The following is a 57671-nucleotide window of genomic DNA, read 5'->3' as shown; positions in this document are numbered from 1 at the left end:
CGGCCCCGGCTGCCCGGTGTGCGTGCTGCCGATGGGGCGCATCGACAGCTGTCTCGACATCGCCAGCCGCCCCGGTGTGATTTTTTGTACCTTTGGCGACGCCATGCGTGTACCGGGAAAAAATGGCTCGCTGCTCCAGGCGAAGGCGCGCGGCGCGGACGTGCGGATCGTCTACTCACCGATGGATGCCCTGACGCTGGCGATGGCTAATCCTGAGCGTAAGGTCGTCTTTTTCGGGCTGGGTTTTGAAACCACCATGCCCGCCACCGCCATTACCCTCCAGCAGGCGAAAGCCCGCAACGTCACAAACTTTTACTTTTTCTGCCAGCACATCACGCTTATTCCCACGCTGCGCAGCCTGCTGGAAGCGCCAGATAACGGTATCGACGCGTTTCTGGCGCCGGGCCACGTCAGCATGGTGATCGGCACAGAAGCCTACGGTTTTATCGCTGAACAGTACAATCGTCCGTTAGTGGTGGCTGGTTTCGAGCCACTTGATCTACTGCAAGGCGTGACCATGCTGGTTGAGCAGAAAATAGCGGCCCTGAGTGCGGTGGAAAATCAGTATCGCCGCGTGGTGCCCGATGCAGGTAACAGACGGGCACAGCAGGCCATAGCCGACGTGTTTAGCGTCGAAGGCGACAGCGAATGGCGCGGACTGGGGCTGATTGCCGAATCCGGCGTGCACCTGACGCCCGCGTATCGCGCCTTCGACGCCGAAGCGCATTTCCGACCGCAGCCGCAGCAGGTGTGCGACGATCCCCGCGCCCGCTGTGGCGACGTACTCACCGGAAAATGCAAACCTCATCACTGCCCGTTATTTGGCAACGCCTGTAACCCGCAAACCGCGTTTGGCGCGCTGATGGTCTCTTCAGAAGGGGCATGCGCCGCGTGGTATCACTATCGCAACCAGGAGTGTGAAGCATGAACACGGTGGAAATGGCGCACGGAAGCGGTGGACAGGCGATGCAGCAGCTGATTAACCGGCTGTTTATGGACGCCTTTAACAATCCCTGGCTCGCCGAGCAGGAAGATCAGGCGCGCATTGCGCTCTCAACCCTCACCGCACACGGTGACAGGCTGGCGTTCTCTACCGACAGCTACGTGATTGACCCGCTGTTCTTCCCGGGCGGCGATATCGGCAAGCTCGCCGTCTGCGGCACGGCAAACGACGTCGCCGTCAGCGGCGCGATCCCCCGCTACCTCTCCTGCGGGTTTATCCTCGAAGAAGGGTTACCGATGGAAACGCTCACGGCGGTGGTCAACAGCATGGCGCACACCGCCCGCGAGGCGGGGATCGCCATCGTCACCGGGGATACCAAGGTGGTGCAGCGCGGCGCGGCGGATAAGCTTTTTATCAACACCGCCGGGATGGGGGCGATCCCCGCCGATATTCACTGGGGCGCTCAACAGCTTTGCGCAGGCGACGTGCTGATTGTCAGCGGCACGCTGGGCTGCCACGGGGCAACCATCCTGAACCTGCGCGAAGGCCTGGGGCTGGACGGGGAACTGCGCAGTGACTGCGCGGTACTCACGCCGCTGATCCAGACGCTGCGCGACATGCCGGGCGTAAAAGCCTTGCGCGACGCCACGCGAGGCGGCGTGAATGCCGTGGTGCACGAATTTGCCGCAAGCAGCGGCTGCGGAATTGAGCTGACCGAGCGCGGCCTGCCTGTCAAAGGCGCCGTGCGCGGGCTATGCGAGCTATTAGGGCTAGACCCGCTTAACTTTGCCAACGAAGGCAAGCTGGTGATCGGCGTGGAACGCACGGCGGCGGAAGCCGTACTTGCACAGCTGCGCGCGCATCCATTAGGGAAAGACGCGGCCATCATCGGCGACGTGGTTGAGCGCAAAGGGGTGCGCCTGACCGGGCTTTACGGCGTGAAGCGTACGCTGGATCTGCCGCACGCTGAACCGTTACCCCGAATTTGCTAGACCGCGCCAAAAGCGGTCAGCGCTGAATTTCTCTTTTTGCCAGTTTCTATTGGAAAGCAACAATGCCGTATACACCGATGAGCGATCTTGGACAGCAGGGCCTGTTTGACATCACGCGCACACTTTTACAACAGCCCGACCTCGGCGCACTGAGCGATGCCCTGACGCGGCTGGTCAGGCAATCTGCGCTGGCGGACAGCGCCGCCATTGTGCTCTGGCATAGCGCAACCCACCGCGCGAGCTATTTCTCAACGCGTGATAACGGCAAAATCTTCGAATATGAAGATGAAACGTTTCTTGCCCACGGCCCGGTGCGGCGTATTCTCTCCCGCCCGGAAGCGCTGCACTGCAATTTTGACCAGTTTCGCCAGGCCTGGCCGAAGCTGGCAGAGAGCAACCTTTACCACCCTTTCGGCCACTACAGCATGCTGCCGCTGGCGGTGGAAGGGCAAATTTTTGGCGGCTGCGAGTTTATCCGCGATACCGACCAGCCCTGGAGCGAGGCGGAGTACGAACGCCTGCACACCTTTACCCAGATTGTGGCCGTTGTCGCGGAGCAGATCCAAAGCCGCGTCACCAATAACGTGGACTACGACCTGCTGAGCCGCGAGCGCGATAACTTCCGCATTCTGGTTGCCATCACCAACGCCGTGCTCTCCCGCCTGGACATGGATGAGCTGGTCAGCGAAGTATCAAAAGAGATCCATCACTATTTTAAAATCGATGCCATCAGCATTGCGCTACGCGGCAACCGGAAAGGCAAGCTGAACATCTACTCCACCCACTACCTTGATGAAGCTAACCCGGCGCACGAGCAGAGCGAAGTGGACGAAGCGGGAACGCTGTCCGAGCGGGTATTTAAAAGCAAAGAGATCCTGCTGCTCAATCTCAATGAACAGGATCCGGTAGCCCCCTACGAGCGGATGCTCTTCAACACCTGGGGCAACAAGATCCAGACCCTGTGCCTGCTGCCGCTGATGTCCGGCAACACCATGCTCGGCGTGCTCAAACTGGCGCAGTGCGATGAAGCCGTATTTACCACCGCCAACCTGAAGCTGCTGCGCCAGATCGCCGAGCGCATCTCCATCGCGCTGGATAACGCCCTCGCCTATCAGGAGATCCACCGCCTGAAGGAGCGGCTGGTGGACGAAAACCTGGCGCTGACCGAGCAGCTCAACAACGTGGACAGCGAGTTTGGCGAAATCATCGGGCGCAGCGATGCCATGTACAGCGTGCTCAAGCAGGTGGAGATGGTGGCGCAAAGCGACAGCACGGTGCTGATCCTCGGTGAAACCGGTACCGGGAAAGAGCTGATTGCCCGGGCGATCCACAACCTGAGCAACCGCAACAGCCGCCGGATGGTGAAGATGAACTGCGCGGCGATGCCTGCTGGCTTACTGGAAAGCGACCTGTTCGGCCACGAGCGCGGTGCCTTTACCGGCGCCAGCAGCCAGCGGCTGGGCCGTTTTGAGCTGGCGGATAAAAGCTCTTTGTTCCTCGACGAAGTGGGCGATATGCCGCTGGAGCTCCAGCCCAAGCTGCTGCGCGTTTTGCAGGAGCAGGAGTTCGAGCGCCTCGGCAGCAACAAGCTGATCCAGACCGACGTGCGTCTGATTGCCGCCACCAACCGCGATCTGAAAAAAATGGTCGCCGACCGCGAGTTTCGCAGCGATCTTTACTATCGCCTGAACGTCTTCCCGATCTGCCTGCCGCCGCTGCGCGAGCGCCCGGAAGATATTCCGCTGCTGGTGAAAGCCTTTACCGCGAAGATTGCCCGCCGGATGGGGCGAAATATCGACAGTATTCCTGCCGAAACGCTACGCACACTCTCGGCGATGGAGTGGCCGGGGAACGTGCGCGAGCTGGAAAACGTCATTGAACGCGCGGTCCTGTTGACGCGCGGGAACGTGCTCCAGCTCTCCCTGCCAGAGGTTACTCCTTCTGAAACGACCGTGACCGCAACCGAGCTTGCGAAAGAGGGAGAAGATGAATATCAGCTCATTATGCGAGTGCTGAAGGAGACCAACGGCGTGGTAGCCGGACCGAAAGGTGCGGCGCAACGGCTGGGGCTGAAGCGTACCACCCTGCTCTCGCGCATGAAGCGTCTGGGAATCGATAAAGAGAGCCTGAATTAACCCGTCATTCCGGCGCCGTATATGGCGCCGCCTTTCATCACTCTGCGTAATTGTCCCACATTGACACAATATATTTTCCTCTGTATAAAATTCCGCCTTAATAATGCGTTTCATTTGCATCAAAATAATTTTAATGAAGGTAGCGTTTAATGAAAAAGGTTCTCTGCGCGTTAGGCCTGGCGGTTGCATCAATGAGTACAGCTCTGGCTACCACGTACCCGCTCACGATAGAAAACTGCGGGTATAAAGAAACCTTCACCAAAGCGCCGGAACGCGTTGTGGCCCTGGGGCAGAATACCGTCGAGATCCTGCTTCTGCTGGGTCTGGAAGATAAGGTGAAAGCCAGCGCGTTCTGGCCGACCAAAGTATTGCCGCAGCTGGCTGAGCAGAATGCAAAAATCAAAACCCTGACCGTCGAAATTCCGACGCTTGAATCCATTCTTGCGCAAAACCCTGATTTTGTTCCTGCACAGCTGCCGCTGCTGCTCGGGCCGGAAAGTAAGGTCGCAAAACGCGAAGACCTGGCCACCGTTGGGGTAAACAGCTATTTATCTCCGGGCATGTGCGCCACCAAAAAAGCCGCAGGGGACATGTACGGCAGCCGCCAGACGCTGTGGGACATGACCTACCTTTATCAAGAGATTGAGGATTTCGCCAAGATTTTCAACGTGGAAGCGCGCGGTCAGGCCGTTATCGCCGACTTTAAAAAGCGTGAAGCCGACCTGCGCCAGGAGTTTGGCAAAAACAACAAAGACCTCTCCTTTGTTTTCTGGTTCTCAAGCTCCTCACCTTCGGCTGATGCCTATGTCGGCGGCAAAAACAGCGCCTCTGGCTTTATTGCTAACGTGCTGGGCGGCCATAACGCCATTACCTCTGAGACCGAATGGCCGACCGTGGGCTGGGAAAGTATTATTGCCGCTAATCCGGACGTGATTGTGGTCTCCAGCCTGGATCGTAACCGCTGGGCGCTGGACAACGCCGAAGAAAAAATCAAATTCCTGAAAAGCGATCCAGCCGTCAGCCAGATGGAGGCGGTGAAGAAGGGTCATATTGTGGTGATGGACGGCCAGGCCATGAACCCGACGATTCGCACGCTTTACGGTGCTGAGCAGGTCGGCGAACAGCTCAGAAAACTGGGACTGAACTGATGACCACTGCCGTACTTCAGATGCGGCAGGGGGTGCTCCTGACCACGTCATGCCTGCTCGCCTTCGTGCTGTTGTTTCTGGTGATCGCCCTTGGCGTCAGCATCGGTGAGTTGTCTATCCCGCTCAATAACGTGTTCTACGCCATCAGCAATAAGCTGGGGCTGACTGACGTTCCGCTCAACCGCATCTACGAGAGCGTCATCTGGGACTTTCGCCTCAGCCGCGCGCTGGTGGCGGCCTGTTGCGGAGCCGGGTTGGCCATCTGCGGGGCCGTATTGCAGAGCCTTTTGAAGAATGCGCTGGCGGAACCTTACGTGCTCGGCGTGTCGGCGGGAGCGTCAACCGGGGCGGTGTCAGTCGTCGTATTGGGTCTCGGCACCGGCGCAGTATCGCTTTCTGCGGGCGCGTTTGCCGGAGCCTTCGCCGCCTTTGCCTTCGTCGCCTTCCTGACCAACGGCGCGCGCGGCGGCAATGAACGCACGATCCTGGCGGGCGTAGCGGCCTCTCAGCTGTTTAACGCCATTACCGCCTATACCATCAGCACCTCTGCCAGCGCGCAACAGGCGCGCGACGTGATGTTCTGGCTGCTGGGCAGCTTTAGCGGCGTACGCTGGCCGGAATTCCAGCTGGCGCTGGTAGTGGTACTGGCGGGGCTGGCCGTCTGTCTTTATTATTCCCGTGCGCTGGACGCCTTTACGTTCGGTGATGATGCCGCCGCCTCGTTGGGCATTGCCGTGTCCTGGGTGCGCCTGGCCTTGTTTACCACCACCGCCCTGATCACCGCGACCATCGTCAGCATGGCGGGCTCTATTGGTTTTGTCGGGCTGGTCGTGCCGCACGTTATGCGTTTCCTGTTCGGGCCGCTGCACCGCACGCTGCTGATAGCCAGCGCGCTGGCGGGGGCGATCCTGATGGTGCTGGCCGACATCGCCTCGCGGATGCTGATTGCTCCGCAAAGCCTGCCGGTTGGCGTCGTTACCGCACTGGTGGGCGTACCGTTCTTCGCCGTGATTATCTACCGCTCAAGGAATAAGTAATGAGCATCTGCGCCGAGAAAATCACCTGGAAGGTAGGTAAAAAGATCATTGTGAATCATGTTTCGCTGAAGGTTTCCCGGGGCGAAACGGCGGGCCTGCTTGGCCCTAACGGCTGCGGTAAATCCTCGCTGTTGCGCATACTGGCAGGTCTGCGCCGCCCGGATGCCGGGTGCGTGACGCTGGACGGACAGGACATTGCCCGCATTGCCAAAAAGCAGCTGGCGCGGCGCGTGGCGTTTGTTGAACAGCACGGAATGACCGACGCCAATATGCGCGTGCGTGACGTCGTCAAACTGGGGCGAATTCCGCACCATTCTCCCTTCTCAAACTGGAGCGCGCAGGATGACGAAACCGTCACTGCCGCCCTGCAACGCGTGGATATGCTGGATCGCAGCGAACAGGGCTGGCTGAGCTTATCCGGCGGCGAGCGTCAGCGGGTACATATCGCCCGCGCGCTGGCGCAAACGCCCACCGAGATCCTGCTGGATGAACCGACCAACCATCTGGACATTCATCATCAGATGCAGCTCATGCAGCTTATCAGTGAGCTGCCGGTAACCAGCATCGTCGCCATTCACGATCTTAACCACGCATCCATGTTCTGCGATTCGCTGATTGTGATGCAGCAAGGGCAGATTGTGGCGACCGGAACGCCGCAGGAAATCTTATCCGAGGAACTACTCTGGGACGTCTTCAGGGTGAAAACCAGAATCGAGATCTCGCCGTACCACGGCAAAAAACACATCCATTTTATCGTGTAGGGGTGAGTTAAAACGATGCCTCTTCGCACTGCCACCACGCTCTGGCCGCCCGTTCTGCTGGGCAGCCAGTTCGTGTTTAACATTGGCTTTTACGCGGTCGTTCCCTTCCTCGCGATCTTCTTGCGTGACGATATGCTGCTCTCCGGCGGGCTGATTGGGCTGGTGCTTGGGCTGCGCACCTTTTCCCAGCAGGGGATGTTTATTGTTGGCGGCGCGCTTTCAGACCGGTTTGGCGCGAAGAGCGTGATCCTCAGCGGCTGCATCGTCCGCGTGGTGGGTTATTTACTGCTGGCCTTTGGGCAATCCCTGTGGCCCGTCATTCTGGGGGCCTGTCTGACGGGCGTTGGCGGCGCGCTGTTCTCACCGTCGATAGAGGCCCTGCTGGCAAAAGCGGGAACGCAAAGTGAGGCAAAGGGTAAACGGAGCCGCGCGGAGTGGTTTGCGCTGTTTGCGGTGTGCGGTGAACTTGGCGCCGTTCTTGGCCCGGTGATGGGGGCCCTGCTGACGGGGCTGGGCTTTCGTCAGGTTGCGCTCGCAGGCGCAGGGATATTTATCGTTGCGCTGGTGGTGCTATTTTTCTGCCTGCCTGCGGCACATCACAGCACGAAGCCGCTGAAAATTCTGCCCTGGTGGACGACGTTCCGTCAGCCGCGTTTCGTCGCCTTTATCATTGCCTACAGTTCATGGCTGTTAAGCTATAACCAGCTCTATCTGGCGCTGCCGGTGGAGATCCAGCGCGCCGGGGGGAACGAAAAAGACCTGGGACCGCTGTTTATGCTGGCATCGGTGCTGATCATTGTTCTGCAATTGCCCCTCGCCCGCTTCGCCCGAAAGGTTGGCGCGGTAAGGATTTTACCGGTGGGCTTTTTGCTGCTCTCCGCCGCGTTTGCCAGCGTGGCGCTTTTTGCCGCGACGGAGCCGCCGGAGGGCTGGCTGCGCCTGCTGCCCTCTGCAAGCCTTGTCACGCTGCTGACGCTCGGACAAATGCTGCTGGTGCCGTCGGCTAAAGATTTGATCCCGCGCTTTGCCGAGGAGTCAACGCTTGGAGCGCACTATGGCGCACTCTCAACCGCCGGCGGCATCGCGGTGCTGGTGGGGAATTTAGGTTTAGGCAGCCTGCTGGACAAGGCGCTGGTGCCCTCGACGGAGGCCATTTACCCGTGGCTGCTGCTGGCGGTGTTTCCACTGTGCAGCGCGGTCGCGCTGAGCGTGATTTGCCGCCCGCTGCGGCGCTGAAGCGCCTATTTTTTAGGTCGATACTTTTCAGGCAGTTCCGGAACCGGACGGCGATCGTCAATAAGGTGGCGAAGAGTCAGAATCGGATGACGCCATAACATACGTGGCCCTGCCCAGCGCATCACCTGCTTCATCTCTTCCCGTCGGGCGGGCTGATAACAGTGCACCGGGCACTGTTTGCAGGCAGGTTTTTCCTCACCAAACACGCATTTATCCAGCCGCTTATCAGCATAAGCCTTGAGCGCCGAATAGTGCCCCTCTTCTTTTATGGCGTGCGGACACCTGTTTTCGTACAGGGCGATCATTCTGGCGATCGTCTTTTTTTCTCGTGAAATACGTTTACCGGACATAACGCCGTCCTCAACAATAAAGTGCATTTATAATACCCTTTTATCTGCACATTTTCAGTCATTGCATTCCGTTTTCTGAAGCGTCCTTCCAGAATTTCCCCGCCCCCCGCCGCGTTTTACTGGTATTTTATACAGGCGTAAATAATCACCTTTGACCGCATTCACCGGAGCGCTTATGCAACAGATCGCGATCGCCAAACCCTATCGTCACTTGAAAGTGGGTTACTTCAGAAAACGTCATGAAGACCGTAAAACGAAAATTCCAAAACGGTACAGCGTACACGCAGCTCTAAGCCTGAAAGGCGACTGGCTTGAACAAGCGGGATTTACCACCAACTCGCAGGTGCGGGTGGGCGTCGAGCACGGAAAAATCATCATTGAATTAATGGCGGAAGATGCCTCGTAAAGTCGTGACTTTTTTCTGCGCCGCACCTTTTTTTCATGCGACAATAGAAGGAACAATCGGCCATTGAGCCGCTCAAAGCGTAATATTTTCAAAGAAATGGATATCATAACTCCATGAGCACAATCGACAATTTCGACGCGCATACGCCAATGATGCAGCAGTACCTGAAGCTGAAGGCACAGCACCCGGAAATTTTGCTGTTTTACCGTATGGGCGATTTTTACGAGCTTTTTTATGATGATGCGAAACGTGCGTCTCAGCTGCTCGACATTTCCCTGACGAAACGTGGCGCGTCGGCAGGCGAGCCCATCCCGATGGCGGGTATCCCGCATCACGCGGTTGAAAACTATCTGGCGAAGCTGGTGAACCAGGGCGAGTCTGTCGCTATCTGCGAACAAATTGGTGACCCGGCCACATCGAAAGGCCCCGTTGAGCGCAAGGTCGTACGCATCGTCACGCCGGGAACCATCAGCGATGAGGCCCTGCTTCAGGAGCGCCAGGATAACCTGCTGGCGGCGATCTGGCAGGATGGTAAAGGGTTTGGCTACGCCACGCTGGATATCAGCTCCGGTCGTTTTCGCCTGAGTGAACCGGCTGACCGTGAAACCATGGCGGCTGAACTACAGCGCACTAATCCGGCAGAACTGCTTTATGCAGAGGATTTCGCCGAGATGGCGCTGATTGAAGGTCGCCGCGGCCTGCGTCGTCGTCCACTGTGGGAGTTCGAAATTGATACCGCGCGCCAGCAGTTAAACCTGCAATTTGGCACGCGCGATTTGATTGGCTTTGGCGTGGAAAACGCCCCGCGCGGGCTGTGTGCCGCAGGCTGCCTGTTGCAGTACGTTAAGGATACGCAACGTACCGCCCTGCCCCATATTCGTTCCATCACCATGGAGCGTCAGCAGGACAGCATCATCATGGATGCCGCCACGCGCCGCAACCTGGAGATCACGCAGAACCTCGCTGGCGGCATGGAAAATACGCTGGCGTCGGTTCTTGACAGCACGGTTACCCCCATGGGCAGCCGTATGCTCAAACGCTGGCTGCATATGCCGATCCGCAATACCGAAACGCTGACTGGCCGCCAGCAAACCATTGCCGCATTGCAGGATCGTTACACCGAATTGCAGCCGGTGCTGCGTCAGGTGGGTGATCTTGAGCGTATCCTGGCGCGCCTGGCCTTGCGCACCGCGCGTCCACGCGATCTCGCCCGTATGCGGCACGCGTTCCAGCAGTTGCCGGAACTGCGCGCTCAGCTGGGAGAGATCGACAGCGCGCCAGTGCAAAAGCTGCGCGAAACCATGGGCGAATTTACCGAGCTTCGCGAACTGCTGGAACGCGCCATCATTGATGCGCCGCCTGTTCTGGTGCGGGATGGCGGGGTTATTGCTCCGGGTTACAACGAAGAGCTGGACGAATGGCGTGCGCTGGCCGATGGCGCGACGGATTATCTGGATAAGCTGGAAATCCGCGAGCGTGAACGTCTGGGGCTCGACACCCTGAAAGTCGGCTACAACGCGGTACACGGTTACTATATCCAGATCAGCCGTGGGCAGAGCCACCTGGCCCCGATTCACTACGTTCGCCGCCAGACGCTGAAAAATGCCGAGCGCTACATTATACCCGAGCTGAAAGAGTACGAAGACAAAGTGCTCACGTCGAAAGGTAAAGCGCTGGCGCTGGAGAAACAGCTGTATGACGAGCTGTTCGACATCCTGATGCCGCACCTGGCTGACCTGCAACTGAGCGCCGCTGCGCTGGCCGAGCTGGATGTCCTGGTAAACCTGGCTGAGCGAGCCGACACGCTGAATTACACCTGTCCGACCTTTACTGACAAACCCGGCATTCGCATTACCGAAGGCCGCCACCCGGTGGTTGAGCAGGTGCTGAACGAGCCGTTTATTGCCAACCCGTTGAACCTGTCACCGCAGCGAAGAATGCTGATCATTACCGGCCCCAACATGGGCGGTAAAAGCACCTATATGCGCCAGACAGCCCTTATCGCGCTGCTCGCCTACATCGGCAGCTACGTTCCGGCGCAGAAGGTTGAGATTGGCCCTATCGACCGTATCTTCACCCGTGTGGGTGCGGCGGACGATCTGGCGAGCGGTCGCTCTACCTTTATGGTCGAGATGACCGAAACCGCCAACATTCTGCATAACGCGACAGAGAACAGTCTGGTGTTGATGGACGAAGTAGGACGCGGTACCTCCACCTATGACGGCCTGTCTCTGGCCTGGGCGTGCGCGGAAAGTCTGGCAAATAAAATCAAAGCGCTGACGTTGTTCGCAACGCACTATTTCGAACTGACACAGCTGCCAGAGAAAATGGAAGGCGTGGCTAACGTCCACCTTGATGCGCTTGAGCACGGCGACACCATCGCCTTTATGCACACGGTGCAGGACGGCGCGGCAAGCAAGAGTTATGGCCTGGCCGTCGCGGCGCTGGCGGGCGTGCCAAAAGAGGTGATCAAGCGCGCGCGTCAGAAATTGCGTGAACTGGAAAGTTTGTCACCGAATGCGGCGGCGACGCAGATAGATGGTACGCAGATGTCACTGCTGGCGGTCCCGGAAGAGACCTCTCCGGCCGTGGAAGCGCTGGAAAATCTCGACCCGGATTCGCTGACGCCGCGTCAGGCGCTGGAGTGGATTTATCGGTTGAAGAGTCTGGTTTAGTTCTCTGCGGTCTTTTGCCCGGTGGCGGCTTCGCCTTACCCGGCCTACAAAACCCGTAGGCCCGGTATGCGTAGCGCCACCGGGCTTTTTTTACAGCAGCGGCGGGATCGTCGGCACCTGCGGTGCTTCATCAATATCCTTCTGGGTCATGCGGAACGCTTCCGGGTAATGCTCGCGGCTGGTACGGCGCAGCGGTTCGGTATCGCGCCAGGTATACAGACAGTGCTGACACTGATATACCGTCCAGACACCTTTCACCGGTGATGTTGCCATCACTTCAATATGTTCATCGGCACAACGTGGACAAATCATTTTTTCCTCCTTATTGACGTGCCGCCAGCATCGCGGTCAGTTTTTCGGCCCAGGCTTTGGTTTCAGGGAGATCCTGTACCGGCTGGCTGTAGTGACCACGGTTGTCCGGGGCAACCGGGGTGGTGGCATCAATGATCAGCTTGTCAGTGATCCCCGCCGGGCTGGAGCCGGGGTCAAGCTCGAGCACAGACATATTCGGTAGCTGCACCAGATCGCCTGCCGGATTGACCTTTGATGACAGCGCCCACATCACCTGCGGCAGGTTAAACGGATCGACGTCTTCATCCACCATAATCACCATTTTCACGTAACCCAGACCGTGTGGCGTGGTCATGGCGCGGAGGCCGACCGCACGGGCAAAACCGCCGTAACGCTTTTTAGTGGAGATAATCGCCAGCAGACCGTGGGTGTACATGGCGTTTACCGCCTGCACTTCCGGGAATTCCGACTTTAGCTGCTGATAGAGCGGTACGCAGGTGGCGGGCCCCATCAGATAATCAATCTCGGTCCACGGCATGCCGAGGTAAAGGGATTCGAAAATGGGTTTGGTGCGGTAAGAGACTTTATCAATGCGTACGACCGTCATGTTGCGCCCGCCGGAGTAGTGTCCGGTAAACTCACCGAATGGCCCTTCAATTTCACGTTTCCGGCCTTCAATCACCCCTTCGAGGATCACTTCCGACCCCCACGGCACATCGAAACCGGTCAGCGGAGCCGTCGCAATCGGATACGGGCTTTCGCGTAGCGCACCGGCCATCTCATACTCGGATTGATCGTATTTCAGCGGCGTGGCGCCCATCAGGGTGATGATCGGATCGTTACCCAGCGTAATGGCAATAGGCAGGTCTTCGCCGCGCTCTTCTGCCTTATGCAGATGCAGCGCGATATCATGCATCGGCACCGGTTGCAGGCCGAGCTTACGCTTGCCCTTCACTTCCATACGGTAGATCCCGACGTTCTGTTTGCCGAAGTGATCGGGGTCGAGCGGATCGCGGGAGACAACGCACGCTTTATCGAGATAAAAGCCTCCGTCACCGTCGTTCAGGCGGAACAGCGGCAGAATGTCGAACAGGTTGATGTCTTCCCCGTCCACCGTGTTCTGCGCCCAGGCCGGATTTGCACGACGCTCTGGCGAGACGGGGAATTTGTCCCAGCGACGAATAAACTCGTCGATCTGTTTTTTCACCGGGGTATTCGCTGGCAGCCCCATCGAAATAGCGTGGTTTTGCCACGAGCCGATAGTGTTCATCACCACACGGGCATCGGTGAAGCCGCGAATATTATCGAACCACAGCGCAGGCGCACCATCGCCAATGCGTCCGGTAGCGTTGGCGGCCGCCGCTAAATCCGGCTCAGCGTTTACCTCTTCCTCAATTTTCAGCAGTTGCCCTTGCTCATCGAGCGCCTGCAAGAAGCTTCTCAAATCATCAAATGCCATCTTTATTCTCCTGTGAAAAATGTTTCGCTGCCTGCAAACCTTCCCAGCGTCGGGCTTTTTTATGCTCCAGACCAAACTGGTCGAGAACACGGGTCACGATATGCTGGGTAATGTCATCGGCGGTTTGCGGGTGGTTGTAGTACGCAGGCATAGGCGGCACCATCGCCACGCCCATACGGGAAAGAGCAAGCATGTTCTCAAGATGGATGGTGCTGAGCGGCGTCTCACGGGGAACCAGCACCAGCTTGCGCCCCTCTTTCAACACTACGTCTGCCGCACGCCCTACCAGCCCTTCGGCGTAGCCCGCGCGGATACCCGCCAGCGTTTTCATGCTGCACGGGATGACGATCATGCCGTCGGTGCGAAACGAGCCGGAGGAGATGGTGGCAGCCTGATCGGCCGGGCTATGGACGACATCCGCCAGTGCAGCAACGTCATGCGCAGTGAATGGCGTTTCCAGCTCAATCGTGGTTTTTGCCCACTTCGACATCACCAGGTGCGTTTCCACCTCCGGCATTTCCCGCAGCGCCTGTAACAACGCCACGCCTAATGGCGCACCCGTCGCGCCCGTCATTCCCACAATCAATCTCATTCAGCACCTCAATTAATTTGTTCGTATACGAACATATTAATTAAACTACGCCTTGATCCTGCTGCTGACAAGATCGTTCGCATACGATCACACTAATCGCTAAAAAACTCTCGCGTTAAAATTCAGCCCAAGAGCGGCTATCATAGAGGGAGTATTTTTCCGTCGGAGTGTCCATGGAGTTAAGACAAGAAGCTTTCCACCTGCTACGTCAGCTTTTTCAACAGCATACCGCCCAGTGGCAGCACGCATTGCCCGAACTGACCAAGCCACAATATGCGGTGATGCGGTCAATTGCTGAAAATCCTGGTATTGAGCAGGTTGCCCTGACTGAAGTCGCGGTGAGCACCAAAGCGACGCTGGCAGAAATGCTGAGCCGCATGGAAGCACGCGGCCTGGTCAGGCGCGAGCACGATCCGGCAGACAAACGCCGTCGGTTTGTCTTTCTGACTGCCGAAGGTGAGGCCCTGCTTGAGAGCAGTAAACCGATTGGAAATGAGGTGGATGAGGCATTTCTGGGGCGCCTTAACGGCGCGGAACGAGAGCAATTTTCAGCGCTCATTAAAAAAATGATGCAGGGTTAAGTCACCCTGACGCGCATAAAATTAATAAATGTTCGCACTTTCGCGGGCACATGCCGGGCATCGGGATAAACGGCATAGATGCCCTGCTGAGCAAACGTGTACGCCGGTAACAGCGAGACCAGTTCCCCCGCATCCAGTGCGTTACGCACCAGCCACTCCGGCAGCAGCGCCACTCCACATCCCGCGAGGGCAAAAGCCATCAGCGCCTGGGCGCTGTCTGCATACAGGCGCGGCGCTTTCTTGATCTCAAAGGAAACCGGATGTCCATCAACACCTCTTACCTGCCAGCGCAGCGGCGACGTTAAACGCTCGTGAATGATCCAGTCCGCTTCCGCCAGTTGTTCCAGCGAGTCAACCGGATGGTTTGCCAGCCAGCCTGGCGTTGCCACGGGCAGGATGGTGAAGGAGGTCATCAACGCGGCGTGGTAGCGCGAATCTGCAAGCGTGCCGAGCCGGATAGCGACATCGAAGCGCTCGGCGATAAGATCGGCATGCAAAGAGGACGAGACATGCCGCACGCGAAGGTCCGGGTGCAACTGGCTAAATTCAGCCAGCAAAGGCACCACCACCTGCGAGCCATATTCGGGCGTGGTGGTGATCCGCAGTTCTCCCGTCAGCCCGGCGTGGTTGGCGCGAACGTCATCCTGCAATCGCTCTGCATCCCGTAACAGCATCACGCTTCGTTGATGAAAGAGCTTCCCCGCCTCGGTCAGCGTCAGGCGTCGGGTGGTTCGCAGCAACAGGGTGACGCCCAGCTCCTCTTCAAGCTGACGAATATGAAAGCTGACCACCGCTTTTGTCAGCCCCATCGCCTCCGCCGCGGCGGTGAAACTGCCGGTTTCCGCTACGGCGATAAACATTGCCGTACGCTGTAAATTAAGCATCGCTTGCCTGGTTAACTGTCAAAATAATGTTGACAGTATATCGTGCTTTGTCGCGTTTATCCGTAACGTGCGGGCCGATACGATACGCCACCTCACCGGAGGAACTTCCATGACGTATCGCAGCAAAATCGCCGTCGTCTTTCTGCTCGGCTTTTTCCTTGATTTGATAAACATGTTTATTGCCAGCGTCGCCTTTCCGGCGATGGCTCGCGCTTTCAATACCACACCTTCCGCGCTTGCCTGGGTAAGTAACGGATACATTGCCGGGCTGACGCTAGTCATCCCTTTCAGCAGTATCCTGACGCGCCGCGTCGGGCCGAAGCGCGTTATCCTGCTCTCACTGCTTCTCTTTAGCGCGGCCTCCGTTGCGGCGGGTCTCTCATCTTCGCTGGAAAGTCTGATTGCCTGGCGAGTCGTACAGGGCGCCGGAGGGGGTTTACTGATCCCGGTTGGTCAGGCGCTGACCTGGCAACAGTTTAAGCCTCATGAGCGGGCCAGACTCTCCTCGGCGGTGATGCTGGTCGCACTGCTTGCCCCCGCGTGCTCACCGGCTGTGGGCGGTATGCTGGTTCAGACATTCAGCTGGCGCTGGATATTTTTTGCCACCCTGCCCGTCGTCATTGTCACCTTTGCTTTGGCCTGCGCGTGGCTTAAAACAGAACCGTCGCCGATAACCCCCACCAGGACAGTAAACCTGTCTTTGCTGACGGATCCGCTGTTGCGCTTATCCATGCTTATCTATGTGTGCGTACCCGGCATTTTTATCGGCGTGAACGTAACGGGCATGTATTACCTCCAGAGCGAGGCCAATATGACACCCGCCGCAACGGGCATGCTTATGCTGCCGTGGTCTGTGGCTTCGTTTTTGGCTATCACCGCGACAGGACGCTATTTCAACCGTATCGGCCCCCGGCCGCTGGTGGTCATCGGTTGCCTTTTGCAGGCGACGGGCATTCTACTTTTAGTTAACGTCGGCCCGGCAATGCTGCTACCTGCCGTTGCGTTTGCGCTGATGGGCGCGGGGGGAAGCCTTTGCAGCAGTACGGCTCAGAGCAGCGCGTTTTTGACGATGCGACCGGAAAATATGCCCGATGCCAGCGCGCTATGGAATCTCAATCGTCAGTTGAGCTTTTTTGCGGGTGCCCTGCTGCTGGCGCAGGCGCTGAGCTTCATGCAGGCTTATCTCTCGCCGCTGGCCGCCTGGCACGGGATGTTTGTTTTTGCCGCAGTCATCACTCTACTGCCCGTACTGTATGTCTACCGTCTTAACAACACGCAGTTACTTGCGCAACTGCAACAGGAGCAACCATGACCCATTTCGAACAAGAGATCCTCGACATTCACGTCGCCCTTGAAAACTGGTTAGGTGCAGGCGAAGGCAATCGGGACGCCCTGCTCGCCCGTTTCCGTCCGGATTTTCTGATGGTTCCACCGAGTGGCAACCCGTTAGATCATCACGCGCTTGCCCAATTTTTATATGCGCAGCGGGGAACCCGACCCGGGCTCAGGATCGGTATTGACGCGTTAACAACGCTTCAGACATGGGACAACGGCGCGGTGCTCCATTACCGGGAGACGCAAACCCGGCCAGGCCAGCCCGTCAACGTGCGCTGGTCAACCGCGGTGCTTAATCAGGAAGGGGATAACATCACCTGGCGTTTGCTGCACGAAACGGCGCAGCCGTAAGGCAAAAAAAAAGGCCCGTCTCACGACGGGCCTTTTCTGACGAATGGTTGCTTACTCGCGGAACAGCGCTTCGATATTCAGACCTTGCCCTTGCAGGATTTCACGCAGGCGGCGTAGGCCTTCAACCTGAATCTGACGAACACGTTCACGGGTCAGGCCAATCTCACGGCCGACATCTTCCAGTGTCGCAGCTTCATACCCCAGTAAACCGAAACGACGTGCCAGCACCTCACGCTGTTTGGCGTTCAGTTCGAACAGCCATTTGACGATGCTCTGTTTCATGTCATCGTCCTGCGTGGTGTCTTCCGGGCCGTTGTCTTTTTCATCGGCCAGGATGTCCAGCAGCGCTTTTTCGGAGTCGCCACCCAGCGGGGTGTCAACCGAGGTAATGCGCTCGTTGAGACGCAGCATACGGCTTACGTCATCAACCGGTTTGTCGAGTTGCTCTGCGATCTCTTCCGCACTTGGCTCGTGGTCCAGTTTATGGGACAACTCGCGCGCGGTACGCAGATAAACATTCAACTCTTTGACGATGTGGATCGGCAGTCGAATCGTACGGGTCTGGTTCATAATAGCCCGTTCGATGGTCTGACGAATCCACCAGGTCGCGTAGGTTGAGAAACGGAACCCGCGTTCCGGGTCAAACTTCTCAACTGCGCGGATGAGACCTAAGTTGCCCTCTTCAATCAGATCCAGCAGAGCCAGACCACGATTGCCGTAACGGCGGGCAATTTTCACGACCAGTCGCAGGTTACTTTCGATCATGCGACGACGCGAGGCAACATCACCACGCAAAGCACGACGTGCGAAATAGACTTCTTCTTCGGCCGTTAGCAGTGGGGAGTAACCAATCTCCCCAAGGTAAAGCTGAGTCGCGTCCAGCACACGCTGTGTGGCACCCTGCGATAACAGCTCTTCTTCAGCCAAATCGTTATCACTGGGTTCCTCTTCTACTAAGGCTTTTTCGTCAAAAGCCTCTGCTCCGTTCTCATCAAATTCCGCGTCTTCATTTAAATCATGAACTTTCAGCGTATTCTGACTCATAAGGTGGCTCCTACCCGTGATCCCTGGACGAGACACCCTGGCTGGCATGCCCCGTCAATTTATCGCTGCGGTAAATATTGCAGCGGGTTTACGGATTTCCCCTTGTAACGAATTTCAAAATGCAAGCGTGTAGAACTGGTTCCGGTGCTACCCATGGTAGCGATTTTTTGCCCCGCCTTAACTTCTTGTTGTTCCCGGACCAGCATTGTGTCGTTATGGGCGTAGGCACTCAGGTAATCATCATTATGTTTGATGATAATAAGATTACCGTAACCGCGCAGTGCGTTACCGGCATAGACAACGCGTCCGTCTGCGGTCGCGATGATTGCCTGTCCTTTACTGCCTGCGATATCGATCCCTTTGTTGCCCCCCTCAGAGGTAGCGAAGTTCTCGATGATCTTGCCGTCAGTTGGCCAACGCCAGGTGGTAATTGACGAGCTGGCATTCTGACTGCTTGCAGTCGGTACAGTAGAGCTAACCACAGGTGCCGTAGTCGGTGCTGTGACAACAGTCGCAGTACCTTTATTATTCGGCAACATTTTGTTAGCACTCTGATCACCTGAATCCTCAGAATACGTAATTACAGGTTGTGAAGCAACCACCGTGGTGGTTTTTTGTGCAGGGGTGACGCTGTTATTTTGCGCAGTTACGTCGGCTGCTGAAACGGTGTTGCCTGGCGTAAGCGGTGTCCCCGTCGCGTTGCCAACCTGAAGCGTTTGCCCGACTTCCAGAGCATACGGGGCCTGGACGTTGTTTCGCTGTGCCAGATCGCGGAAATCGTTCCCGGTGATCCAGGCAATATAGAACAGCGTATCGCCGCGCTTCACGGTATAGGTGCTGCCGCCGGTATAGCTACCTTTCGGAATGTTCCCATACTTACGGTTATACACTATGCGGCCATTTTCAGTCTGAACAGGCTGTTCCACTGGCTGTATCTGCGTAGGCTGCGTAACTGGACGCTGAACCGGCTGGATCTGCGGCGTTTGCTGCGCCGTTGAGGTGCCCATTTTAGGCGGAGGGGTGATCAACATTCCGCTGGACGTGTTACCCGAGCCGCTGGTTCCATTAACGGAACTGACGGGCGCAGGCGCGTTATTTGAACTTGTACAGCCTGCCAGCCAGAGCGAAACCAGTGATAATGCCGCAACACGGCTGATGGTGAATTTTGGGCTTCCCGCGCTCATTTATCCCCCAGGAATGTGTTAACTACCAGTGACTTAAAAATAACCGTGATGGCACGAACCTATCGCGCCCCACCATACGCTGAATTTGCCTTAATAACCCTGGAAAAATCCGAGTCTCAGGCCAGCTCGCCCTTAACCAGGGGCACAAAGCGTACGGCTTCCACGGTATCGATAATAAACTCGCCGCCGCGTCGACGAACGCGCTTTAAAAGCTGCTGCTCATCGCCGACGGGCAAAACAAGAATGCCGCCCTCGTCCAGCTGCGAGAGAAGTGCAGCGGGGATTTCAGGTGGCGCTGCCGTGACAATGATGGCGTCAAACGGGGCGCGAGCCTGCCAACCCTGCCATCCATCGCCGTGGCGTGTCGATACATTATGTAAATCAAGCTGTTTCAGGCGACGGCGCGCCTGCCACTGCAACCCTTTAATCCGTTCCACGGAACAGACATGGTGCACAAGGTGGGCCAGGATCGCGGTCTGATACCCTGAACCGGTGCCAATTTCCAGCACCCGGGAGTCTGGCGTTAACTCCAGAAGCTCCGTCATACGCGCCACCATGTAGGGCTGCGAAATCGTCTGGCCTTGCCCGATGGGCAGCGCCACGTTTTCCCACGCTTTGTGTTCAAACGCCTCATCTACAAACTTCTCACGGGGAACCTGGGCAAGCGCATCCAGCACCTGCTCGTTGGCAATCCCCTGTGCGCGTAATTGTTCCAGAAGAGTTTGTACACGTTTACTTACCATTGCGCGTTCACTCCGACCCGATCTAACCAGTCCGACACCACATCATGCGCGCTATAAGCGGTTAAATCTACGTGCAACGGCGTAACGGAAACGTAACCCTCATCCACCGCAGCAAAGTCGGTGTCTGGCCCGGCATCGCATTTATCTCCCGGCGGGCCGATCCAGTACAGGGTATTGCCGCGGGGATCCTGCTGGGGAATAACCTGATCGGCCGGGTGGCGACTGCCGCAGCGCGTCACGCGGATCCCTTTAATCTCGTCCAGTGGTAGATCCGGCACGTTAATATTAAGGATACGTCCGGTACGCAGTGGCTCGCGGCCAAGCGCACGGAGAATGGAGCAGGTCACCGCGGCGGCAGTGTCATAGTGGGTGTGGCCGTTTAACGAGACCGCCAGCGCCGGGAAACCCAGGTGACGCCCTTCCATCGCCGCGGCCACGGTGCCGGAGTAAATCACATCATCGCCAAGATTTGGCCCGGCATTGATGCCGGAGACCACAACATCCGGCCGAGGGCGCATCAGCGCATTTACGCCCAGAAACACGCAGTCGGTCGGCGTCCCCATCTGGACGGCAATATCGCCATTCTCAAAGGTAAAGGTGCGAAGTGAAGACTCCAGCGTCAATGAGTTAGACGCGCCACTGCGGTTACGATCGGGAGCCACGACCTGCACATCCGCAAATTCGCGGAGGTGTTTCGCCAGCGTCTGAATACCTGGCGCATGGATCCCGTCATCGTTACTCAGCAATATTCGCATAATCACCCGACGTGTTGATAAGTTCCCTGACAACACTGGTGGCAAAGCTACCTGCCGGCAGCCAGAAGCGTAACTCGACGGTTACGTCATCCCACCAGTTCCAGCTCAGCTGTTGCGGGTAGAGGAGCATCGCACGGCGCGCCGCCTCGACCTTTTCCCGCACCAGCAACGATTGTAATTCTGGCGCATCCGCCACCGCTGACTGCTCAGCGGCCAGCGCCTCACCCTGGGTTCCCCAGTCGCCTGAACCCGGCAAGGCGGCGGTAATCATCAGCGTTTTAGCGTCCACGCGCGACTGGACATCGGCCATCTCATCGGCCGTTGCCACAAACCAGCTTCCGCGTCCCGCTAATTGTAGCGCATCGCCGACAACAACTTGATTCGCGTCCGGTTTTTTCAGCCGTTCGCTCACAATCTGATTAAACAACGCACTGCGGGCCGCCGACAACCAAAAACTGCGTTTATTACGATCGCGCACCGGTGCACCGCTTTGCGCCCAGCGCAGCGCGCCCAGCAGGTTGCTGCCACCAATGCCAAAGCGCTGTGCGCCGAAATAGTTTGGCACGCCGCGTTCGTTAATGGCCTTCAGGCGTTTTTCAACGTCTTCGCGTTCGGTCACTTCGCGCAGCACCAGCGTAAACGCGTTGCCTTTTAACGCTCCCAGACGCAATTTGCGTTTATGGCGGGCGTATTCCAGTACCTTACAGCCCTCAAGCTCAAATTTGCTTAAATCGGGCATGGCATTGCCGGGCACGCGGGCGCAAAGCCACTGTTCGGTCACGGCATGTTTATCTTTTTGACCGGCAAAGCTCACTTCGCGGGCGTGAATATTGAGGAATTTTGCCAGCGCGTCCGCCACGAAGCGGGTGTTGCAGCCGTTTTTCAGAATGCGCACCAGGATGTGCTCGCCTTCGCCGTCCGGCTCAAAACCGAGATCTTCCACTACCACGAAATCTTCAGGGTTGGCTTTCAGCAGCCCCTTGCCCTGCGGTTCACCGTGCAGATACGTCAGGTTGTCGAAATCCGTCATTTGGCCGCCTTCACCAGCAGCGCCACGGCTTCACAGGCAATGCCTTCGCCACGACCGGTAAAGCCCAGCTTCTCCGTGGTGGTCGCTTTGACGTTGACGTCGTCCATATGGCAGCCCAGATCTTCAGCGATAAACACACGCATCTGAGGGATGTGCGGCAACATCTTCGGTGCCTGGGCAATGATCGTCACATCAACGTTGCCAAGGGTGTAGCCTTTGGCCTGAATACGACGCCAGGCTTCGCGCAGCAGTTCGCGGCTGTCTGCGCCTTTAAAAGCAGGATCGGTGTCCGGGAACAGTTTGCCAATGTCGCCCAGCGCGGCGGCACCCAGCAGCGCGTCGGTCAGCGCATGCAGCGCCACGTCGCCATCAGAATGCGCCAGCAGACCTTTTTCGTAAGGAATGCGCACGCCGCCAATGATAATTGGGCCAACGCTGCCAAAGGCGTGTACATCAAAACCGTGTCCAATACGCATTATGCCTTCTCCTGAGGGGTCGTACGGGTAAGATAAAATTCCGCGAGCTGTAAGTCTTCCGGGCGCGTCACTTTTATATTATCAGCGCGCCCTTCAACAAGCGTGGGGTGGAAACCGCAATACTCCAGCGCCGAGGCTTCGTCCGTAATGGTCGCACCTTCTTTAAGCGCACGCGTTAAGCAGTCGTGGAGTAATTCGCGGGGAAAAAATTGTGGCGTCAGCGCGTGCCATAGATCGACGCGCTCGACGGTGTGGGCAATCGCCGGTTTACCCGGTTCGGCACGCTTCATGGTGTCACGCACCGGGGCGGCCAGAATGCCGCCCACGTTACTGGTTTCGCTCAGGGCCAGCAGACGTGACAGATCGTCGTGATGCAGACAGGGACGCGCGGCATCGTGCACCAGCACCCACTGCGCGTTCCCAGCAGCCTGAATGCCCGCCAGAACGGAGTCAGCCCGCTCTGCGCCGCCGTCAACGACGGTAATCTGAGGGTGATTCGCCAGCGGGAGCTGAGCAAAACGTGCATCGCCGGGGCTGATGGCAATAACAACGCGTTTCACCCGAGAATGCGCCAGCAGCGCCGCCACGGCGTGCTCGAGAATCGTTTTATCGCCAATTGAGAGGTACTGCTTAGGACATTCTGTCTGCATGCGCCGGCCAAAACCTGCGGCCGGCACCACGGCACAGACGTCCGAAAAAGTTGCTGCCATGTCGTAATCCTGGGCCTGATTATCGATTGTTTTGTGCGGAGCCCTGATTGCGTTTAGACGCATCCGGAACCAGGCGATAAAACGTTTCGCCCGGCTTAGTCATACTGAGTTCATTGCGTGCGCGCTCCTCAATCGCCTCCTGGCCGCCATTGAGGTCATCAATTTCAGCAAAAAGTTGATCGTTACGCGCTTTAAGTTTGGCGTTTGTCGCCTGCTGTGCCGCGACGTCATCGCTCACCCGGCTGTAGTCGTGCAGTCCGTTTTTGCCGAACCACAGCGAATATTGCAGCCAGACCAGCAAAGCCAGCAACAGCAGCGTTAGTTTACCCATCCTGCCCCCTGAAAAAACGGCATCATCATCCCATAACTTTCCGCTGGACTCTACTGCGGGGTTTTAATTATGCCGTAAGTTAGCCCATCAGCCATAAAAACAGCAGGCCAAAGATGACCACAACGGTGGCGATAGTGATGAGCGTACTATACAGGAGCTTGCCGTTGAAAAGGGAGTGCAGCGCCACGCCCACAACCACCGCAACGGGCATCAGCGCCAAAAAGAAAGGCCAGGTATAGAGGAAGAAAAAGAGGGTGTTACCACCGTAGATCAAAAACGGGATACCCAGCGCCAATAGCCACGACACAAAGCCGACTATCGCCCCAGGGAAGGACCAGGTCGTCTCGTCGTCGGTCGTTAACGGTTCCGACCCGGTGGTAATCATGTAGTTTTCACTGTTGCGCATAGCTAATCCTGTGACCGTGACTCATCGCTCGGGAAGACAGCTCCCGAACGATACCGTCTCAGGATCTGATAATATCGTCCCGTCTGAGCAGGTCTAATAATTGGCTTACTAAATTTGTTACCAATTGTTGACCTTCCAGCTGAATCTCAGGGGATTCAGGCGCTTCGTAAACGGAGTCAATGCCGGTGAAGTTTCGCAGCTCTCCCGCGCGGGCTTTTTTGTACAGCCCTTTAGGATCGCGCGCTTCGCAGATTGCCAGCGGGGTATCCACAAACACTTCAATAAAGCGATTCTGCCCCACGCGCTCACGCACCATCTGACGTTCGGCGCGGTGCGGTGAGATAAACGCCGTCAGCACCACCAGCCCGGCATCCGCCATCAGGCTGGCGACTTCCCCCACCCGACGAATGTTCTCTTTACGATCTTCATCGCTGAACCCTAAATCGCTGCACAGGCCGTGACGCACGTTGTCGCCGTCCAGCAGGTAGGTGCTCACCCCCTGCTGATGCAGCGCCTCTTCCAGTGCGCCTGCCACCGTGGATTTACCGGAGCCAGACAGCCCGGTAAACCACAGCACAACCCCACGGTGACCGTGGAGCTGTTCGCGCTGGGTGACGGTGACCGGATGAGGATGCCACACGACGTTCTCATCATGGGCGGCCATCACTTGCCTCCCAGCAGATCGCGTGCGCCCCAGTGCGGGAAGTGCTTACGCACCAGCGCGTTCAGTTCCAGCTCGAAGGCGCTGAACTCAGACGTCACGCTCGCCTGCGCGTCAGGCTCGCGCACCATGCCGGCACCGACGGTAACGTTAGTCAGGCGGTCAATGAAGATGAGCCCGCCCGTAACAGGGTTCTGCTGATACGGATCCAGCACCAGCGGCTCGTCGAAGGTCATATCCACCAGACCGATGCCGTTCAGCGGCAGCTCGCTCACGTCACGGTGGGTCAGGTTGTTGATGTCCACCTGAAACTGAATGCCGTCCACGCGGGCGCGGGTTTTCTTGCCGGCGATTTTAATGTCATAGCTCTGGCCTGCGGTCAGCGGCTGTTCCGCCATCCACACCACGTCTACGGATGCGCCCTGCACCGCCGCCAGCGTTTCCTGCGCGTCGACCAGAAGGTCGCCGCGGCTGATATCAATTTCGTCTTTCAGTACCAGGGTTACCGCTTCACCTGCTCCGGCTTCCTCCAGATCGCCATCAAAGGTGACGATTCGGGCAATGGCCGATTCCACACCGGACGGCAGCACCTTCACGCGCTGGCCCACCTTCACCGCGCCGGACGCAATGGTGCCCGAGAAGCCGCGGAAATCGAGGTTCGGACGGTTCACGTACTGCACCGGGAAGCGCATCGGCTGGGTATCAACCACGCGCTGAATTTCAACGGTTTCCAGCACTTCCAGCAGCGTCGGGCCGCTGTACCACGGCATGTTCCCGCTCTGAGAGGCGACGTTATCCCCTTCCAGCGCCGACAGCGGCACAAAGCGAATATCGAGGTTGCCCGGCAGCTGTTCAGCAAAGGTCAGGTAGCTCTGACGGATCTCGTCGAATCGCGCTTCGCTGTAGTCCACCAGATCCATTTTGTTCACCGCCACCACCAGGTGTTTGATCCCCAGCAGCGTAGAGATAAAGCTGTGACGACGAGTCTGATCCAGCACACCTTTACGGGCGTCGATCAGCAGGATCGCCAGATCACAGGTGGACGCGCCGGTCGCCATGTTACGAGTGTACTGCTCGTGCCCCGGGGTGTCGGCGATAATAAATTTGCGCTTTTCGGTAGAGAAGTAGCGATAGGCGACATCAATGGTAATGCCCTGCTCGCGCTCCGCCTGCAAGCCGTCTACCAGCAGCGCCAGGTCGAGTTTTTCGCCCTGGGTGCCGTGGCGTTTACTGTCATTGTGCAGGGAAGAGAGCTGATCTTCGTAGATCTGGCGCGTGTCGTGCAGCAGACGTCCTATCAGGGTGCTTTTCCCGTCATCAACGCTGCCGCAGGTCAGGAAACGCAGCAGACTTTTGTACTGCTGGGCGTGCAGATAAGCTTCTACGCCGCCTTCATCGGCAATTTGTTGGGCAATAGTCGTATTCATGGCGGCTCCTTAGAAATAACCCTGACGTTTCTTCAGCTCCATGGAGCCTGCCTGGTCGCGGTCAATCACGCGGCCCTGTCGCTCACTGGTGGTCGATACCAGCATCTCCTCGATGATCTCCGGCAGCGTCTGCGCACTGGATTCCACCGCGCCGGTCAACGGCCAGCAGCCGAGAGTACGGAAACGGACCATCTGTTTTTTGATCACTTCGCCCGGCTGTAAATCAATGCGATCGTCGTCGATCATCATCAGCATGCCGTCGCGCTCCAGCACCGGGCGCTCGGCCGCCAGATACAGCGGAACGATCTCAATATTTTCCAGATAGATATACTGCCAGATATCCAGCTCGGTCCAGTTGGAGAGCGGGAAGACGCGAATGCTTTCGCCCTTGTTGATCTGGCCGTTGTAGTTGTGCCACAGCTCCGGACGCTGGTTTTTCGGGTCCCAGCGGTGGAAGCGGTCGCGGAAAGAGTAGATACGCTCTTTGGCGCGGGATTTCTCTTCGTCACGGCGCGCGCCGCCGAAGGCCGCATCAAAACCGTATTTATTCAGCGCCTGCTTCAGCCCTTCGGTTTTCATGATGTCGGTATGCTTGGCGCTGCCGTGCACGAACGGGTTGATACCCATCGCCACCCCTTCCGGGTTTTTGTGCACCAGCAGCTCGCAGCCGTAGGCTTTGGCGGTACGGTCACGAAACTCGTACATCTCGCGGAATTTCCAGCCGGTATCCACGTGCAGCAGCGGGAACGGCAGCGTACCCGGATAAAACGCTTTACGCGCCAGGTGCAGCATGACGCTGGAATCTTTACCGATGGAGTACATCATCACCGGGTTAGAAAACTCGGCGGCCACTTCGCGGATAATGTGGATACTTTCCGCTTCGAGCTGCCGCAGGTGAGTAAGTCGTTTTTGGTCCATAACCGTTCCTTAAGCCAAATTTATAACAGAAGCGCCAAAGCCTTCTGTGTCGGTTGTGTGTTGGAACCAGGCGAGCGTGCTGTGCAGCTGCACCACTTCTCCCACCACAATCAGGGCGGGCATTGGGGCGTCTTTCGCCAGGGTTGCAAGGTCTTGTAAAGTGCCGATGGCGACATGCTGATCGACGCGTGTCCCGCGGGAGATCACCGCTACCGGCGTCGCCGCATCGCGACCGTGCTGAATAAGCTGTTCGCTGATGTCTGCCGCTTTCATCGTGCCCATATAAATCGCCAGCGTTTGTCGGCTCTGGGCGAGATGCGACCAGTCAAACGGCGTGCTGTCGGCTTTATAGTGCCCGGTCACAAAGGTCACGCTCTGGGCGTAATCGCGATGGGTCAGCGGAATACCTGCGTAGGCCGTGACGGCAGACGCCGCCGTAATGCCGGGAACCACCTGGAACGGGACGCCCGCTTCGGCTGCCGCCTGCAACTCCTCGCCACCACGACCGAAGATAAACGGATCGCCCCCTTTCAGGCGCACCACGGTTTTGCCCGCTTTCGCAGCGGCAATCAGCATTTGATTGGTGTCGTGCTGCGGCACGGAGTGCTCGCCGGCACGTTTGCCGACGCAGATTTGCTCCGCGTCACGGCGGATCAGCTCGCGAATACCGTCGGTGACCAGGTGGTCGTAGAACACGACATCCGCATCCTGAAGAACCTGGAGGCCACGCAGCGTGAGCAGCCCGGCATCGCCCGGCCCGGCACCCACCAGAATGATCTCCCCGCCCGTACTGCCGGGGTTATCCAGTTCGTCTTCGAGGATTTGTTGCGCCGCCGTCTCGTTACCGGCCTGCATCAGGCTGGCAAAGCGGCCGCGAAACACACGCTCCCAGAAGCGACGGCGTTCCGTCACGCTGGTCAGACGCGTTTTCAGATGGTTGCGCCAGTAGCTGGCCTTCTCCGCCATGCGTCCGAGGCTGGTCGGCAGCAGCGCTTCGATTTTTTCTCTCAGCACGCGCGCCAGCACCGGGGCGGTGCCGCCGGAGGAGATCGCCACCAGCAGCGGCGAGCGGTCGACAATCGACGGGAAGATAAATGAACATAACGGCTGGTCGTCTACCACGTTCACCAGGCGGTGACGGGCCTGGGCTGCGTCGGAGATTCGGCTGTTGAGCGCCCGATCTTCGGTTGCCGCAATCACCAGTACCACGCTGTCGATCTGAGACTCTGCAAAATCCGCCTCTGCAACGATCTGCACCTGCGCCCCGGCGCGTTGCAGGAAGGCGATTTTGCGATCGGCAATTTCACCCGTCCCGACAACCAATACCGGTCGGTCTTTTAAGGCAGCAAAAAGGGGGAGATAGTCCACAGGCAACAACTCACTAACAACCACGAATAAAGGGACTATAGGGGGCGGCTTAGATCGAATGAAATTACGAATTGGAATGAGTAGTTACTCAATGGAATAACGCCGTGGAAAAGCAAATATCAAAAAGTGCTTAACACGCGAAATTTCGGGCATTTAAGAGCAATTCAAATTGTGTCTACCCGATCACAGTTTCATACTATGCGGGTTAAAATTTTGCTCTGTTTTTAAGGACTCACTATGTTTTCCGCAATGCGCCACCGATTCGTTGCCCTGGCGCTCGGCGTTTGCTTTATCCTTCCGGCTCAGGCAAAAAATCCATCTTACGGTGAAATAGCCAGTATGCAGGCGCGGCATATTGCGACGGTCTTTCCGGGCCGTATGACCGGAACCCCAGCCGAGATGCTCTCGGCAGACTATATTCGTCAGCAGTTTGCGGATATGGGCTATGAAAGCGACATTCGCGCTTTCCACAGCCGCTACATCTATACCACTCGCAATAAAACGCAAAACTGGCATAACGTAACTGGCAGCACGGTTATTGCGGCGCACGAAGGAAAGGCGGCTGAGCAGATTATTATTATGGCGCACCTTGATACCTACACGCCGTTGAGCGATGCCGATGTCGATAATAATCTCGGCGGGCTGACGCTTCAGGGACTGGATGATAATGCGGCGGGTCTGGGCGTGATGCTTGAGCTGGCCGAACGCCTGAAGAATATTCCGACGAAATACAGCATTCGCTTTGTTGCGACCAGCGGCGAAGAAGAAGGAAAACTCGGCGCTGAGAATCTCCTTAAGCGCATGAGCGCTGAGGAGAAGAAAAATACGTTGCTGGTGATTAACCTCGATAATCTGATCGTGGGGGATAAGCTCTATTTTAATAGCGGACAGAGCACGCCGAGCAGCGTACGTAAACTCACCCGCGACCGCGCGCTGGCGCTTGCCCGCACGCATGGCGTCTATGCCGCGACAAATCCGGGCGGTAACCCGGAGTATCCTAAAGGCACAGGCTGCTGTAATGACGGTGAAGTGTTTGATAAGGCGGGCATTCCGGTGCTGTACGTCGAGGCGACGAACTGGGCGCTGGGCAAAAAAGATGGCTATCAGCAGCGCAGCAAATCGAAAGCCTTCCCGGACGGGACCAGCTGGCATGATGTGCGGCTGGATAATCAGCAGCACATTGATAAAGCGCTGCCGCAGCGGATTGAGCACCGCAGCCGGGATGTCGTGAAAGTGATGCTGCCGCTGGTGAAGGAGCTGGCGAAAGCGGGGAAAGCCTGAGGCCGTTAAGCATAGTGCGGCCTTATGCCCTCACCCCAACCCTCTCCCACGGGGCTGAGGGTTCCCCACAAAATAATGCCTGCACAGACGGCCCCCTCTCCCTTGAGGGAGAGGGCTGGGGTGAGGGGGAACATACGGCTCTGGTGGTCATTCCGTTCACTTTATGTTCCTTGCTACTCTGTCACGACATGACCGGTGAACGTGCCAGGGTGGCTCAGTCGCCACCACCCTGGCGACCCGGGCTTCCGGCGGAAAATCGCCGCTTCGCGGTGCCTCCGGCTTTTTCCTTCCGGCTTATCGGGGACGGGCGGAGGTAACATCCCTGTAAAGCCCGCCCTCTCGGCGCATCCCTGCGCCTCGCCCCGGCCTACAGGAAACGCCTCAGCGATTTACAGCCGGACCGAGGCATCGCTGAAAGCCCTCAGTTATTCTGAGGCAACGTTATCGCTTTTGCTTTCAAATTACTGGGGAACCACCCACGGGGAGAGGGAGAATTAAGCCGTTGTAGGCCCGGTAAGCGCAGCGCCACCGGGCGAAAAAACATTACCCTTCGTGCAGCCCGCACTCGCGCTTCAGCCCGAAGAATCGCGTCTCTTCTTCCGCCATTCCCGGTTCCCATTTACGCGTGGTGTGGGTGTCGCCTACCGACAGGTAGCCTTGATCCCACAGCGGATGGTACTTCAGCCCGTGCTTTTGCAGATACTGATACACCGTGCGGTTATCCCAGTCGATGATCGGCAGCACTTTGAACACGCCGCGCTGCACCGCCAGCACCGGCAGCGTGGCCCGGCTCCCGGACTGCTCGCGGCGCAGGCCCGCAAACCAGGTCTGAGCGTTCAGCTCTTTTAGCGCCCGGTTCATCGGCTCGACCTTGTTGATCTCATTGTATTTCTCAATGCCCTCAACGCCCTGCTCCCACAGCTTGCCGTAACGCGCCTCCTGCCAGGCCGCGCTTTCCGTCGCACGGTAGACTTTCAGGTTCAGCCTGAGCTTATCCGTCAGCTCGTCGATAAACTGATAGGTCTCCGGGAACAGATAGCCGGTATCGGTGAGGATCACCGGAATGTCCGGACGGATCTGATTCACCAGATGCAGACTGACCGCCGCCTGAATGCCAAAGCTCGACGAAAGCACATAGTCTCCCGGCAGGTTTTCCAGCGCCCACGCCACACGCCCTTCGGCGTCCAGCTTTTCCAGTTGGGCGTTAGTTTCTGCGAGTGCCAGAATGCGTTCGACTTTTGGCAATGCGTTAAGCGCGTTTAGATCGAGTACGGACATAATTACCTCTCGTGGTTACTCCCAGAAATCCCTTGCGGGATCGAGCACCGGGCGAATGATGCCCGCACGTACCGTAAAGTCGCCGAAGCCTTCACCCGCTTCGCGCTCTTTCGCCCAGCGTCCGATAAGCACGTCGAGGGAATCGAGAATTTCCGGCTCGGTGATGTTCTCGCGGAACATACGCGGAATACGCGTCCCGATACGGTTACCGCCCAGGTGCAGGTTATAGCGACCCGGCGCTTTCCCTACCAGACCGAGTTCGGCCAGCATCGCGCGACCGCAGCCGTTCGGGCAGCCCGTCACGCGCATAACAATATGCTCGTCCGGAATACCATGTTTTTCCAGAATCGCTTCCACTTTATCAGTGAAGGACGGCAGGAAACGCTCGGCTTCGGCCATCGCCAGCGGACAGGTCGGGAACGACACGCAGGCCATCGAGTTTTCACGCTGCGCGCTCACCGCATTCATCAACCCGTGCTCGCGGGCCAGCTCTTCAATTCTCGCCTTTTCGCTTTCCGGCACGCTGGCGACGATCAGGTTCTGGTTAGCGGTGATACGGAACTCGCCTTTGTGGATCTTCGCGATTTCCAGCAGGCCGGTTTTCAGCGGACGGCCCGGATAATCAAGAATACGGCCGTTTTCGATAAACAGCGTCAGGTGCCATTTATTATCGATACCTTTAACCCAGCCGATGCGATCGCCGCGACCGGTAAATTCGTAAGGGCGGATCGGCTCAAACTTGATGCCCGCGCGACGCTCCACTTCTTCTTTGAACGTCTCGACGCCTACGCGCTCCAGAGTGTATTTGGTTTTCGCGTTTTTACGATCGGTACGGTTACCCCAGTCGCGCTGGGTAGTAACCACCGCCTCAGCCACTGCCAGCGTGTGCTCCAGCGGCAGGAAGCCGAACTCGCTCGCGGTGCGGGCGTAGGTTTTCTTGTTCCCATGCTCAATGGACAAACCGCCGCCCACCAGCAGGTTAAAGCCGACCAGCTTGCCGTTTTCGGCAATCGCCACGAAGTTCATGTCGTTGGCGTGCAGGTCGATATCGTTCTGCGGCGGGATCACCACCGTGGTTTTGAACTTACGCGGCAGGTAGGTCTGACCGAGGATCGGCTCTTCATCGGTGGTGGCGACTTTCTCCTGATCGAGCCAGATCTCCGCATAGGCACGCGTGCGTGGCAGCAGATGTTCGGAGATTTTTTTCGCCCACTCGTACGCTTCGGCGTGCAGTTCGGACTCGTACGGATTCGAGGTGCAGAGCACGTTACGGTTCATGTCGTTGGCGGTCGCCAGCGCGTCCAGACCCACGGAGTGCAGCATCTGGTGAACCGGCTTGACGTTCTTCTTCAGAATGCCGTGGAACTGGAAGGTCTGACGGTTGGTCAGACGAATGCTGCCGTAAATCGTGTTGTCATGGGCAAACTTGTCGATCGCCTGCCACTGTTTGGTGGTGATGATGCCACCCGGCAGACGACAGCGCAGCAGCATCGCGTGACGCGGCTCCAGCTTCTGCTCGGCACGTTCGGCGCGGATATCGCGGTCGTCCTGCTGGTACATACCGTGGAAACGGATCAGCAGGAAGTTGTCGCCTTTGAAACCGCCGGTCAGGCCGTCATTTAAATCTTCGGCAATGGTACCGCGCAGGTAGTTGCTCTCTACCTTCATGCGCTCGGCATCAGACAGTTTGCCTTCGACCACCAGTGGGCCAGGATGTTTTTCGCTCATTAGTAGACATCTCGCTGATAACGGCGCTCTACGCGCAGCTCACTTAAAAATTCATCCGCCGTTTCGGCATCCATACCGCCGAATTCGGCAATCACTTCCAGCAGTGCCTGCTCAACGTCTTTCGCCATGCGATTGGCGTCGCCGCAGACATAAATGTGGGCACCGTCATTGATCCAGCGCCACAGCTCTGCGCCCTGTTCGCGCAGTTTGTCTTGTACGTATACTTTTTCTTTCTGGTCACGAGACCAGGCCAGATCGATGCGGGTCAGCACACCCTCTTTGACGTAGCGCTGCCATTCAACCTGGTAGAGGAAATCTTCGGTAAAATGCGGGTTGCCGAAGAACAGCCAGTTTTTACCCGGTGCCTCGTCCGCTGCACGCTGCTGCATAAAGGCGCGGAACGGTGCGATGCCGGTGCCCGGGCCAATCATGATCACCGGCGTTTCCGGGTTCGCCGGCAGACGGAAGTTGTCGTTGTGCTCGATAAAGACGCGCACCTCGCCCTCTTCTTCCACGCGGTCGGCCAGGAAGCCCGAGGCCCCGCCCGCCCGCGCGCGGCCTTCGATGTCGTAACGCACCACGCCAACGGTGATGTGGACTTCGTTTTCCACTTCCGCCTGTGAGGAGGCGATGGAGTAAAGACGCGGCGTCAGTGGACGCAGCAGGCCGATCAGCGCGTCGGCATCCAGCTGTGCCGGTGAGAAACGCACCATATCGACAATCGGCGTTGTCGCCGCGTATTGCTGTAACTTCGCCTTATCCCCGACCAGCGGAAGGAGCGATTCGCTGCGGGTTAAGGTGGCGTAGTTTTCAACGATGTTGGCGGTGTTCACCGTCAGCTCGAAATGCCACTGAAGCGCCTCAGAGAGCGGTAAGGTTTTACCCTCCACCTGGACCGGCTCTGTGCCTTTCAGCCACAGCAGTTCGACCAGCTCTTTCACCAGCGCCGGATCGTTCTGATACCAGACGCCCAGCGCATCGCCAGGCTGATAACGCAGGCCGGAGTCACCGAGATCGATTTCGATATGGCGCACGTCTTTTTCCGAATCACGGCCCGTGATTTTCTGGTTTACCGACAGGGTCGCCGTCAGCGGCGCCTCTTTCGTGTAAGGGCTGGTGTGGATTTCGTTGACGGTGCCCGCTGCGGTAACGGCGGCCTGCGCTGGCGTCTCTTTCGGGACGCGGGCCTTCAGCACCTCAACGATGCGCGCCCGCCATTCGGCGGCGGCGGCCTGGTATTCGACATCAGCGTCTACGCGATCCAGCAGGCGCTCTGCACCCAGCTCCGCCAGCTTGCTGTCGAAATCTTTACCGGACTGGCAGAAAAATTCATAGGACGTGTCACCGAGGCCGAAGACGGCAAAGGCGGTGCCCTCGAGCTTTGGCGCTTTTTTCGAGAACAGGAACTTATGCAGCGCGACGGCTTCTTCCGCAGGCTCGCCTTCGCCCTGCGTTGACGCCACCACCACCAGCAGTTTTTCTGACGCGATCTGTTTGAATTTATAATCCCCGGCGTTGACCAGGTTAACGTTCAGCTTCGCGGCGAGCAGGTCATCACGCAGCGCTTCGGCCACACGACGGGCATTACCCGTTTGCGAAGCGGAGATAAGCGTGATGGCAGGAATTTCAACGGCCGTTGGCGGGACGCCAGCCACAGCACCCGGCTGCTGGTTCAGCATTCCCCAGAAATAGCCGGAGACCCAGGCGAGCTGGGTGGGTGAAAAATCGGAAGTCGCGGCCTGGAGGCGCGCCAGTTGCTCCGGGTTAAGGGGAAGCAAATTTGAAGGTGGGGCCTGTGTTGTCATGCGTCGTTATGTTCCAGTAGCAAAGCGGACTTTAAGCGAATAAATCCAAACTGAAGATAAGGTTAACGGCGGGGATAATAACAATTAAAGAAGGGATGGAAATAATAAATAACCAAATGGACTAACCTGTTTTAGTTATCGTTCTTAACGATAAAAGCGATTAAATAACCATCTGAAATAAAACAAAAAAAGTCGATAAACACCATGAATACGAGGCGGCGATAGTTCAGAGCCGTTTTAGTTAATGATAAAAATTGTGCTTTCCGGTACTATGCGGCGGTTTTTTCCGCATTCCTGAGAGCTATGATGTCCACCACACTGTTTAAAGATTTCACCTTCGAAGCCGCACACCACCTTCCACACGTTCCTGCCGGGCACAAATGTGGCCGCCTGCATGGACACTCGTTTATGGTGCGTCTTGAAATCACCGGTGAAGTCGATCCCCATACGGGCTGGATCATGGACTTTGCCGAACTGAAGGCCGCGTTTAAGCCGACCTACGATCGTCTCGATCACTACTATCTGAATGATATTCCGGGCCTTGAAAACCCGACCAGCGAGGTGCTGGCGAAATGGATTTGGGATCAGATGAAACCGCTGGTCCCGCTGCTGAGCGCGGTGATGATCAAAGAGACCTGCACGGCAGGCTGCGTCTACCGCGGGGAGTGAATCTCCTCCGTTTCGGCCTCACGAGGCACGAGCGGCGTAAACTCGTAGAGCACCAGCGCATTACTCTCCAGTGATTCACTCAGTTGCCAGCCGTCATAAAGGCGTTCATCGCGTACGGAAAGCGTTGGACGCGCTTTATGCGCTATCCAGCGCCACATCTCTTCATCGGGGCCGCTTTCGCTGCCAACCCCTTCAAGCAACGGATAGAGCGCGCCGTTGTGCTGATCAAACAGATGGCATTTAATTCGCCATTTACCGCGCATTCCCTTCAGGTGTAAATGATACTGCTGGCGAAAACGCTGGATGAAGGCTTCTTCACTGGATAGGAGCGGATTAAAAACCACCACATTACGCAGCAACAGCTGATAACCATTGCGATGGCGCGTAAGCAGGACACGCTTATCATTGACCAGCACCTCGCCCCGCAGACGTTGCCAGAGCCAGAGTACCCAATAAACCGGACGCGGCAGACCATGGTTATACTGTAGCGCAAGGCTTGAGGTATCGATGGTGTTGTTCGCACGGGCTTCTCCCTGAAGACCCGAATTGAGCCAGAATCCCGCCAGCCAGACCTGCTCCGAAAGCCCGAGCAGGTTCTGCATCAGCAGCGCCCCACGGAAAAACCAGCCGTTTGTCGCCCGCGTGTTGCCGGTGAGGGTATTCCAGGAGAGAAGCCAGACGGGAAGCGAACATTTTCGCAGGCGAAGGGCAGCGAGGATCTGGCGGACCTTCAGTATCGGATAATTTTCCGTTGAGGAGAGAGGGGTTACCTCCAGCTGCGCGGGATCGAGAAGTTCATTGGCATCGGCAGAACAGGCAAGAAAATCGGCCTGCATCAGGATGGCTGAACTGAACAGGGTATCGTCGCTTACGCCCGCGCTGACGGGGGCAAATCGGTGCCATAAACCAAACTTTGCCTGCGGAAGATAAGTTCGTATTGCCTTTTGCTGGGCCAGCCAGACCTGCTCCCGGGTCTCCTCACTCGCCTGTGTTGACCAGTGCATGACGAAGTGCCAGCCCGCGGTGATCTCTGGCGCAAAATGATTAACCGACTGTTGTAAAAAGCGGGTGAGAAGATCGCGGCGGGTCGTTACGCCGGTGTGCAGTAGCACCGTCCACTGCTTTTTTGCCAGCCAGGTGAAGAGCTGATGCAGATTGTACCAGCAGGCGTAGCCTGCCATCTGGGGGTCATCCCACCCGGTAGCAAACAGACGACTGCTGAGAAAAGGTTCGGCGATATCAATTCCCTCAATGGGAATGGCCTGATTTATCGCCTCCAGATTTTGTCGAACGTCCTCACGGAGCAAATCGTCGAGCTCACGCAGGGTAATGACCACCCGCATACGGCGCAGCGAGGCAGAAAGAGGATTGAGCTGCTCAAGATCCAGTCTCTGCTCCTGCTGCGGGTGAACGACGAGCGGCGAGGCTCCCCAACCGCGCACCACCGGTTCATTGAGCAGGCTAAACAGCTTGTCCACGGCGATCGGATAGCGCTGCTCACGCCTGTCCGTCCGAATACGTGCCGCCTCCGGGTGCTGGCGTCGGGCCTTACGAAACTCACCCGGAGACATATTGTGAACACGCCTGAACCGATCGCTCATCATACGCGTGCTGGCGAAACCCTGCTCAAGCGCAATCTGGTGCAGCGGTCGGTTCGTCAGCCGGAGAGCGTCGGCCGCCTTTTCCAGCCGCAGGCGGGTGATGTACTGCATGAAACTGATACCCACCTCCTTGCGAAAGAGACGAGAGAGCCAGGCTTCAGAAACATATTCACTCGCGGCGATTTCCGCAAGCGTAATACGGCGGGAATAACTGGCATTGATCCGCTCTATCACCCGGGCGATGCGTTTGCTGTGCGCTGAGGAAAGTTCCCGGGACAGCATACGGGCGGGCTGTTGAAAGCGGCTGGTCAGCAACAGCAATATCTCGCTCAGCCAGCGGTACGCCTCCAGCCGGTAGCGGTGCGGGTCGTTGATGAGGGTGACCACAAGAAGCTGGCGCAGCAGATCGCGAAGCGCATCGCATTGGGGCCAGACGCCTCCGGCTTCTGCCGGTACAGCATAATCATGGGCAAAAAAATCATTGCAGAGCTGGACGACCCAGCGCCCGGAAAGGGTTACGCGCAGGGTGACATTTGCCGTTTCGCTCGTGAACTGCCAGCGCCGATGACGGTTTATGATGGCAAGGGTATTGGCCTCCAGGATGTCATGTCCCACATCGGTGTTCAGCTCTGCCCGCCCTTCCAGCATCCAGAGCAACGTTAGCGTATCGCCTTCATCCTCCACGCAGTGGCGAATGTCCTGAATCTCTATCCAAAACTCATCTCCCCGTTGCGCCATCTTACCCCTCACCAAAGACAAAAAATGACCTGATCTTTTTTGTCATAACTGAATTGTATGAAAAACAATCAAAATAAAGCCGTCGCTTTACAACAAAAAAATGCATTTTCAGGCGGGACGATCGTCATAGACTCGAAATTATCATCGTTTGGCAGAAAAAGGATAACAAAAATGACACATCCAATTATCGAAGCTCTGCGTGGCAACGAAGCTCGGTTCACTGAATTACGGCGCTATTTTCATCAGCATCCTGAAATTGGTTTTGAGGAGCACAACACGAGCGATCGCGTTGCTGCGCTGCTTCAGGAATGGGGATATGAGGTTCATCGCGGGCTGGCGAAAACCGGTGTGGTCGGCACACTGAAGGTGGGTAACGGGCATAAACGCCTGGGCCTGCGCGCCGATATGGATGCGCTGCCAATGCAGGAAAACAACGGCAAGGCGTGGAGCAGTACCGTTGAGGGTAAATTCCACGGCTGCGGTCATGACGGCCACACCACAACGCTCCTGTATGCAGCGGAGTACCTGGCACGCACCCGTAATTTTAACGGCACGCTGCACCTTATTTTTCAGCCCGCGGAAGAACTTCTGTATGGCGGACGCGTTATGGTAGAGGACGGTTTGTTTGACCTGTTCCCCTGCGACCACATCTTTGGTCTGCACAATATGCCGTCACAGCCCCTCGGAAAAATTGGTCTGCGCGATGGCGCCATGATGGCCTCTTCCGACACCCTTCATATTGAGGTTAACGGCGTGGGGGGTCACGGTGCGGTGCCAGAACATACCGTTGACGCCACCCTGGTTGCCTGTCATATCACTATCGCTTTACAGTCCATTATTTCGCGCAACATTACCCCCTTCCAGCCTGCCGTCGTTACCGTAGGCAGCATTCAGGCCGGACATGCCCCCAACATTATCAACGACAAAGTATTGATGAAACTTACCGTGCGCACGCTGGATGAACGCGTGCGGCAAACCGTGCTACAGCGTATCCATGATATCGCCGTTGCACAGGCGGAAAGTTTCAATGCGACGGCCACCATTCGACACATTAACGGCAGCCCGGTACTGAAAAACAATCCGCAAGCCAATGAGATGGTGCGCAACGTCGCCACCGATCTGTTCGGTCAGGATTCCGTCGCGGAGGTGAATGCGTTTATGGGCAGCGAAGACTTTGCTTTCATGCTCGAGAAAAATCCCAATGGATGCTATTTCACCCTTGGCGCCGGCGATGAGCCGGACCGCTGCATGGTACATAACCCGGGTTACGACTTTAACGACAACATTCTCCTCACCGGCGCGGCGCTGTGGGCCGCACTGACCGAACACTATCTGCGCTGATTCGCACCTTCCCGGGAGGGCTGCACTATGAGTACCGTTTCCCTGACAGGCGCATCCGCCTACGCCGGTAACGATCGGCTGCTGGCGGGTATCGTCATGAGCGTTCTGACATTCTGGCTGTTTGCCCAGTCGGTTATCAACGTGGTTCCGGCCATGCAGAATAGCCTCGATATTGCCCTCGAAACCCTTACGCTGGCCGTCAGCCTTAGCGCATTGTTCAGCGGCTGTTTTGTCGTTGCCTGCGGTGGGTTTGCCGATAAGTTTGGGCGCATGCGACTGACCATGATTGGCCTGATCCTGAGCATGATCGGGAGTGGTCTGCTGTTCATTTCATGGGAGCCCGTCCTGTTTCTGTTGGGAAGAGCGATACAGGGGCTATCAGCGGCCTGCATCATGCCCGCCACGCTGGCGCTGATTAAGACCTGGTATGACGGTAAAGCACGCCAGCGCGCCATCAGTTTCTGGGTTATCGGCTCCTGGGGCGGCAGTGGCCTGAGCTCGTTTGTGGGAGGCGCCATCGCCACCACGCTGGGCTGGCGCTGGATATTTATTTTCTCCATGGTGGTGGCTCTGGCCGCGCTATTGCTTATCCGCGCCACCCCGGAAAGCCGCAGCCCTGATGCGTGTCGACACAAACTGGATATCAGCGGCCTGGTGAGTTTTGTCCTTATGCTGGTGCTGTTCAATCTGTTTATCAGCAAAGGACACAGCTGGGGCTGGAGCAGCAGTTTATCGCTTCTTGTACTGTGTGGAGCCGTGATTGCACTGATGTGCTTTGTCGTTACCGGGCGACGGAAAGGCGATGCGGCACTGATCGATTTCGCCCTGTTTAAAAACCGGGCCTATAGCGCCTCGGTATTCTCAAATTTCCTGCTCAACGGCTGCATTGGCACCATGATGATCGCCAGCATCTGGTTGCAGCAAGGCCATCATCTGTCACCGCTACAGACCGGCATGATGACGCTGGGGTATCTGGTTACCGTACTGGCGATGATCCGGGTGGGAGAAAAACTGCTTCAGCGCTATGGCGCCAGGCTGCCGATGATGACCGGCCCGCTGCTGACCGCAACAGGTATTACGCTGATTTCATGCACCTTCTTAAGCAAAGAGGTCTACATTGTCACCGTCTTTCTGAGCAATATTTTATTCGGGCTGGGGCTCGGATGTTACGCCACGCCCTCAACGGACACGGCGGTAATGAATGCCCCTGAAAACAAAGTGGGGGTGGCTTCAGGGATCTATAAGATGGGCAGTTCCCTGGGCGGCGCAATGGGGATCGCGGTCACCGCATCGCTGTACGCGCTATGGCTGCCGATGGGAACGGCCAGTGCCGCGCAGTATGCCTTGCTTTTCAACAGTGCGATTTGCCTTGGGTCAGCCGTAGTGACCTGGGCATTACTGCCAACAACAAAAGCCCCGCGTTAAGCGGGGCCACAAAAGTATCAGGCAATGTTCAGATATTTGTGCGTCTGCATCGACAGGCGCCAGTTGCGGGCGATACAGGTTTCAATGCACAGACGGGTCGCATCGTCTTTCTGGCTGATAGGCTGTAGCGCGATCACGCGCTGCTTTTCGTCCGTCAGCGTCGCCAGCAGTTCATCCAGCGCTTCGATGTCACGCACGCGCCCCACCGGATGTTTGATCTCATCAGCACGCTCAAGCGCCTGCGACAGTACGTCATACCCGCCGCGCATATTCACTTTCGGTGAAACCGTTACCCACGTTGAATGGGAGCAGCGCACTTCATGGGTACCGCTGGTTTCAATCTGACAGCTATAGCCGTTCTTTTCGAGCAGTTCGGTGAGCGGCATCAGATCATGAATGCAGGGTTCCCCGCCGGTGATCACCACGTGCCGCGCCGTCCAGCCCTGACGACCAATAATGGCAAGCAGATCTTCCGCGCTGCCCGCGCCCCATTTATCGCTCTCTTTGGTTTTCGCCAGAATGCTGAACAGCGACACTTCCCGATCTGCGAGCTTATCCCACGTATGTTTGGTATCACACCAGGCGCAGCCAACCGGGCATCCCTGTAAACGAATAAAGATAGCGGGAACGCCGGTAAAGTAACCCTCGCCTTGAAGGGTCTGGAACATCTCGTTAATCGGGTACTGCATAGTCAACTCTGTTAAGGGGATAAACGATAAGTATCGCAGATCCCCGTCAGATGATCATGCTCCATCGGTGCTTTGCGCGCCAATTGCCGCCATAAACCGTTCCGTAATTTGCTGCGGTCGGGTGATCGCCCCGCCGACGACAACCGTGTGCGCCCCCAGCGCCAGACACCTGGCCGCGCGATCGGGGGTATCCACGTTACCTTCGGCAATCACGGGGATCGTGACGGCAGACAGCACCTCTTTCAAAAACGCGCAGTCATTTTCCGGTAGCGAATGGCCCGCGGTCTCCGCCGTATAACCGTAAAGGGTGGTTCCGACACAATCAAATCCCAGCACCTGCGCGGTCACGGCCTCCTGCATGGTGGCAATATCCGCCATCAGCAGCAGCGAAGGGTAACGGGTGCGGATCTGCGCGATCAGCATGTCCAGCGATACGCCACCGGGCCGTTTCCGGGCGGTCGCATCCAGCGCAACGATCTCCGGGGCGACCGCCATCAGCTCATCCACTTCTTTGAGCGTCGCGGTGATGAACACCTCGCTGTCCGGATAGTCTCGTTTGATGATGCCGATGACCGGCAGTGAGACCAGCCCTTTGATAGCCTCGATATCCACCACGCTATTGGCGCGGATCGCAGCGGCACCGCCCTGGGCCGCCGCCAGCGCCATTCGCGACATAATAAACGGGCTGTGCAGCGGTTCGTTTTCCAGCGCCTGGCAGGAGACGACCAGTTTTCCTTTCAGGTTATCCAGTACAGTTTTCATTACGATAAGATCTCTTCCACTTCGTTTTTGATAATGGTGACGTGCGGGCCATAGATGACCTGGACACCGTTGCCGCGGACGATTACGCCGCGCGCGCCGGTCGCTTTCAGTGCAGATTCATTGACTTTGCTACCGTCTTTCACCGTGACGCGAAGGCGCGTGGCGCAGCAGTCAACGTCATCCAGATTGTCTTTTCCTCCCAGCCCGGCGATCACCGCCGCGGCGCGCTCGCTTTGCGGCAGGGTAGCCTCGTCAGCCAACGCCTCCTTTTCACGGCCCGGCGTGGCAAAATCAAAACGTTTGATCAGATAGCGGAAGGTACAGTAGTAAAGGAAGAACCACGGTACGCCCACCAGCGGGACGAACATCCAGTTAGTTTTCGCTTCCCCCTGCAAAATGCCGAACAGCACGAAATCAATAAACCCGCCGGAGAAAGTTTGTCCGATGGTGATGTGCAGAATGTGCGCGAGCATGAACGCCAGCCCGTCAAACAGCGCATGAATGACGTACAGCACAGGGGCAATAAACAGGAATGAGAACTCGACAGGCTCAGTAATGCCGGTCAGGAAAGAAGTTAACGCCGCAGAAAGCAGCAGCCCGGCGACGCGCTTCTTATTCTCCGGCCTGGCCGTGTGGTACATCGCAAGGCAGGCGCCCAGCAGGCCAAACATCATGGTAATAAAGCGCCCGGACATGAAGCGCGACGTGCCCTCATAGAAATGCTGCGTGTTCGGGTCGGCGAGCTGGGCGAAGAAGATCCGCTGTGTGCCCTCAACCAGGTGACCGTTAACAATTTCACTGCCGCCAAGCGCGGTGGTCCAGAACGGAAGATAGAAGATGTGGTGCAAACCAAACGGGCCAAGCATGCGCAGGATAAAACCGTACAGCAGGGTGCCCAGATAGCCGGTGGCGTCCACCAGACCGCCGAGGCCAAAGATCAGCTTCTGGAAGTGCGGCCAAACAACGGTCATGAGCGCCCCGACGAGTATCGCCGCCAGCGAGCTGATAATCGGAACAAAGCGCGAGCCGCCAAAAAAGCCCAGGAATTGCGGAAGCGCGATTTTATTAAATCGATGATGCAGTGCGCAGGTCACCAGCCCAATAACTACCCCACCAAACACGCCCGTTTCAAGCGTCTGAATACCCAGCGTCATGCCCTGCCCTACGGCGCCCGGGTTCTCATGCGCCAGTTTTCCGGTCAGGATCAGCAGCGCATTGATAGTGGCATTCATCACCAGATAAGCGAGCAACGCCGCCAGCCCTGCCGTGCCTTTATCATTTTTCGCCAGCCCAACGGCGACCCCAACAGCAAACAGTACCGACAGGTTTGCAAACACAATCGAGCCTGCGCTGCTCATGATGGTAAAGATGGCCTGTAGCCAGCCAACGTCTAAAAATGGATACGCGGTAAGCGTATTCGGATTCGATAGCGCCCCGCCGATCCCCAGCAACAGACCTGCTGCGGGCAGTATGGCGATGGGTAACATAAAGGATTTGCCAAAGCGCTGCGCTTTTTCAAACCATCCGCCGGAAGACGCTCCGCTGAACATTTGCATCATTTTTTTATCCCCCTGGTTGTTGATGAAAATTTTTACCACATATATTTTTAATTGTGAAAATTACCACCAAAAACCAGGACGCCGATCATACTTTTTCGAAATGACTGGCATCTCTCCCCCGCTTTCCGCCACACTAGTTGGCAGAGAAACGCATTAAGGATCTAGCATGTCGGACCATGAAAACCTGCTGCTGAAGCTACGCCAGGAGGCTTCCGGGTACAGCCCAACGCAACAAAAACTGGGGGAGTTTGTCCTCAACGATCCTGCCAGGGTGCTCTACCTGACGATCACCGAGCTGGCGCGTGAAAGCGGCACCAGCGAGGCCAGCGTCACACGCCTTTGCCGCACGCTGGGCTGTAAGGGATATAACGAATTTAAAATGGCGCTTGCGCTGGATATTCAGCAGGGTTTGCCGGAGCGTCAGGCAGGAGATGCAATAGATAACGTGGTGGATGAGTCTGTCCAGGCGCTGCAAGATACCGCAAAACTCCTCGACCGGGCCCAGCTTGAACAGGCGACACTGGCCCTGCATCAGGCGCAGTCAGTGCAAATTTACGGAGTGGCGGCCAGCGCGATTCTGGGGGAATATTTGCATTACAAGCTCCTGCGGCTGGGCAAACCCGCGCAGCTGTTTAGCGATATGCATCGCGCCGCCATGAATGCGACGACGCTCTCGAAAGAGACGCTGGTGGTGGCCATCTCAAGTTCCGGCTCTACACGGGATCTGCTTCACGTGGTGAAACTCGCCCGCAAGAGGGGCGTTAAGGTACTGGCGCTCAGCAATACGCCTCGCAGCCCGCTGGCCTCCCTGAGCGATTTACAGCTGGTTGCAGCCAAACCCGAGGGACCGCTGAGCGCGGGTGCGCTCAATGCCAAGGTTGGCGTGATGCTGCTGGTTGAACTGCTAACCACTTCCCTTATTGCAGTAGACAGCCATTACGGTGACGTTAGCCAGCAAACGGCAAGCGCCACGTTGCCGCTTCTGCTATAGAAAACAAAAAACCCGCCGAAGCGGGTTTTTTCATAAGAACGAAGGTTCAGGCTTATGCCTGGCCTTTGATCTCTTTACGACCGTTGTAAGGTGCTTTTTCGCCCAGCGCTTCTTCGATACGAATCAGCTGGTTGTATTTAGCAACACGGTCAGAACGGCTCATAGAACCGGTTTTGATCTGGCCAGCAGCGGTACCCACAGCCAGGTCAGCGATGGTAGCATCTTCAGTTTCGCCAGAACGGTGAGAGATAACCGCGGTGTAGCCAGCGTCTTTCGCCATTTTGATCGCAGCCAGCGTTTCGGTCAGAGAACCGATCTGGTTGAATTTGATCAGGATGGAGTTAACGATACCTTTCTCGATGCCTTCTTTCAGGATCTTGGTGTTGGTTACGAACAGATCGTCACCAACCAGCTGGATTTTGTCGCCCAGTACTTTGGTCTGGTATGCGAAACCATCCCAGTCAGACTCGTCCAGACCGTCTTCGATAGACACGATTGGGTACTGTTTGGTCAGGTCTTCCAGGAAGTGGGTGAACTCTTCAGAGGTGAACGCTTTGTTGCCTTCGCCAGCCAGAACGTATTTACCGTCTTTGTAGAATTCAGATGCTGCGCAGTCCATCGCCAGGGTGATGTCTTTGCCCAGCTCGTAGCCTGCTGCTTTAACCGCTTCAGCGATAACAGCCAGTGCTTCTGCGTTAGAACCCAGGTTTGGCGCGTAGCCGCCTTCGTCACCAACAGCCGTGTTCATACCTTTAGCTTTCAGAACTTTAGCCAGGTTGTGGAACACTTCAGAACCCATACGTACCGCTTCTTTCAGGGTTTTCGCGCCAACTGGCTGAATCATGAATTCCTGAATATCAACGTTGTTGTCTGCGTGCTCACCACCGTTGATGATGTTCATCATTGGTACAGGCATAGAGTATTTACCTGGGGTGCCGTTCAGTTCAGCAATGTGCTCGAACAGTGGCATGCCCTTAGCTGCTGCTGCCGCTTTGGCGTTCGCCAGGGAAACCGCCAGGATTGCGTTCGCACCGAAGTTAGATTTGTTTTCAGTACCGTCCAGATCGATCATGATCTTGTCGATGCCAGCCTGATCTTTAGCATCTTTGCCAACGATAGCCTGAGCAATAGGACCGTTAACAGCGCCAACCGCTTTCAGTACGCCTTTGCCCATGAAACGGGATTTGTCGCCATCACGCAGTTCCAGCGCTTCGCGGGAACCTGTAGAAGCACCTGATGGAGCCGCTGCCATACCGACGAAACCACCTTCCAGATGAACTTCAGCTTCAACGGTCGGGTTACCACGGGAGTCGATGATTTCACGACCGATGACTTTAACGATTTTGGACATTAGATTTTCCTCAGTACAAGTTAAACTAAAACTCCAGACAAACAACGCGTACCAAAGGTACGCGTTGCCGTTCTAACTTTTTTTACTTCGCCTGACGCTTCTGGTACTCGCTGGCGGCTTTCACGAAGCCTGCAAACAGCGGATGCCCGTCACGCGGCGTTGAAGTAAATTCCGGGTGGAATTGGCAGGCCACGAACCACGGATGGTTAGGCACTTCGATGATCTCGACTAACTGATCATCCCCGGAACGGCCCGCAACACGCAGACCCGCAGCTTCAATTTGTTTCAACAACATGTTGTTGACTTCATAGCGGTGACGATGGCGCTCGGTGATGACCGGCTCGCCGTACAGCTTGCGTACCACGCTATCGTCGGACAGCTGGCAGGCCTGTGCGCCAAGACGCATGGTGCCACCCAGATCGCTCTTCTCGGTACGGACTTCGACGTTACCGTCTTCGTCGCGCCATTCCGTAATCAGCGCCACAACAGGGTACTTACAGTCTGGCACAAATTCCGTAGAGTTCGCGTTTTCCATTCCCGCTACGTTGCGCGCAAATTCAATCAGCGCAACCTGCATACCCAGGCAGATACCGAGGTATGGAATATTGTTTTCACGCGCATAGCGTGCAGTGGCGATCTTGCCTTCAACACCACGGTAGCCGAAGCCGCCAGGGATGAGAATCGCATCCAGATCTTTGAGAATTTCGACGCCGCGCGTCTCCACATCCTGCGAATCAATCAGCTTGATGTTCACAGAGACGCGATTCTTCAGACCACCGTGTTTCAGCGCTTCGATAACTGACTTATAGGCATCTGGCAGTTCGATGTACTTGCCGACCATACCGATAGTCACTTCGCCGCCCGGATTGGCTTCTTCGTAAATCACCTGCTCCCATTCAGACAGGTTAGCTTCCGGACAGTTCAAGCTGAATCGTTTACAAATATAATCGTCCAGACCCTGTGATTTCAACAGGCCCGGGATTTTATAAATGGAATCGACATCTTTCATTGAAATAACGGCTTTTTCAGGCACGTTACAGAACAATGCAATTTTCGCACGTTCGTTCGCCGGAATCGCGCGATCGGAACGGCAAACCAGGATGTCAGGCTGAATACCGATGGAGAGCAGCTCTTTAACAGAGTGCTGAGTCGGTTTGGTTTTCACTTCACCTGCTGCCGCCATGTAAGGCACCAGCGTCAGGTGCATGAACAGCGCGTGCTCACGACCAATATCTACCGCCAGCTGACGAATCGCTTCGAGGAATGGCAGGGATTCGATATCCCCCACGGTACCGCCGATTTCAACCAGCACAACGTCATGCCCTTCGCCACCGGCAAGGACACGCTCTTTAATGGCGTTAGTGATGTGTGGGATGACCTGCACGGTCGCGCCCAGGTAGTCACCACGGCGCTCTTTACGCAGAACGTCAGAGTAGATACGGCCAGTCGTAAAGTTGTTACGACGGGTCATTTTGGTACGGATGAAACGCTCGTAGTGGCCAAGATCCAGATCGGTTTCAGCGCCGTCTTCAGTAACGAACACTTCCCCGTGTTGGGTTGGGCTCATGGTGCCAGGATCGACGTTGATGTACGGATCCAGTTTCATCATGGTCACATTGAGGCCACGGGCTTCAAGAATGGCTGCGAGGGAGGCTGCGGCAATGCCTTTACCCAGAGAGGATACGACCCCGCCGGTCACAAAAATATAGTTCGTTGTCATGCTGAACCTGAGAAGTTAGGGTGAAACGATGGAATAACCAGGACGGGAAAGTAGTATACCCGAACACGACGAGCGCCACAAACTTTCATTCTCCGTCTCCATTCCAGGCCATGACAAACATAAGGAGTGAGAAAATAGCCCCTTTTGGGTAAATGTTTTTGACGCAAATCAAGCGCTTGTCATTTAAAAAATCACACAAATTGCGCTTGATCGCAAAATCTCGTTAGAGATCATGTTCCTGGCGTTTTACTTCCTGCCAGACTTCTTCCATCGCGTCGAGGTCAATCCCGCTCATTTCCAGGCCGCGCGAGGCCACAATCCGCTCAACTTCGCGAAAGCGTCGTTCGAATTTAATGTTCGCTTTTTGCAGGGCGGTTTCCGCTTTTACACCGAGGTGGCGTGAAAGGTTGACGGTTGCAAACAGCAGATCGCCCATCTCCTCTTCCAGCTTTGCTTCATCCACAACGGCCTGCTGCGCTTCATGCATCACTTCGTCGATCTCTTCGTGTACTTTTTCCAGCACCGGGCCGAGAGAGGTCCAGTCAAACCCTACCGCCGAGCAGCGCTTTTGAATTTTGTGCGCGCGCATCAGCGCGGGAAGGTTCAGGGGAATGTCGTCCAGCGCCGAGTGCTGGGATTTTTCAGCGCGTTCAGCGCTTTTTATCTGCTCCCAGCGCGCCAGCACTTCCGCACTGTTGCCTGCGGAGGCATCACCAAAGATATGCGGATGACGACGCTCCAGCTTGTCGCTGATAGCGGCGCAGATATCGTCAAAGTTAAAGCGCCCCTCTTCCTGCGCCATCTGCGCGTAGAACACCACCTGGAACAGCAGGTCGCCCAGCTCACCGCGCAGATCGTCGAAATCCTCTCGCGAAATGGCGTCCAGCACTTCGTAGGTCTCTTCCAGCGTGTAAGGCGCAATGGTGGTGAAAGTCTGCTCTTTATCCCACGGGCAGCCGTTTTCCGGGTCGCGCAGGCGTTTCATGATGCCGAGCAGGCGGTCGATTTGAGTCATAACAGATTCCATTAAATGCCTGAGCCGGGTGGCGGCGTTGCCTTACCCGGCCTACAGAAGAGGATGTTTAGCCGCCGTGCAGACGACGCGCGTCAATCACATCCGGCACCTGGTTCAGTTTGCCGAGTACGCGGCCCAGCACCTGAAGGTTATAGATTTCGATAGTCATATCGATGGTGGCAAGCTGCTCGCGGGTATCGCTACGGCTGGCAACGCCCAGCACGTTGACCTTCTCGTTGGCGAGAATGGTGGTGATGTCGCGCAGCAGGCCGCTGCGGTCGTTGGCAGTGACGCGCACCACCAGCGAGTAACCCGCCGAGTAGCTCTCCCCCCAGACGGCTTCCACGATACGTTCCGGCGCATGCGATTGCAGCTCTGCAAGCTGGTCGCAGTCGGAGCGGTGAATCGAGATCCCGCGCCCCTGGGTGATAAAGCCGACAATATCATCTCCCGGGATCGGCTGGCAGCAGCGGGCAATGTGGTGCATCAGGTTACCCACCCCTTCAACCACCACGCGGCCATTGTCCTTGCTGCGCTGCTGCGGAGCGTAGGTTTTCTGCTGGAGCTGTTTCAGCGCCGCCGCATCCTGCTCCGCTGCGCTTGGCTTGTTGAACTGCGCTTGCAGGAAGTTCACCATCTGGTTCAGGCGGATATCGCCGCCGCCAATCGCCGCTAACAGTTCGTCGAGCTCGTTGAAGTTGTAGCGCGGCAGCAGGAACTTCTCCGCTTCTTTCAGGCTAATACCAATATGTTCCAGCTCGTCGTCCAGGATCTGGCGACCGGCAAGGATGTTCTTGTCACGATCCTGCTTACGGAACCAGGCGTGAATTTTTGAGCGCCCACGGCTGGTGGTAACGTAACCGAGGTTCGGGTTCAGCCAGTCGCGGCTTGGGTTTGGCTGCTTCTGGGTGATGATTTCAATCTGATCGCCCATCTGGAGCTGGTAGGTAAACGGTACGATACGTCCGCCGATCTTCGCCCCGATGCAACGGTGCCCCACATCGCTGTGGATGTGGTAGGCGAAATCGAGCGGCGTGGAGCCTGCCGGCAAATCCACCACGTCCCCTTTCGGGGTAAAGACGTAGACGCGATCGTCGAAGACCTGACTGCGCACTTCGTCGAGCATTTCGCCGGAGTCGGCCATCTCTTCCTGCCACGCAATCAGCTTACGCAGCCAGGCGATACGGTCCTCGTGACCGGAGCGACCGCCGCCGGAGGTACCCTCTTTGTATTTCCAGTGCGCCGCCACGCCCAGCTCGGCGTCTTCGTGCATCTGTTTGGTACGGATCTGAATTTCCACCGTTTTGCCGCCAGGGCCGAGCACCACGGTATGAATAGACTGATAGCCGTTTGGTTTGGGGTTCGCGACGTAGTCATCGAACTCATCCGGCAGATGGCGGAAGTGAGTATGCACTATCCCCAGCGCGGCATAGCAGTCCTGAAGACGCTCCGCCACGATACGCACCGCGCGCACGTCAAACAGCTCGTCAAAGGCGAGGTGTTTCTTCTGCATTTTGCGCCAGATGCTGTAGATGTGCTTTGGACGCCCGTAGACCTCGGCGCGCACATTCTCCTCTTTCATCGACTGGCGCAGCCCGCTGACAAATTCCTCGATATAGTGCTCGCGGTCAATGCGGCGTTCGTGCAGCAATTTTGCAATGCGTTTGTATTCCGCCGGATGCAGGTAGCGGAAGCAGTAATCTTCCAGCTCCCACTTCAGTTGCCCGATACCCAGACGGTTCGCCAGCGGCGCATAGATATTCGTACACTCTTTGGCGGCCAGGACGCGCTCGTCTTCCGGCGCATCCTTTACTTCACGCAGATGGGCAACCCGTTCGGCCAGCTTGATCACCACGCAGCGGAAATCATCTACCATCGCCAGCAGCATACGACGAACGTTATCCACCTGCTCGGAAGAGACAGAGTCAGTTTGCGCGGCTTTAAGCTGACGAATGGCTGCCATATCACGCACGCCGTGGATGAGCGCCACGACGGACTGGCCGACGCTTTCACGCAGGACGTCTTCCGTCACCACGTCGGCGTCCGCCAGGGGGAACAGCAGTGCGGCCTGTAGCGTTTCGATGTCCATGTTCAGCATGGAGAGAATTTCAACCATCTCCACGCCGCGCCACAACAGCAGTTCAGCGTCCGGATGCCCCTGCGTTGTGCGTAAACAATAGGCCCAGGTTTCGGTTAAGCGTTCACACGACTGCTGGCTGGAAATCCCCAGACTTGCGATCCATTTTTGAGGGTCAAACTCACCAGCTTTATTTAAATGTGCACTTCTTACCGCAACCATCGTCCTCTCCTTTAGGGACAAGGGCCTGTCGAAGTCGACAAGCCAAACTCATTAGATGTGCTCGAACAACACCATCGATTCCAGATGACCAGTGTGCGGGAACATGTCCAGCATTGCCAGACGCCGAATCTGGTAACCCCCGCTCAATAATGCTTCGCTGTCACGGGCAAGCGTCGCCGGGTTACAGGAAACATAGACCACGCGTTCAGGCGCGAGTTTAATTATATGCTGCATCACGCCCGGCGCACCTGCGCGCGCCGGATCGAGCAGGATCTTATCAAAGCCCTGCTTAGCCCACGGTTGCTGAGTGACATCATCCTCAAGATTTTGATGAAAGAATGTCACATTTTGCAAACCGTTCTGTTGGGCGTTCTCCTGGCCTTTCGCCACCAGCGCCTCAACGCCTTCCACTCCGACCACGCTTGCTGCTCTGCGGGCCAGCGGCAGGGTAAAGTTCCCCATGCCGCAGAACAGATCGAGCACCCGGTCAGTAGGCTGTACGTCGAGCCATTCCAGCGCGTTCGCCACCATCTGTTGGTTCACGCCGTCGTTGACCTGGATAAAATCCCGCGGGCTGAACGTTAAGCGTAGCCCGTCTGACGCATACCAGGGCGCTTCTCCGCTGACCTGCTCAAGTATCTCGCTTTGCGGCGCGAGGAAAAGCGCAAGCTCATGAGAATGCGAAAAGCGTTCCAGTTTTTCGCGATCCGCCTTTGACAGCGGCGCGGTGTGGCGCAGCACCATCAGCGGGCCACTGTTGGCCAGCACCAGTTCGACATGGCCGAGCGAACGCACGCCATCCAGCGATGCAAGACAGTGGTGCACGTCCGGGAGCAACGCCTCAAGATGGGGCACCAAAACAGGGCACTGCGTGACAGAGACGATATCGCTGGAGCCGGCTTTGCGAAACCCCATCTCAAGCCGCTCGGTTTTGGGCTGGTAGCTGAGGCTCAGGCGAGCGCGGCGACGGTAGCCCCAGGGCCGATCGGCAATGATGTCATTCACGTCGTGCCCGACCAGGCGGGCCAGCGCGCTGCTTTTACTTTTTTGCTGTAATTCCGTGCTGGCATGCTGTTGCTGGCAGCCACCGCAGACGCCAAAATGGGGGCAGCGAGGCGTCACGCGCTCCGGGCTATCATTAAGACGGCGCTTGACCTGACCGCGCGCATACTGGCGTTTGTCTTCCGTCAGCGTAATATCTGCACGTTCTCCTGGCAGCAAACCTGTGATAAACAGTGTTTTACCCTTGTGACGCGCCACCCCCTGTCCAAAAGGATCGAGGTCAGAGGCTTCAACAGTTATGATCTGACGCGTCGTCACGCGTCGTTTTGCAGAGTAGAATTGCGCCATCGCCGAGATTGTTCTCAAATAAACATAATTAGCCTGATTGTCCCATAACGGAACTCCATGACCAACTACAGCCTGCGCGCGCGCATGATGATTTTGATCCTCGCTCCTACCGTTCTCATCGGTTTGCTGCTGAGCATTTTCTTTGTGGTGCATCGCTATAACGATTTGCAGAGACAGCTTGAAGATGCCGGGGCCAGCATTATCGAACCGCTGGCCGTCTCCAGCGAGTACGGTATGAACCTGCAAAACCGTGAATCCATTGGTCAGTTAATCAGCGTGCTGCACCGCCGTCATTCAGAGATTGTGCGCGCCATTTCCGTTTACGATGAGCATAACCGTCTGTTCGTCACCTCGAATTTCCATCTGGATCCCACGTCGCTGAAAATCCCGGATGGTACCCCCTTCCCGCGTCATCTTACGGTGTTGCGGCGCGGCGATATCATGATCCTGCGCACGCCGATTATCTCCGAAAGCTATTCACCCGATGAATCCGCCCAGTCCGATGCGAAGTCCAGCAATAATATGCTGGGATATGTGGCGCTGGAGCTGGATCTTAAGTCGGTACGGCTCCAGCAGTACAAAGAAATATTCATCTCCGGCGTGATGATGCTGTTCAGTATTGGCATCGCGCTGATCTTCGGCTGGCGACTGATGCGCGACGTCACGGGGCCTATCCGCAACATGGTGAATACCGTTGACCGGATCCGCCGGGGTCAGCTCGACAGCCGCGTGGAAGGCTTTATGCTCGGCGAGCTGGATATGCTGAAAAACGGCATCAACTCAATGGCGATGTCGCTGGCGGCTTATCACGAAGAGATGCAGCACAACGTTGACCAGGCCACCTCTGACCTGCGCGAAACGCTGGAGCAGATGGAGATCCAGAACGTGGAGCTGGATCTGGCGAAAAAACGTGCTCAGGAGGCGGCGCGTATTAAGTCTGAATTCCTGGCGAACATGTCGCACGAGCTGCGCACGCCGCTGAACGGGGTGATTGGCTTTACCCGTCTGACGCTCAAAAGCGAGCTTAACCCAACCCAGCGTGACCATCTGCATACCATTGAACGCTCAGCCAACAACCTGCTGACCATTATTAACGACGTACTGGACTTCTCGAAGCTGGAAGCGGGCAAGCTGATTCTGGAGAGTATCCCCTTCCCGCTGCGCAGCACGCTGGATGACGTGGTCACGCTTCTTGCCCACTCATCGCATGATAAGGGGCTGGAACTGACGCTCAATATTAAAAATGATGTGCCGGATAACGTCATTGGCGACCCGCTGCGCCTGCAACAGGTCATTACCAATCTGGTGGGCAACGCGATTAAGTTCACCGAGAGCGGCAACATCGACATTCTGGTCGAAAAAAGGGCGCTCAGTAATAACAAAGTCCAGATTGAAGTGCAGATCCGGGATACCGGCATCGGTATTCCGGAGCGCGATCAGACGCGTCTGTTCCAGGCTTTCCGCCAGGCCGATGCGAGCATTTCCCGTCGTCACGGCGGAACGGGCCTGGGGCTGGTGATCACCCAAAAGCTGGTGAAAGAGATGGGAGGCGATATCTCCTTCCACAGCCAGCCTAACCGGGGCTCAACCTTCTGGTTCCATATCAACCTTGATCTTAACCCGAACGTGCAGACCGACGGCCCGGTCACTGGGTGCCTGAAGGGGATGCGTCTGGCCTATGTGGAACCGAACGCCGCGGCAGCGCAGTGTACGCTTGATGTATTAAGCAGCACGCCGCTGGAGGTCATCTACAGCCCGACCTTCTCCGCGCTGGCGAACGATCATTACGATATCCTGTTGTTGGGGATTCCGGTGACGTTTACCGGAGAACTGACCATGCAGCAGGAACGCCTGGCGAAGGCGGCCTCAATGACGGACTACCTGCTGCTGGCGCTGCCGTGCCACGCCCAAATCAACGCCGAAGAGCTGAAAAACGACGGAGCGGCGGCGTGTCTGCTGAAACCCCTCACCGCCACACGGCTGTTACCTGCGTTGACCGAATATTGCCGTCTGACGCATCAGTCCCTGCCGCTGGAAAACGACGAACATAAGCTGCCGATGACGGTGATGGCCGTGGACGATAACCCGGCGAACCTGAAGCTGATTGGCGTGCTGCTTGAGGATCAGGTTCAGCATGTTGAGCTGTGTACCAGCGGCGCCGAAGCCGTGGAACAAGCCAAACAGATGCAGTTCGACCTGATCCTGATGGATATTCAGATGCCGGGCATGGATGGCATCCGCGCCTGCGAGTTGATTCGCCAGCTTCCGCACCAGCAGCAGACGCCGGTGATTGCCGTGACGGCGCACGCGATGGCGGGGCAAAAGGAGAAACTGCTGGGTGCGGGCATGAACGATTATCTGGCGAAACCGATCGACGAAGAGAAGCTGCACAGCCTGCTGCTGCGCTACAAGCCGGGGCACATTGGCGGGACATACACCATTACAGCTGAATCGCCGGAGATCAGCGTTAACCAGAATGCCACGTTTGACTGGCAACTGGCGCTGCGCCAGGCGGCAGGCAAACCCGATCTGGCCCGCGATATGCTGCAAATGCTGGTGGACTTCCTGCCTGAGATCCGTAACAAGGTTGAAGAACAGCTGGTGGGTGAAAACCCTGAAGGGCTGCTGGAGGCTATCCATAAACTGCACGGCAGCTGCGGCTACAGCGGCGTACCGCGGTTGAAAAATCTCTGCCAGCTGCTTGAACAGCAGCTTCGCGCGGGTACGCCAGAATCCGATCTCGAACCGGAGTTCCTGGAGCTGCTGGACGAGATGGACAACGTGACGCGGGAAGCAATGAAGGTGTTGGGGAGCTAAGACCAAAGCGCGGTGGCGCTTCGCTTACCGGGCCTACAGGAGCACGAACGTTAACGCGACATCCCCTGCCCCATCTTTATCACCGCCGCAATATTCCTTGCGGCCATCTGTACATTCTGTTGCGCATTTTCCAGCGCATCCTCCAGCGAGCAGATGGTGTAAATCACGCTGAATACGGCATCCAGTCCGTGCTCATGCACCACGCCAACATCCGCCGTCAGGCTGCCGGCAATGCCAATAACCGGCTTGTTATAGCGTTTCGCGACTCTCGCCACGCCAACGGGCACTTTTCCGTGGATCGTCTGGCTGTCGATACGCCCTTCGCCCGTGATCACCAGATCGGCGTCCGCGACCTGTTCATCGAGATGCAGGGCATCGGTGACAATCTCAATCCCCTGACGGAGCTGTGCGCCGCAAAATGCATACAGCGCCGCCCCCATTCCGCCGGCCGCACCACCGCCCGCCAGGTTTAAGACGTCAATATCCATATCCCGGGCGATAATTTTTGCGTAATGCGCAAGCGCGTTGTCCAGCGTCCTGACCATCTCCGGCGTCGCCCCTTTCTGCGGACCAAATACCGCAGAAGCACCTGTCTCGCCGATCAGGGGGTTGGTCACATCGCAGGCCACTTCAATTCGACAGGCTGCCAGCCGCTTGTCCAGCCCGCTAAGATCGATATGCGCAAGGCTTGCCAGTTCGCCGCCGCCCGGCCCAACGGGCTGCGCTTTCGCATCCAGCAGTTTTACGCCCAGCGCCTGCACCATGCCTGCGCCACCGTCATTGGTCGCGCTGCCTCCAATGCCAATAATGATATGCTTAACGCCCGCATCCAGCGCATGACGGATCAGTTCCCCGGTTCCCCAGGAGGTGGTGATTAACGGGTTACGCTTTGCAGGAGCAACAAGCTCCAGACCGCTCGCTGCCGCCATCTCGATAAAGGCGCTTTTCCCGTCTCCGGATAACCCGAAAAACCCTTCCACGCGTTCACCCAAAGGCCCGGTAACAGGAACATGGACAAGACGCCCATGCGTGGCTGCCACCATCGCTTCCACCGTCCCTTCGCCACCATCGGCAACCGGTAATTTGACATAGTCCGCTGACGGGAAAATTTCGCGAAAACCGACCTCTATCGCTGTCGCCACCTCCAGCGCGCTCAAGCTTTCCTTATACGAGTCCGGAGCGATAACAATTTTCATAAGCCATCCTTACGCATGTTAGTTACGTTAAGCATACACCACGTAAGGGACCACTCATGGGAGCGATCCCAATGAGCTTATCGTACCATGCACGGACGTTTATTGTCGAATCTCCACTCTGGGATCAGGTATTGCATCGCCAGCGCGTCATCACGCGCGCCCAGGCCGTGTTTCTGGTAAAGCTCATACGCTTTCATGACCTGGTCCATATCCAGCTCAACGCCCAGCCCCGGCGTAGCAGGAACTTGCACCATGCCGCCTTTGATTTCAAACGGCTGTTTGGTCAGGCGCTGGTTGCCCTCCTGCCAGATCCAGTGGGTGTCGATGGCGGTAATGTTGCCCGGCGCAGCGGCCGCCACGTGGGTGAACATCGCCAGCGAGATGTCGAAGTGGTTGTTGGAGTGGGAGCCCCAGGTCAGGCCGAACTCATGGCACATCTGCGCCACGCGAACCGAGCCCTGCATCGTCCAGAAGTGCGGGTCTGCCAGCGGAATGTCCACCGATTGCAGCGAGAGCGTGTGCCCCATCTGACGCCAGTCGGTCGCGATCATGTTGGTGGCGGTTGGCAGCCCGGTGGCGCGACGGAACTCCGCCATCACTTCACGTCCGGAGAACCCCTGCTCTGCACCGCACGGATCTTCCGCATAGGCCAGCACGCCTTTAAGCTGCTTACCGATTTTTATCGCCTCATCAAGCGACCAGGCACCGTTCGGATCCAGCGTGACGCGCGCCTGCGGGAAGCGCTTCGCCAGCGCGGCGATCGCCTCAGCTTCTTCTTCACCCGCCAGTACGCCGCCTTTCAGCTTGAAGTCATTAAAGCCATATTTTTCATACGCGGCTTCCGCCAGGCGCACCACCGCGTCCGGGGTCATCGCTTCATCGTGACGCACACGATACCAGTCGCATTTTTCGTCCGGCTGGCTCTGGTACGGCAGCGGGGTGAGTTTGCGGTTGCCGATAAAGAACAGGTAGCCGAGCATTTCCACTTCGCTGCGCTGTTGGCCGTCGCCCAGCAGGGAGGCGACATTGACGCCCAGATGCTGGCCCAGCAGATCCAGCATCGCGGCTTCAATGCCCGTGACCACATGGATAGTGGTGCGCAGATCAAACGTTTGCAGACCACGGCCACCCGCATCACGATCGGCAAAGGTCGTGCGCACGCGAGTCAGCACATTTTTGTACTCGCCCAGCGTTTTACCCACCACCAGCGGAATGGCGTCCTCCAGCGTTTTACGGATCTTCTCCCCGCCCGGGATTTCACCGACACCGGTATGCCCTGAGTTGTCCTTGATCACCACAATATTACGGGTGAAGAACGGCGCATGGGCGCCGCTCAGGTTCATCAGCATGCTGTCATGTCCCGCGACAGGAATGATCTGCATGGAGGTAACTACAGGGGTAGAAAATGTGCTCATCGTTCGATCCTTTTATCAGTGACGTCCAAATACAGGGCGCTTACGGTCAAATGTCCAGCCGGGGATAAGGTACTGCATCGGGCCTGCGTCGTTGCGCGCGCCGCCCGGCAGTTTTTTATACGCTTCATGCGCCTTGTGGATCTGATCCCAGTCAAGCTCCACGCCCAGCCCCGGCGCATCCGGTACGGCAATTGTGCCGTTTTTGATTTCAAGTGGATTTTTGGTCAGGCGCGCTTCGCCTTCCTGCCAGATCCAGTGCGTATCGATGGCGGTCGGGTTGCCCGGCGCCGCCGCGCCAACGTGGGTAAACATCGCCAGCGAAATGTCGAAATGATTATTGGAGTGGCAGCCCCAGGTGAGGCCCCAGTCATCGCACAGCTGCGCCACGCGCACCGCGCCGGAAAGGGTCCAG

General features: G+C 57.0%; 52 protein-coding genes (2 of these 52 running past the window's edge). 19 read left to right on the top strand and 33 right to left on the bottom strand.

Annotation, left to right across the window (positions count from 1 at the left end):
• From hypD to ACOTXD_RS02545, 7 genes are all read left to right on the top strand, one after another.
• Positions 1-928, top strand: the 3' portion of a protein-coding gene (gene hypD, locus ACOTXD_RS02575) for a hydrogenase formation protein HypD (protein WP_045331298.1). It extends 194 nt beyond the left edge of the window; only the last 928 of its 1122 coding nucleotides appear in the window; its start codon lies off the left edge, out of view; its stop codon occupies positions 926-928.
• Entirely contained in the window at positions 925-1935 is a 1011-nt protein-coding gene (gene hypE, locus ACOTXD_RS02570; protein ID WP_003862131.1) for a hydrogenase expression/formation protein HypE, read from the top strand. The genes hypD and hypE overlap by 4 nt, the downstream gene beginning before the upstream one ends.
• 62 nt (positions 1936-1997) lie before the next feature.
• The gene (gene flhA, locus ACOTXD_RS02565) at positions 1998-4070 is read left to right on the top strand and encodes a formate hydrogenlyase transcriptional activator FlhA (protein ID WP_017382808.1); all 2073 of its coding nucleotides are present in this window, start codon (positions 1998-2000) and stop codon (positions 4068-4070) included.
• Positions 4071-4219: 149 nt separating this feature from the next.
• Entirely contained in the window at positions 4220-5218 is a 999-nt protein-coding gene (locus ACOTXD_RS02560; RefSeq protein WP_022651749.1) for an ABC transporter substrate-binding protein, read from the top strand.
• Entirely contained in the window at positions 5218-6255 is a 1038-nt protein-coding gene (locus ACOTXD_RS02555; RefSeq protein ID WP_061856252.1) for a FecCD family ABC transporter permease, read from the top strand. The genes ACOTXD_RS02560 and ACOTXD_RS02555 overlap by 1 nt, the downstream gene beginning before the upstream one ends.
• Positions 6255-7016 carry an ABC transporter ATP-binding protein gene (locus ACOTXD_RS02550; protein WP_061856253.1) on the top strand — a complete coding sequence of 254 codons (762 nt, stop codon included), beginning with the start codon at positions 6255-6257 and terminating at the stop codon, positions 7014-7016. The genes ACOTXD_RS02555 and ACOTXD_RS02550 overlap by 1 nt, the downstream gene beginning before the upstream one ends.
• Positions 7017-7031: 15 nt before the next feature.
• Positions 7032-8252: an MDR family MFS transporter gene (locus ACOTXD_RS02545; protein WP_061856254.1), complete on the top strand. Its 1221-nt coding sequence runs from the start codon at positions 7032-7034 to the stop codon at positions 8250-8252.
• A 5-nt stretch (positions 8253-8257) separates the two neighbouring features.
• On the opposite strand, the gene ACOTXD_RS02540 is transcribed toward ACOTXD_RS02545, so the two are convergent.
• Positions 8258-8602, bottom strand: coding sequence for a nitrous oxide-stimulated promoter family protein (locus ACOTXD_RS02540; RefSeq protein WP_073970451.1), 345 nt, complete (start codon positions 8600-8602; stop codon positions 8258-8260).
• Positions 8603-8777: 175 nt separating this feature from the next.
• Between ACOTXD_RS02540 and ACOTXD_RS02535 the strand changes: the two genes are divergently transcribed.
• Together ACOTXD_RS02535 and mutS are read left to right on the top strand one after the other, a co-directional pair.
• Entirely contained in the window at positions 8778-9008 is a 231-nt protein-coding gene (locus tag ACOTXD_RS02535) for a SymE family type I addiction module toxin (RefSeq protein WP_045335710.1), read from the top strand.
• Positions 9009-9121: 113 nt separating this feature from the next.
• Positions 9122-11683: a DNA mismatch repair protein MutS gene (gene mutS, locus ACOTXD_RS02530; protein WP_045331305.1), complete on the top strand. Its 2562-nt coding sequence runs from the start codon at positions 9122-9124 to the stop codon at positions 11681-11683.
• A gap of 90 nt (positions 11684-11773) precedes the next feature.
• Here mutS and ACOTXD_RS02525 read toward each other — a convergent pair whose 3' ends face one another.
• From ACOTXD_RS02525 to ACOTXD_RS02515, 3 genes are read right to left on the bottom strand one after another with little or no spacing between them, the layout of a single operon-like run.
• A complete protein-coding gene (locus tag ACOTXD_RS02525; RefSeq protein ID WP_003862116.1) occupies positions 11774-11995 on the bottom strand; it encodes a non-oxidative hydroxyarylic acid decarboxylases subunit D in 222 nt (73 codons plus the stop codon).
• Positions 11996-12005: 10 nt separating this feature from the next.
• On the bottom strand, positions 12006-13433 hold the full coding sequence (locus ACOTXD_RS02520; RefSeq protein WP_023314736.1) for a non-oxidative hydroxyarylic acid decarboxylases subunit C: 1428 nt from the start codon (positions 13431-13433) through the stop codon (positions 12006-12008).
• Positions 13423-14025, bottom strand: coding sequence for a non-oxidative hydroxyarylic acid decarboxylases subunit B (locus ACOTXD_RS02515; RefSeq protein ID WP_003862111.1), 603 nt, complete (start codon positions 14023-14025; stop codon positions 13423-13425). The genes ACOTXD_RS02520 and ACOTXD_RS02515 overlap by 11 nt, the downstream gene beginning before the upstream one ends.
• Before the next feature lie 173 nt (positions 14026-14198).
• Between ACOTXD_RS02515 and ACOTXD_RS02510 the strand changes: the two genes are divergently transcribed.
• Positions 14199-14606, top strand: a complete 408-nt coding sequence (locus tag ACOTXD_RS02510; protein WP_022651767.1) for a MarR family winged helix-turn-helix transcriptional regulator — start codon at positions 14199-14201, stop codon at positions 14604-14606.
• On the opposite strand, the gene ACOTXD_RS02505 is transcribed toward ACOTXD_RS02510, so the two are convergent.
• Complete coding sequence (locus ACOTXD_RS02505; protein ID WP_333069843.1) at positions 14603-15490, bottom strand: LysR substrate-binding domain-containing protein; 888 nt, start codon at positions 15488-15490, stop codon at positions 14603-14605. The two genes, ACOTXD_RS02510 and ACOTXD_RS02505, sit on opposite strands and share 4 nt — an antisense overlap.
• 109 nt (positions 15491-15599) lie before the next feature.
• Here ACOTXD_RS02505 and ACOTXD_RS02500 point away from each other — a divergent pair, with 109 nt between their 5' ends.
• Positions 15600-16802, top strand: a complete 1203-nt coding sequence (locus tag ACOTXD_RS02500; protein ID WP_059520841.1) for an MFS transporter — start codon at positions 15600-15602, stop codon at positions 16800-16802.
• Positions 16799-17176 carry a DUF4440 domain-containing protein gene (locus ACOTXD_RS02495; protein WP_022651771.1) on the top strand — a complete coding sequence of 126 codons (378 nt, stop codon included), beginning with the start codon at positions 16799-16801 and terminating at the stop codon, positions 17174-17176. Before ACOTXD_RS02500 ends, ACOTXD_RS02495 begins: the two co-directional genes overlap by 4 nt.
• Positions 17177-17227: 51 nt before the next feature.
• Here the strand turns inward: ACOTXD_RS02495 and rpoS are convergent, their stop codons facing one another.
• Together rpoS and nlpD are read right to left on the bottom strand one after the other, a co-directional pair.
• A complete protein-coding gene (rpoS, locus tag ACOTXD_RS02490) occupies positions 17228-18220 on the bottom strand; it encodes an RNA polymerase sigma factor RpoS (RefSeq protein ID WP_013098493.1) in 993 nt (330 codons plus the stop codon).
• A 59-nt stretch (positions 18221-18279) separates the two neighbouring features.
• Entirely contained in the window at positions 18280-19353 is a 1074-nt protein-coding gene (nlpD, locus tag ACOTXD_RS02485) for a murein hydrolase activator NlpD (RefSeq protein ID WP_306173475.1), read from the bottom strand.
• Between nlpD and ACOTXD_RS02480 the strand changes: the two genes are divergently transcribed.
• Entirely contained in the window at positions 19295-19426 is a 132-nt protein-coding gene (locus tag ACOTXD_RS02480; protein ID WP_306173474.1) for a peptidase, read from the top strand. The two genes, nlpD and ACOTXD_RS02480, sit on opposite strands and share 59 nt — an antisense overlap.
• A gap of 94 nt (positions 19427-19520) precedes the next feature.
• Here ACOTXD_RS02480 and ACOTXD_RS02475 read toward each other — a convergent pair whose 3' ends face one another.
• From ACOTXD_RS02475 to cysG, 11 genes are all read right to left on the bottom strand, one after another.
• Entirely contained in the window at positions 19521-20147 is a 627-nt protein-coding gene (locus tag ACOTXD_RS02475; RefSeq protein ID WP_015571709.1) for a protein-L-isoaspartate(D-aspartate) O-methyltransferase, read from the bottom strand.
• Positions 20141-20902: a 5'/3'-nucleotidase SurE gene (gene surE, locus ACOTXD_RS02470; RefSeq protein ID WP_017382816.1), complete on the bottom strand. Its 762-nt coding sequence runs from the start codon at positions 20900-20902 to the stop codon at positions 20141-20143. Before surE ends, ACOTXD_RS02475 begins: the two co-directional genes overlap by 7 nt.
• Positions 20883-21932, bottom strand: coding sequence for a tRNA pseudouridine(13) synthase TruD (gene truD, locus ACOTXD_RS02465; RefSeq protein WP_022651773.1), 1050 nt, complete (start codon positions 21930-21932; stop codon positions 20883-20885). The genes surE and truD overlap by 20 nt, the downstream gene beginning before the upstream one ends.
• On the bottom strand, positions 21929-22408 hold the full coding sequence (gene ispF, locus ACOTXD_RS02460; protein WP_058652613.1) for a 2-C-methyl-D-erythritol 2,4-cyclodiphosphate synthase: 480 nt from the start codon (positions 22406-22408) through the stop codon (positions 21929-21931). Before ispF ends, truD begins: the two co-directional genes overlap by 4 nt.
• Entirely contained in the window at positions 22408-23118 is a 711-nt protein-coding gene (gene ispD, locus ACOTXD_RS02455) for a 2-C-methyl-D-erythritol 4-phosphate cytidylyltransferase (protein ID WP_022651774.1), read from the bottom strand. Before ispD ends, ispF begins: the two co-directional genes overlap by 1 nt.
• Positions 23119-23137: 19 nt before the next feature.
• Positions 23138-23449, bottom strand: coding sequence for a cell division protein FtsB (ftsB, locus tag ACOTXD_RS02450; RefSeq protein WP_003862095.1), 312 nt, complete (start codon positions 23447-23449; stop codon positions 23138-23140).
• 79 nt (positions 23450-23528) lie between these two features.
• Positions 23529-23855, bottom strand: coding sequence for a DUF3561 family protein (locus ACOTXD_RS02445; RefSeq protein ID WP_006811767.1), 327 nt, complete (start codon positions 23853-23855; stop codon positions 23529-23531).
• 58 nt (positions 23856-23913) lie between these two features.
• The gene (cysC, locus tag ACOTXD_RS02440) at positions 23914-24519 is read right to left on the bottom strand and encodes an adenylyl-sulfate kinase (protein WP_126501347.1); all 606 of its coding nucleotides are present in this window, start codon (positions 24517-24519) and stop codon (positions 23914-23916) included.
• Positions 24519-25943 carry a sulfate adenylyltransferase subunit CysN gene (gene cysN / locus ACOTXD_RS02435; protein ID WP_045343681.1) on the bottom strand — a complete coding sequence of 475 codons (1425 nt, stop codon included), beginning with the start codon at positions 25941-25943 and terminating at the stop codon, positions 24519-24521. The genes cysC and cysN overlap by 1 nt, the downstream gene beginning before the upstream one ends.
• A gap of 9 nt (positions 25944-25952) precedes the next feature.
• Positions 25953-26861: a sulfate adenylyltransferase subunit CysD gene (gene cysD, locus ACOTXD_RS02430; RefSeq protein ID WP_006811770.1), complete on the bottom strand. Its 909-nt coding sequence runs from the start codon at positions 26859-26861 to the stop codon at positions 25953-25955.
• Positions 26862-26870: 9 nt separating this feature from the next.
• Positions 26871-28229, bottom strand: coding sequence for a siroheme synthase CysG (cysG, locus tag ACOTXD_RS02425; protein WP_022651777.1), 1359 nt, complete (start codon positions 28227-28229; stop codon positions 26871-26873).
• 237 nt (positions 28230-28466) lie between these two features.
• On the opposite strand from cysG, the gene ACOTXD_RS02420 reads away from it, so the two are divergent.
• Positions 28467-29510, top strand: coding sequence for an aminopeptidase (locus ACOTXD_RS02420; protein WP_023314743.1), 1044 nt, complete (start codon positions 28467-28469; stop codon positions 29508-29510).
• A gap of 543 nt (positions 29511-30053) precedes the next feature.
• On the opposite strand, the gene cysH is transcribed toward ACOTXD_RS02420, so the two are convergent.
• The 3 genes from cysH to cysJ are packed head-to-tail and all read right to left on the bottom strand — an operon-like array spanning position 30054 to position 34321.
• The gene (gene cysH, locus ACOTXD_RS02415; RefSeq protein ID WP_003862694.1) at positions 30054-30788 is read right to left on the bottom strand and encodes a phosphoadenosine phosphosulfate reductase; all 735 of its coding nucleotides are present in this window, start codon (positions 30786-30788) and stop codon (positions 30054-30056) included.
• 15 nt (positions 30789-30803) lie between these two features.
• Positions 30804-32516: an assimilatory sulfite reductase (NADPH) hemoprotein subunit gene (gene cysI, locus ACOTXD_RS02410; RefSeq protein WP_003862696.1), complete on the bottom strand. Its 1713-nt coding sequence runs from the start codon at positions 32514-32516 to the stop codon at positions 30804-30806.
• Positions 32516-34321, bottom strand: coding sequence for an NADPH-dependent assimilatory sulfite reductase flavoprotein subunit (gene cysJ / locus ACOTXD_RS02405; protein ID WP_003862698.1), 1806 nt, complete (start codon positions 34319-34321; stop codon positions 32516-32518). Before cysJ ends, cysI begins: the two co-directional genes overlap by 1 nt.
• Before the next feature lie 303 nt (positions 34322-34624).
• Between cysJ and queD the strand changes: the two genes are divergently transcribed.
• Positions 34625-34990 carry a 6-carboxytetrahydropterin synthase QueD gene (gene queD, locus ACOTXD_RS02400; protein WP_006811776.1) on the top strand — a complete coding sequence of 122 codons (366 nt, stop codon included), beginning with the start codon at positions 34625-34627 and terminating at the stop codon, positions 34988-34990.
• Here the strand turns inward: queD and ACOTXD_RS02395 are convergent.
• Positions 34975-37329, bottom strand: a complete 2355-nt coding sequence (locus ACOTXD_RS02395; protein WP_061856848.1) for a helix-turn-helix domain-containing protein — start codon at positions 37327-37329, stop codon at positions 34975-34977. The genes queD and ACOTXD_RS02395 overlap by 16 nt on opposite strands.
• A 171-nt stretch (positions 37330-37500) precedes the next feature.
• Between ACOTXD_RS02395 and ACOTXD_RS02390 the strand changes: the two genes are divergently transcribed.
• Together ACOTXD_RS02390 and ACOTXD_RS02385 are read left to right on the top strand one after the other, a co-directional pair.
• A complete protein-coding gene (locus ACOTXD_RS02390) occupies positions 37501-38670 on the top strand; it encodes a M20 aminoacylase family protein (protein ID WP_045895446.1) in 1170 nt (389 codons plus the stop codon).
• A 27-nt stretch (positions 38671-38697) separates the two neighbouring features.
• Positions 38698-40095, top strand: a complete 1398-nt coding sequence (locus ACOTXD_RS02385) for an MFS transporter (RefSeq protein WP_023323679.1) — start codon at positions 38698-38700, stop codon at positions 40093-40095.
• A 17-nt stretch (positions 40096-40112) separates the two neighbouring features.
• Here ACOTXD_RS02385 and queE read toward each other — a convergent pair whose 3' ends face one another.
• From queE to ACOTXD_RS02370, 3 genes are read right to left on the bottom strand one after another with little or no spacing between them, the layout of a single operon-like run.
• A complete protein-coding gene (gene queE / locus ACOTXD_RS02380) occupies positions 40113-40784 on the bottom strand; it encodes a 7-carboxy-7-deazaguanine synthase QueE (RefSeq protein ID WP_006811780.1) in 672 nt (223 codons plus the stop codon).
• A 54-nt stretch (positions 40785-40838) separates the two neighbouring features.
• On the bottom strand, positions 40839-41546 hold the full coding sequence (locus tag ACOTXD_RS02375; RefSeq protein WP_061856847.1) for an N-acetylmannosamine-6-phosphate 2-epimerase: 708 nt from the start codon (positions 41544-41546) through the stop codon (positions 40839-40841).
• Positions 41546-43105 carry a maltose/glucose-specific PTS transporter subunit IIC gene (locus ACOTXD_RS02370; protein ID WP_061856291.1) on the bottom strand — a complete coding sequence of 520 codons (1560 nt, stop codon included), beginning with the start codon at positions 43103-43105 and terminating at the stop codon, positions 41546-41548. The genes ACOTXD_RS02375 and ACOTXD_RS02370 overlap by 1 nt, the downstream gene beginning before the upstream one ends.
• 166 nt (positions 43106-43271) lie before the next feature.
• Here ACOTXD_RS02370 and ACOTXD_RS02365 point away from each other — a divergent pair, with 166 nt between their 5' ends.
• Positions 43272-44096, top strand: coding sequence for a MurR/RpiR family transcriptional regulator (locus tag ACOTXD_RS02365; protein WP_015571725.1), 825 nt, complete (start codon positions 43272-43274; stop codon positions 44094-44096).
• A 52-nt stretch (positions 44097-44148) separates the two neighbouring features.
• Here the strand turns inward: ACOTXD_RS02365 and eno are convergent, their stop codons facing one another.
• The 5 genes from eno to rlmD all read right to left on the bottom strand — a co-directional run bounded on the left by eno (position 44149) and on the right by rlmD (position 51831).
• A complete protein-coding gene (gene eno / locus ACOTXD_RS02360; protein WP_006811784.1) occupies positions 44149-45447 on the bottom strand; it encodes a phosphopyruvate hydratase in 1299 nt (432 codons plus the stop codon).
• A gap of 82 nt (positions 45448-45529) precedes the next feature.
• Positions 45530-47167, bottom strand: coding sequence for a glutamine hydrolyzing CTP synthase (pyrG, locus tag ACOTXD_RS02355; protein ID WP_003862718.1), 1638 nt, complete (start codon positions 47165-47167; stop codon positions 45530-45532).
• A gap of 223 nt (positions 47168-47390) precedes the next feature.
• Positions 47391-48182: a nucleoside triphosphate pyrophosphohydrolase gene (mazG, locus tag ACOTXD_RS02350; protein ID WP_032660172.1), complete on the bottom strand. Its 792-nt coding sequence runs from the start codon at positions 48180-48182 to the stop codon at positions 47391-47393.
• Positions 48183-48249: 67 nt separating this feature from the next.
• Positions 48250-50481 (bottom strand): GTP diphosphokinase, encoded by a 2232-nt coding sequence (gene relA / locus ACOTXD_RS02345; RefSeq protein WP_003862722.1) that lies wholly within the window; start codon positions 50479-50481, stop codon positions 48250-48252.
• Between the two features lie 51 nt (positions 50482-50532).
• Positions 50533-51831 (bottom strand): 23S rRNA (uracil(1939)-C(5))-methyltransferase RlmD, encoded by a 1299-nt coding sequence (gene rlmD, locus ACOTXD_RS02340; protein WP_045343904.1) that lies wholly within the window; start codon positions 51829-51831, stop codon positions 50533-50535.
• Positions 51832-51888: 57 nt separating this feature from the next.
• Between rlmD and barA the strand changes: the two genes are divergently transcribed.
• Positions 51889-54648, top strand: coding sequence for a two-component sensor histidine kinase BarA (gene barA, locus ACOTXD_RS02335; RefSeq protein ID WP_061856264.1), 2760 nt, complete (start codon positions 51889-51891; stop codon positions 54646-54648).
• A gap of 50 nt (positions 54649-54698) precedes the next feature.
• Here barA and ACOTXD_RS02330 read toward each other — a convergent pair whose 3' ends face one another.
• The 3 genes from ACOTXD_RS02330 to ACOTXD_RS02320 all read right to left on the bottom strand — a co-directional run.
• Entirely contained in the window at positions 54699-55844 is a 1146-nt protein-coding gene (locus ACOTXD_RS02330) for a glycerate kinase (protein ID WP_023314755.1), read from the bottom strand.
• Positions 55845-55921: 77 nt separating this feature from the next.
• Positions 55922-57259, bottom strand: coding sequence for a glucarate dehydratase (gudD, locus tag ACOTXD_RS02325; protein WP_421766365.1), 1338 nt, complete (start codon positions 57257-57259; stop codon positions 55922-55924).
• A gap of 15 nt (positions 57260-57274) precedes the next feature.
• A protein-coding gene (locus tag ACOTXD_RS02320) for an enolase C-terminal domain-like protein (RefSeq protein ID WP_003862733.1) crosses the window boundary here: on the bottom strand, positions 57275-57671 show its final stretch. The gene runs 944 nt beyond the window's last position; only the last 397 of its 1341 coding nucleotides appear in the window; its start codon lies off the right edge, out of view; it ends in the stop codon at positions 57275-57277.

Origin of the sequence: Enterobacter cloacae complex sp. CDL013, assembly GCF_049238805.1 — a bacterium.
GTDB classification, from domain to species: Bacteria; Pseudomonadota; Gammaproteobacteria; order Enterobacterales; family Enterobacteriaceae; genus Enterobacter; species Enterobacter hormaechei_C.
The sequence above is the reverse complement of the archived record's forward strand: the minus strand, read 5'-3'. Positions and strand labels throughout refer to the sequence as shown.

Excerpts from the sequence above, each read along its gene's own strand:
- gudD (WP_421766365.1), bottom strand. The coding sequence starts at position 57,259 with ATGAGCACATTTTCTACCCCTGTAGTTACCTCCATGCAGATCATTCCT.
- ACOTXD_RS02525 (WP_003862116.1), bottom strand. The coding sequence starts at position 11,995 with ATGATTTGTCCACGTTGTGCCGATGAACATATTGAAGTGATGGCAACA.
- rpoS (WP_013098493.1), bottom strand. The coding sequence starts at position 18,220 with ATGAGTCAGAATACGCTGAAAGTTCATGATTTAAATGAAGACGCGGAA.
- eno (WP_006811784.1), bottom strand. The coding sequence starts at position 45,447 with ATGTCCAAAATCGTTAAAGTCATCGGTCGTGAAATCATCGACTCCCGT.
- ACOTXD_RS02495 (WP_022651771.1), top strand. The coding sequence starts at position 16,799 with ATGACCCATTTCGAACAAGAGATCCTCGACATTCACGTCGCCCTTGAA.
- ACOTXD_RS02545 (WP_061856254.1), top strand. The coding sequence starts at position 7,032 with ATGCCTCTTCGCACTGCCACCACGCTCTGGCCGCCCGTTCTGCTGGGC.
- truD (WP_022651773.1), bottom strand. The coding sequence starts at position 21,932 with ATGACGGATTTCGACAACCTGACGTATCTGCACGGTGAACCGCAGGGC.
- ACOTXD_RS02385 (WP_023323679.1), top strand. The coding sequence starts at position 38,698 with ATGAGTACCGTTTCCCTGACAGGCGCATCCGCCTACGCCGGTAACGAT.
- ACOTXD_RS02550 (WP_061856253.1), top strand. The coding sequence starts at position 6,255 with ATGAGCATCTGCGCCGAGAAAATCACCTGGAAGGTAGGTAAAAAGATC.
- mutS (WP_045331305.1), top strand. The coding sequence starts at position 9,122 with ATGAGCACAATCGACAATTTCGACGCGCATACGCCAATGATGCAGCAG.
- mazG (WP_032660172.1), bottom strand. The coding sequence starts at position 48,182 with ATGACTCAAATCGACCGCCTGCTCGGCATCATGAAACGCCTGCGCGAC.
- cysH (WP_003862694.1), bottom strand. The coding sequence starts at position 30,788 with ATGTCCGTACTCGATCTAAACGCGCTTAACGCATTGCCAAAAGTCGAA.
- ACOTXD_RS02555 (WP_061856252.1), top strand. The coding sequence starts at position 5,218 with ATGACCACTGCCGTACTTCAGATGCGGCAGGGGGTGCTCCTGACCACG.
- ACOTXD_RS02370 (WP_061856291.1), bottom strand. The coding sequence starts at position 43,105 with ATGATGCAAATGTTCAGCGGAGCGTCTTCCGGCGGATGGTTTGAAAAA.
- ftsB (WP_003862095.1), bottom strand. The coding sequence starts at position 23,449 with ATGGGTAAACTAACGCTGCTGTTGCTGGCTTTGCTGGTCTGGCTGCAA.
- ACOTXD_RS02515 (WP_003862111.1), bottom strand. The coding sequence starts at position 14,025 with ATGAGATTGATTGTGGGAATGACGGGCGCGACGGGTGCGCCATTAGGC.
- cysN (WP_045343681.1), bottom strand. The coding sequence starts at position 25,943 with ATGAATACGACTATTGCCCAACAAATTGCCGATGAAGGCGGCGTAGAA.
- queE (WP_006811780.1), bottom strand. The coding sequence starts at position 40,784 with ATGCAGTACCCGATTAACGAGATGTTCCAGACCCTTCAAGGCGAGGGT.
- surE (WP_017382816.1), bottom strand. The coding sequence starts at position 20,902 with ATGCGAATATTGCTGAGTAACGATGACGGGATCCATGCGCCAGGTATT.
- ACOTXD_RS02330 (WP_023314755.1), bottom strand. The coding sequence starts at position 55,844 with ATGAAAATTGTTATCGCTCCGGACTCGTATAAGGAAAGCTTGAGCGCG.
- ACOTXD_RS02510 (WP_022651767.1), top strand. The coding sequence starts at position 14,199 with ATGGAGTTAAGACAAGAAGCTTTCCACCTGCTACGTCAGCTTTTTCAA.
- barA (WP_061856264.1), top strand. The coding sequence starts at position 51,889 with ATGACCAACTACAGCCTGCGCGCGCGCATGATGATTTTGATCCTCGCT.
- ACOTXD_RS02390 (WP_045895446.1), top strand. The coding sequence starts at position 37,501 with ATGACACATCCAATTATCGAAGCTCTGCGTGGCAACGAAGCTCGGTTC.
- ACOTXD_RS02500 (WP_059520841.1), top strand. The coding sequence starts at position 15,600 with ATGACGTATCGCAGCAAAATCGCCGTCGTCTTTCTGCTCGGCTTTTTC.
- ACOTXD_RS02475 (WP_015571709.1), bottom strand. The coding sequence starts at position 20,147 with ATGGTAAGTAAACGTGTACAAACTCTTCTGGAACAATTACGCGCACAG.
- ACOTXD_RS02520 (WP_023314736.1), bottom strand. The coding sequence starts at position 13,433 with ATGGCATTTGATGATTTGAGAAGCTTCTTGCAGGCGCTCGATGAGCAA.
- ACOTXD_RS02505 (WP_333069843.1), bottom strand. The coding sequence starts at position 15,490 with ATGCTTAATTTACAGCGTACGGCAATGTTTATCGCCGTAGCGGAAACC.
- ACOTXD_RS02540 (WP_073970451.1), bottom strand. The coding sequence starts at position 8,602 with ATGTCCGGTAAACGTATTTCACGAGAAAAAAAGACGATCGCCAGAATG.
- ispF (WP_058652613.1), bottom strand. The coding sequence starts at position 22,408 with ATGCGTATTGGACACGGTTTTGATGTACACGCCTTTGGCAGCGTTGGC.
- hypE (WP_003862131.1), top strand. The coding sequence starts at position 925 with ATGAACACGGTGGAAATGGCGCACGGAAGCGGTGGACAGGCGATGCAG.
- ACOTXD_RS02560 (WP_022651749.1), top strand. The coding sequence starts at position 4,220 with ATGAAAAAGGTTCTCTGCGCGTTAGGCCTGGCGGTTGCATCAATGAGT.
- flhA (WP_017382808.1), top strand. The coding sequence starts at position 1,998 with ATGCCGTATACACCGATGAGCGATCTTGGACAGCAGGGCCTGTTTGAC.
- cysC (WP_126501347.1), bottom strand. The coding sequence starts at position 24,519 with ATGGCCGCCCATGATGAGAACGTCGTGTGGCATCCTCATCCGGTCACC.
- ACOTXD_RS02395 (WP_061856848.1), bottom strand. The coding sequence starts at position 37,329 with ATGGCGCAACGGGGAGATGAGTTTTGGATAGAGATTCAGGACATTCGC.
- relA (WP_003862722.1), bottom strand. The coding sequence starts at position 50,481 with ATGGTTGCGGTAAGAAGTGCACATTTAAATAAAGCTGGTGAGTTTGAC.
- ACOTXD_RS02445 (WP_006811767.1), bottom strand. The coding sequence starts at position 23,855 with ATGCGCAACAGTGAAAACTACATGATTACCACCGGGTCGGAACCGTTA.
- ACOTXD_RS02375 (WP_061856847.1), bottom strand. The coding sequence starts at position 41,546 with ATGAAAACTGTACTGGATAACCTGAAAGGAAAACTGGTCGTCTCCTGC.
- ACOTXD_RS02535 (WP_045335710.1), top strand. The coding sequence starts at position 8,778 with ATGCAACAGATCGCGATCGCCAAACCCTATCGTCACTTGAAAGTGGGT.
- queD (WP_006811776.1), top strand. The coding sequence starts at position 34,625 with ATGATGTCCACCACACTGTTTAAAGATTTCACCTTCGAAGCCGCACAC.
- pyrG (WP_003862718.1), bottom strand. The coding sequence starts at position 47,167 with ATGACAACGAACTATATTTTTGTGACCGGCGGGGTCGTATCCTCTCTG.
- cysD (WP_006811770.1), bottom strand. The coding sequence starts at position 26,861 with ATGGACCAAAAACGACTTACTCACCTGCGGCAGCTCGAAGCGGAAAGT.
- rlmD (WP_045343904.1), bottom strand. The coding sequence starts at position 51,831 with ATGGCGCAATTCTACTCTGCAAAACGACGCGTGACGACGCGTCAGATC.
- cysI (WP_003862696.1), bottom strand. The coding sequence starts at position 32,516 with ATGAGCGAAAAACATCCTGGCCCACTGGTGGTCGAAGGCAAACTGTCT.
- ispD (WP_022651774.1), bottom strand. The coding sequence starts at position 23,118 with ATGGCAGCAACTTTTTCGGACGTCTGTGCCGTGGTGCCGGCCGCAGGT.
- cysJ (WP_003862698.1), bottom strand. The coding sequence starts at position 34,321 with ATGACAACACAGGCCCCACCTTCAAATTTGCTTCCCCTTAACCCGGAG.
- ACOTXD_RS02420 (WP_023314743.1), top strand. The coding sequence starts at position 28,467 with ATGTTTTCCGCAATGCGCCACCGATTCGTTGCCCTGGCGCTCGGCGTT.
- ACOTXD_RS02365 (WP_015571725.1), top strand. The coding sequence starts at position 43,272 with ATGTCGGACCATGAAAACCTGCTGCTGAAGCTACGCCAGGAGGCTTCC.